This window comes from Sphingomonas sp. IC081 (assembly GCF_006874585.1).
Taxonomy (GTDB): Bacteria; Pseudomonadota; Alphaproteobacteria; order Sphingomonadales; family Sphingomonadaceae; genus Novosphingobium.
Genome location: NZ_CP029761.1, coordinates 3470935 through 3526690 on the forward strand (window position 1 = coordinate 3470935; position 55756 = coordinate 3526690).

Annotated in this window: 60 protein-coding genes (2 of these 60 running past the window's edge); 28 read left to right on the top strand and 32 right to left on the bottom strand. The window is 66.3% G+C overall.

What is annotated here, in order from left to right; translation table 11 throughout:
- From DM450_RS16385 to DM450_RS16425, 9 genes are all read right to left on the bottom strand, one after another.
- Window positions 1–258 carry the 5' portion of a DUF1491 family protein gene (locus DM450_RS16385; protein ID WP_142636575.1) on the bottom strand. Its footprint begins 75 nt before the window's first position, so the window shows 258 of its 333 coding nt (coding positions 1–258); its start codon is at window positions 256–258; its stop codon lies off the left edge, out of view.
- A gap of 3 nt (window positions 259–261) precedes the next feature.
- Window positions 262–780 (bottom strand): PaaI family thioesterase, encoded by a 519-nt coding sequence (locus DM450_RS16390; protein ID WP_142636577.1) that lies wholly within the window; start codon window positions 778–780, stop codon window positions 262–264.
- On the bottom strand, window positions 770–1231 hold the full coding sequence (locus DM450_RS16395) for a PTS sugar transporter subunit IIA (protein ID WP_142636579.1): 462 nt from the start codon (window positions 1229–1231) through the stop codon (window positions 770–772). The genes DM450_RS16390 and DM450_RS16395 overlap by 11 nt, the downstream gene beginning before the upstream one ends.
- A gap of 126 nt (window positions 1232–1357) precedes the next feature.
- Window positions 1358–1930, bottom strand: coding sequence for a ribosome hibernation-promoting factor, HPF/YfiA family (gene hpf / locus DM450_RS16400; protein WP_142636581.1), 573 nt, complete (start codon window positions 1928–1930; stop codon window positions 1358–1360).
- 26 nt (window positions 1931–1956) lie between these two features.
- The gene (gene dnaQ, locus DM450_RS16405) at window positions 1957–2640 is read right to left on the bottom strand and encodes a DNA polymerase III subunit epsilon (RefSeq protein WP_142636583.1); all 684 of its coding nucleotides are present in this window, start codon (window positions 2638–2640) and stop codon (window positions 1957–1959) included.
- 50 nt (window positions 2641–2690) lie between these two features.
- On the bottom strand, window positions 2691–3314 hold the full coding sequence (gene coaE / locus DM450_RS16410) for a dephospho-CoA kinase (RefSeq protein WP_260609933.1): 624 nt from the start codon (window positions 3312–3314) through the stop codon (window positions 2691–2693).
- Entirely contained in the window at window positions 3311–4201 is an 891-nt protein-coding gene (locus tag DM450_RS16415; RefSeq protein WP_142636585.1) for a shikimate dehydrogenase family protein, read from the bottom strand. Before DM450_RS16415 ends, coaE begins: the two co-directional genes overlap by 4 nt.
- Window positions 4198–4806: a Maf family protein gene (locus DM450_RS16420; protein WP_142636587.1), complete on the bottom strand. Its 609-nt coding sequence runs from the start codon at window positions 4804–4806 to the stop codon at window positions 4198–4200. The genes DM450_RS16415 and DM450_RS16420 overlap by 4 nt, the downstream gene beginning before the upstream one ends.
- A 16-nt stretch (window positions 4807–4822) precedes the next feature.
- Window positions 4823–5668, bottom strand: a complete 846-nt coding sequence (locus DM450_RS16425) for a pyruvate, water dikinase regulatory protein (protein WP_142636589.1) — start codon at window positions 5666–5668, stop codon at window positions 4823–4825.
- Between the two features lie 346 nt (window positions 5669–6014).
- Here DM450_RS16425 and hemE point away from each other — a divergent pair, with 346 nt between their 5' ends.
- The 4 genes from hemE to DM450_RS16445 all read left to right on the top strand — a co-directional run bounded on the left by hemE (window position 6015) and on the right by DM450_RS16445 (window position 9867).
- Entirely contained in the window at window positions 6015–7040 is a 1026-nt protein-coding gene (hemE, locus tag DM450_RS16430; RefSeq protein ID WP_142636591.1) for a uroporphyrinogen decarboxylase, read from the top strand.
- Between the two features lie 142 nt (window positions 7041–7182).
- Window positions 7183–7608, top strand: a complete 426-nt coding sequence (locus tag DM450_RS16435) for a CopD family protein (protein ID WP_370584555.1) — start codon at window positions 7183–7185, stop codon at window positions 7606–7608.
- Window positions 7609–7872: 264 nt separating this feature from the next.
- Complete coding sequence (rho, locus tag DM450_RS16440; protein WP_142636595.1) at window positions 7873–9129, top strand: transcription termination factor Rho; 1257 nt, start codon at window positions 7873–7875, stop codon at window positions 9127–9129.
- A 60-nt stretch (window positions 9130–9189) separates the two neighbouring features.
- Window positions 9190–9867: a TerC family protein gene (locus DM450_RS16445; protein WP_185928786.1), complete on the top strand. Its 678-nt coding sequence runs from the start codon at window positions 9190–9192 to the stop codon at window positions 9865–9867.
- A gap of 51 nt (window positions 9868–9918) precedes the next feature.
- On the opposite strand, the gene DM450_RS16450 is transcribed toward DM450_RS16445, so the two are convergent.
- The 3 genes from DM450_RS16450 to DM450_RS16460 are packed head-to-tail and all read right to left on the bottom strand — an operon-like array spanning window position 9919 to window position 13190.
- Entirely contained in the window at window positions 9919–10887 is a 969-nt protein-coding gene (locus DM450_RS16450) for a quinone oxidoreductase family protein (protein ID WP_142636599.1), read from the bottom strand.
- A gap of 14 nt (window positions 10888–10901) precedes the next feature.
- On the bottom strand, window positions 10902–12488 hold the full coding sequence (locus DM450_RS16455) for an FMN-binding glutamate synthase family protein (RefSeq protein WP_142636601.1): 1587 nt from the start codon (window positions 12486–12488) through the stop codon (window positions 10902–10904).
- A gap of 6 nt (window positions 12489–12494) precedes the next feature.
- Complete coding sequence (locus tag DM450_RS16460) at window positions 12495–13190, bottom strand: dienelactone hydrolase family protein (RefSeq protein WP_142636603.1); 696 nt, start codon at window positions 13188–13190, stop codon at window positions 12495–12497.
- Between the two features lie 121 nt (window positions 13191–13311).
- Between DM450_RS16460 and DM450_RS16465 the strand changes: the two genes are divergently transcribed.
- From DM450_RS16465 to DM450_RS16490, 6 genes are all read left to right on the top strand, one after another.
- Window positions 13312–13590, top strand: a complete 279-nt coding sequence (locus tag DM450_RS16465; RefSeq protein ID WP_142636605.1) for a DUF6489 family protein — start codon at window positions 13312–13314, stop codon at window positions 13588–13590.
- A 38-nt stretch (window positions 13591–13628) separates the two neighbouring features.
- Complete coding sequence (gene mnmE / locus DM450_RS16470; RefSeq protein WP_142636607.1) at window positions 13629–14921, top strand: tRNA uridine-5-carboxymethylaminomethyl(34) synthesis GTPase MnmE; 1293 nt, start codon at window positions 13629–13631, stop codon at window positions 14919–14921.
- Between the two features lie 64 nt (window positions 14922–14985).
- Window positions 14986–16833 carry a tRNA uridine-5-carboxymethylaminomethyl(34) synthesis enzyme MnmG gene (gene mnmG, locus DM450_RS16475; protein WP_142636609.1) on the top strand — a complete coding sequence of 616 codons (1848 nt, stop codon included), beginning with the start codon at window positions 14986–14988 and terminating at the stop codon, window positions 16831–16833.
- On the top strand, window positions 16830–17471 hold the full coding sequence (gene rsmG / locus DM450_RS16480; protein WP_142636611.1) for a 16S rRNA (guanine(527)-N(7))-methyltransferase RsmG: 642 nt from the start codon (window positions 16830–16832) through the stop codon (window positions 17469–17471). The genes mnmG and rsmG overlap by 4 nt, the downstream gene beginning before the upstream one ends.
- Window positions 17468–18244, top strand: a complete 777-nt coding sequence (locus DM450_RS16485; protein ID WP_142636613.1) for a ParA family protein — start codon at window positions 17468–17470, stop codon at window positions 18242–18244. Before rsmG ends, DM450_RS16485 begins: the two co-directional genes overlap by 4 nt.
- Entirely contained in the window at window positions 18241–19221 is a 981-nt protein-coding gene (locus tag DM450_RS16490) for a ParB/RepB/Spo0J family partition protein (RefSeq protein WP_142636615.1), read from the top strand. The genes DM450_RS16485 and DM450_RS16490 overlap by 4 nt, the downstream gene beginning before the upstream one ends.
- A 256-nt stretch (window positions 19222–19477) precedes the next feature.
- Here the strand turns inward: DM450_RS16490 and DM450_RS16495 are convergent, their stop codons facing one another.
- A complete protein-coding gene (locus tag DM450_RS16495) occupies window positions 19478–19960 on the bottom strand; it encodes a GAF domain-containing protein (protein ID WP_142636617.1) in 483 nt (160 codons plus the stop codon).
- Between the two features lie 62 nt (window positions 19961–20022).
- On the opposite strand from DM450_RS16495, the gene DM450_RS16500 reads away from it, so the two are divergent.
- Complete coding sequence (locus tag DM450_RS16500; protein WP_142636619.1) at window positions 20023–21504, top strand: PQQ-dependent sugar dehydrogenase; 1482 nt, start codon at window positions 20023–20025, stop codon at window positions 21502–21504.
- A gap of 55 nt (window positions 21505–21559) precedes the next feature.
- Here the strand turns inward: DM450_RS16500 and DM450_RS16505 are convergent, their stop codons facing one another.
- Window positions 21560–22387 (bottom strand): DUF815 domain-containing protein, encoded by an 828-nt coding sequence (locus tag DM450_RS16505; protein WP_142636621.1) that lies wholly within the window; start codon window positions 22385–22387, stop codon window positions 21560–21562.
- Entirely contained in the window at window positions 22384–24117 is a 1734-nt protein-coding gene (locus tag DM450_RS16510; RefSeq protein ID WP_142636623.1) for an acyl-CoA dehydrogenase, read from the bottom strand. The genes DM450_RS16505 and DM450_RS16510 overlap by 4 nt, the downstream gene beginning before the upstream one ends.
- Before the next feature lie 49 nt (window positions 24118–24166).
- Between DM450_RS16510 and DM450_RS16515 the strand changes: the two genes are divergently transcribed.
- Entirely contained in the window at window positions 24167–25114 is a 948-nt protein-coding gene (locus DM450_RS16515; RefSeq protein WP_142636625.1) for an L-threonylcarbamoyladenylate synthase, read from the top strand.
- A 6-nt stretch (window positions 25115–25120) separates the two neighbouring features.
- Here the strand turns inward: DM450_RS16515 and DM450_RS16520 are convergent, their stop codons facing one another.
- From DM450_RS16520 to DM450_RS16540, 5 genes are all read right to left on the bottom strand, one after another.
- Complete coding sequence (locus tag DM450_RS16520) at window positions 25121–25507, bottom strand: hypothetical protein (RefSeq protein WP_260609936.1); 387 nt, start codon at window positions 25505–25507, stop codon at window positions 25121–25123.
- A gap of 146 nt (window positions 25508–25653) precedes the next feature.
- Window positions 25654–26187, bottom strand: a complete 534-nt coding sequence (locus DM450_RS16525; RefSeq protein ID WP_142636627.1) for a CarD family transcriptional regulator — start codon at window positions 26185–26187, stop codon at window positions 25654–25656.
- 350 nt (window positions 26188–26537) lie between these two features.
- Window positions 26538–26876, bottom strand: a complete 339-nt coding sequence (gene fdxA, locus DM450_RS16530) for a ferredoxin FdxA (RefSeq protein WP_142636629.1) — start codon at window positions 26874–26876, stop codon at window positions 26538–26540.
- Between the two features lie 15 nt (window positions 26877–26891).
- On the bottom strand, window positions 26892–27188 hold the full coding sequence (locus DM450_RS16535; RefSeq protein ID WP_142636631.1) for an RNA-binding S4 domain-containing protein: 297 nt from the start codon (window positions 27186–27188) through the stop codon (window positions 26892–26894).
- Between the two features lie 34 nt (window positions 27189–27222).
- Window positions 27223–29778 carry a helicase-related protein gene (locus DM450_RS16540; RefSeq protein WP_142636633.1) on the bottom strand — a complete coding sequence of 852 codons (2556 nt, stop codon included), beginning with the start codon at window positions 29776–29778 and terminating at the stop codon, window positions 27223–27225.
- A gap of 272 nt (window positions 29779–30050) precedes the next feature.
- Between DM450_RS16540 and DM450_RS16545 the strand changes: the two genes are divergently transcribed.
- The 5 genes from DM450_RS16545 to DM450_RS16565 all read left to right on the top strand — a co-directional run bounded on the left by DM450_RS16545 (window position 30051) and on the right by DM450_RS16565 (window position 34132).
- Entirely contained in the window at window positions 30051–31595 is a 1545-nt protein-coding gene (locus DM450_RS16545; RefSeq protein ID WP_260609938.1) for a M23 family metallopeptidase, read from the top strand.
- Between the two features lie 100 nt (window positions 31596–31695).
- A complete protein-coding gene (gene hemB / locus DM450_RS16550) occupies window positions 31696–32691 on the top strand; it encodes a porphobilinogen synthase (RefSeq protein ID WP_142636637.1) in 996 nt (331 codons plus the stop codon).
- Between the two features lie 4 nt (window positions 32692–32695).
- Entirely contained in the window at window positions 32696–33271 is a 576-nt protein-coding gene (locus tag DM450_RS16555; protein ID WP_142636639.1) for a GNAT family N-acetyltransferase, read from the top strand.
- 22 nt (window positions 33272–33293) lie between these two features.
- On the top strand, window positions 33294–33851 hold the full coding sequence (locus tag DM450_RS16560) for a gamma carbonic anhydrase family protein (RefSeq protein WP_142636641.1): 558 nt from the start codon (window positions 33294–33296) through the stop codon (window positions 33849–33851).
- Window positions 33851–34132, top strand: a complete 282-nt coding sequence (locus DM450_RS16565) for a DUF167 domain-containing protein (protein ID WP_142636643.1) — start codon at window positions 33851–33853, stop codon at window positions 34130–34132. Before DM450_RS16560 ends, DM450_RS16565 begins: the two co-directional genes overlap by 1 nt.
- Here DM450_RS16565 and DM450_RS16570 read toward each other — a convergent pair.
- From DM450_RS16570 to DM450_RS16595, 6 genes are all read right to left on the bottom strand, one after another.
- Complete coding sequence (locus tag DM450_RS16570; RefSeq protein WP_142636645.1) at window positions 34119–34760, bottom strand: YoaK family protein; 642 nt, start codon at window positions 34758–34760, stop codon at window positions 34119–34121. The genes DM450_RS16565 and DM450_RS16570 overlap by 14 nt on opposite strands.
- Before the next feature lie 28 nt (window positions 34761–34788).
- On the bottom strand, window positions 34789–35178 hold the full coding sequence (locus DM450_RS16575) for a group II truncated hemoglobin (RefSeq protein WP_142636647.1): 390 nt from the start codon (window positions 35176–35178) through the stop codon (window positions 34789–34791).
- A 76-nt stretch (window positions 35179–35254) separates the two neighbouring features.
- The gene (locus tag DM450_RS16580) at window positions 35255–36859 is read right to left on the bottom strand and encodes a cisplatin damage response ATP-dependent DNA ligase (protein WP_142636649.1); all 1605 of its coding nucleotides are present in this window, start codon (window positions 36857–36859) and stop codon (window positions 35255–35257) included.
- Window positions 36860–37864 carry a ligase-associated DNA damage response exonuclease gene (locus tag DM450_RS16585; RefSeq protein ID WP_142636651.1) on the bottom strand — a complete coding sequence of 335 codons (1005 nt, stop codon included), beginning with the start codon at window positions 37862–37864 and terminating at the stop codon, window positions 36860–36862. It lies immediately after the preceding gene.
- Between the two features lie 67 nt (window positions 37865–37931).
- The gene (clpA, locus tag DM450_RS16590; RefSeq protein ID WP_142636653.1) at window positions 37932–40301 is read right to left on the bottom strand and encodes an ATP-dependent Clp protease ATP-binding subunit ClpA; all 2370 of its coding nucleotides are present in this window, start codon (window positions 40299–40301) and stop codon (window positions 37932–37934) included.
- Window positions 40302–40514: 213 nt separating this feature from the next.
- Window positions 40515–40733, bottom strand: a complete 219-nt coding sequence (locus DM450_RS16595; RefSeq protein WP_142636655.1) for a DUF1192 domain-containing protein — start codon at window positions 40731–40733, stop codon at window positions 40515–40517.
- Window positions 40734–40846: 113 nt separating this feature from the next.
- Here DM450_RS16595 and DM450_RS16600 point away from each other — a divergent pair, with 113 nt between their 5' ends.
- Together DM450_RS16600 and DM450_RS16605 are read left to right on the top strand one after the other, a co-directional pair.
- Entirely contained in the window at window positions 40847–41824 is a 978-nt protein-coding gene (locus DM450_RS16600; protein WP_185928637.1) for an NAD(P)H-quinone oxidoreductase, read from the top strand.
- A 239-nt stretch (window positions 41825–42063) separates the two neighbouring features.
- Window positions 42064–42771: a DUF1013 domain-containing protein gene (locus DM450_RS16605; RefSeq protein WP_142636659.1), complete on the top strand. Its 708-nt coding sequence runs from the start codon at window positions 42064–42066 to the stop codon at window positions 42769–42771.
- Between the two features lie 199 nt (window positions 42772–42970).
- Here DM450_RS16605 and DM450_RS16610 read toward each other — a convergent pair whose 3' ends face one another.
- On the bottom strand, window positions 42971–43408 hold the full coding sequence (locus DM450_RS16610; RefSeq protein ID WP_409529345.1) for a polymer-forming cytoskeletal protein: 438 nt from the start codon (window positions 43406–43408) through the stop codon (window positions 42971–42973).
- The gene (locus DM450_RS16615; RefSeq protein WP_221889440.1) at window positions 43386–44519 is read right to left on the bottom strand and encodes a M23 family metallopeptidase; all 1134 of its coding nucleotides are present in this window, start codon (window positions 44517–44519) and stop codon (window positions 43386–43388) included. Before DM450_RS16615 ends, DM450_RS16610 begins: the two co-directional genes overlap by 23 nt.
- A 347-nt stretch (window positions 44520–44866) precedes the next feature.
- Here DM450_RS16615 and DM450_RS16620 point away from each other — a divergent pair, with 347 nt between their 5' ends.
- From DM450_RS16620 to DM450_RS16655, 8 genes are all read left to right on the top strand, one after another.
- The gene (locus DM450_RS16620; protein WP_142636661.1) at window positions 44867–46168 is read left to right on the top strand and encodes a glutamate-5-semialdehyde dehydrogenase; all 1302 of its coding nucleotides are present in this window, start codon (window positions 44867–44869) and stop codon (window positions 46166–46168) included.
- Window positions 46169–46179: 11 nt separating this feature from the next.
- Window positions 46180–46848: a nicotinate-nucleotide adenylyltransferase gene (locus DM450_RS16625; RefSeq protein ID WP_142636663.1), complete on the top strand. Its 669-nt coding sequence runs from the start codon at window positions 46180–46182 to the stop codon at window positions 46846–46848.
- 113 nt (window positions 46849–46961) lie between these two features.
- Complete coding sequence (gene rsfS, locus DM450_RS16630) at window positions 46962–47360, top strand: ribosome silencing factor (RefSeq protein WP_142636665.1); 399 nt, start codon at window positions 46962–46964, stop codon at window positions 47358–47360.
- Window positions 47361–47513: 153 nt separating this feature from the next.
- Window positions 47514–47939 carry a 23S rRNA (pseudouridine(1915)-N(3))-methyltransferase RlmH gene (locus tag DM450_RS16635; RefSeq protein WP_142636667.1) on the top strand — a complete coding sequence of 142 codons (426 nt, stop codon included), beginning with the start codon at window positions 47514–47516 and terminating at the stop codon, window positions 47937–47939.
- 60 nt (window positions 47940–47999) lie between these two features.
- A complete protein-coding gene (locus DM450_RS16640; protein ID WP_142638039.1) occupies window positions 48000–48695 on the top strand; it encodes a sterol desaturase family protein in 696 nt (231 codons plus the stop codon).
- The gene (locus tag DM450_RS16645; protein WP_312846151.1) at window positions 48662–49120 is read left to right on the top strand and encodes a DUF2141 domain-containing protein; all 459 of its coding nucleotides are present in this window, start codon (window positions 48662–48664) and stop codon (window positions 49118–49120) included. The genes DM450_RS16640 and DM450_RS16645 overlap by 34 nt, the downstream gene beginning before the upstream one ends.
- 51 nt (window positions 49121–49171) lie before the next feature.
- Entirely contained in the window at window positions 49172–50473 is a 1302-nt protein-coding gene (locus tag DM450_RS16650; protein WP_142636671.1) for an MFS transporter, read from the top strand.
- A gap of 99 nt (window positions 50474–50572) precedes the next feature.
- Window positions 50573–52006, top strand: coding sequence for a hypothetical protein (locus DM450_RS16655; protein ID WP_142636673.1), 1434 nt, complete (start codon window positions 50573–50575; stop codon window positions 52004–52006).
- A gap of 146 nt (window positions 52007–52152) precedes the next feature.
- On the opposite strand, the gene DM450_RS16660 is transcribed toward DM450_RS16655, so the two are convergent.
- Complete coding sequence (locus tag DM450_RS16660; protein WP_142636675.1) at window positions 52153–52383, bottom strand: hypothetical protein; 231 nt, start codon at window positions 52381–52383, stop codon at window positions 52153–52155.
- Between the two features lie 92 nt (window positions 52384–52475).
- The gene (murA, locus tag DM450_RS16665) at window positions 52476–53759 is read right to left on the bottom strand and encodes a UDP-N-acetylglucosamine 1-carboxyvinyltransferase (RefSeq protein ID WP_142636677.1); all 1284 of its coding nucleotides are present in this window, start codon (window positions 53757–53759) and stop codon (window positions 52476–52478) included.
- 127 nt (window positions 53760–53886) lie between these two features.
- Between murA and DM450_RS16670 the strand changes: the two genes are divergently transcribed.
- Window positions 53887–54768 carry a UTP--glucose-1-phosphate uridylyltransferase gene (locus DM450_RS16670; protein ID WP_142636679.1) on the top strand — a complete coding sequence of 294 codons (882 nt, stop codon included), beginning with the start codon at window positions 53887–53889 and terminating at the stop codon, window positions 54766–54768.
- A gap of 97 nt (window positions 54769–54865) precedes the next feature.
- On the opposite strand, the gene DM450_RS16675 is transcribed toward DM450_RS16670, so the two are convergent.
- Together DM450_RS16675 and DM450_RS16680 are read right to left on the bottom strand one after the other, a co-directional pair.
- The gene (locus DM450_RS16675; RefSeq protein WP_142638042.1) at window positions 54866–55519 is read right to left on the bottom strand and encodes a lytic transglycosylase domain-containing protein; all 654 of its coding nucleotides are present in this window, start codon (window positions 55517–55519) and stop codon (window positions 54866–54868) included.
- A 196-nt stretch (window positions 55520–55715) separates the two neighbouring features.
- Window positions 55716–55756, bottom strand: the final stretch of a protein-coding gene (locus DM450_RS16680) for a phytase (protein WP_142636681.1). 1075 nt of this gene lie beyond the right edge of the window; the window shows 41 of its 1116 coding nt (coding positions 1076–1116); its start codon lies beyond the right edge, outside the window; the stop codon is at window positions 55716–55718.

Sequence of the window (55756 nt, forward strand, 5' to 3'; positions counted from 1 at the left end):
CCCGCGCTTTTCGACATAGTCCGAAAAGTCCCGCGAATCGGGCGTTTCCTGCCGTTTCGAACACGTCCAGGCGCGGCTGCCATCGAGCTGCGGCATGCGTTCGTAAGCCCTTGCATCGCGACCGTTTTCGAGCAGCACGAGCATGATCGTCCCGGCGTCGCGTTCACCCTTTTGCATAACCATGCCAAACCCGCCGGCACTTTCGGCGGTACGGATCAGGGCACCGACCTCGAGGTGCGCGGGCAGGCGGGCATCCATGGATCAGGCGACCCCGGCGTAGCCGGGCAGGCCCGAAAGCGCGATGCGCGAACGCATGAACGTGCCGGTGCCGCGCCCCACTTCGTCCCCGGCTTCATCGATCAGCCGGGATTCGGCGACCAGCACCCGGCGGCGGCCACTCACCCAGCGCCCTTCGGCGACGATCGAGCCGCCCTTGATGGGCTTGCTCAGCAAGAGATTGAACGAGGTGGTCAACAGGAAACGGTCGGTGACCAGCGTATTGGCCGCATAGAAGGCGGCATCGTCGAGCATCTTGAAATAGATCGTGCCATGCGCGGCGCCCGCCGCGTGGAAGCACGAAGGATCGACATCGAACCGGATCCGCGCCAGCCCCTCGCCGGGAACCTCCAGCCGCGACGTGAACAGCCCGTTGATCGGTGCCGAGGCATAAAGGCCTTCGAGCGCCCGCCAGTGCAGGGCCGCGCCGCTGGCGTCGGCTCCGCTGACTTCGGGGTCGATCCCAGACACTGTGGAACCGACCTCGGAGTCCTCAGGCGGCATCGCGGTCGATGACATTGCTGATGAGGCTGTAGATCGCCTCGGTGCCGGGCGCATCGATCAGCGCCTCGTGCATCCGTTCATCGCGCATCATGCGCGAGATCGCGGCAAGGGCATGGAGATGGGCAGCGCCCGCCGCTTCGGGCGAGAGCAGACCGAACACGATGTCGATCGGCATGCCGTCGGCCGCTTCGAATTCCACGGGAGAATCGAGCCGGATAAACACCGCGACGGGACGGGTGATACCGTTCATGCGGGCATGGGGAATGGCAATTCGACGACCGAATCCGGTGCTGCCGAGCGCCTCGCGTTCGAGAATGCGGGTCAGCACCATCTCGCGGTCGAGCCCGTAGACGGTGTGGAATACTTCGGCAAGGCGGCTCAGGATGGACGCTTTGGTGTCTGCGCTGGCCGTGGTCACGGCATCGGGCAACAGAGTGAAAAGACTGCTCATTTTCGGTTCTGATTCTGATTTAAGATCGGTTGCTAATGGTTAAACGTCCACAACCCCCGGGGGTACCGGGGGCTGCTTCCTCTCCTCCGATCAGAAGTGCAGGCGCCGGGAGACGCTGTGGTCGCGTCAGTGCGGCTCGACCCAGCCAATCGAACCGTCGCCGCGGCGGTAAACCATATTATGACGGCCAGTGCCAGCGTTTTTGAACAGCAATGCCGTGGTATTACGCAGGTCCAGCATCATCACCGCGTCCGAAACCGTGGCCTCGGGAACGTCGACGCGGGTCTCGGCAATGACCACGGGGGCGTCCTCGACCTCGGCCTCGTGATCGTCTTCGACAAGCGTGTCTTCAAAGATCGTATAGGCGGCTTCCTCGGCGGCGACGGCAAAGGCAGTCTGCTCGTGGCGGTCCTTGATGCGGCGCTTGTAGCGGCGCAGCTGCTTGTCGATCTTCTCCGATGCCTGGTCGAGCGCGACATGGGCGTCCTGGGCAAGGCCAGTGCCCTTCAGCACGAGATTCTGCATCACGTGCATGATGATATCGCAGCGGAAAGCCCCGGCGGGCGCACGACCGAACGTGACATGCGACGACAGCGCGCGGCTGAAGTACTTGTCGATGATCGTCGTCAGTCGTTCGCTGGTGTGGATCTGCAGGGCCTCGCCAGTTTCAACCTGGTGACCAGAGACGCGGATGTCCATGAGCGAATACTCCTTCTGCTATGATATCATTCACCCCAGAGCGGGGTATCGACCGACTTGAGAAACGCCTCGTGAAGAGAAAGTTCCGCTTCGGTAGCCGCGTGGGGACGCGGCTGGCGGAAGGGCCGGTCCTTGCGCACAAGGACTTTGGCTTCCGCCACGATTTCAGTGGTTTCGGCCCCCAGTTCGAGACCGATCTGGCGACCGCCGCGCAGCTCGACATAGACCTGCGCCAGCAGTTCCGCGTCTAGAAGCGCGCCGTGTTTGGTACGATGACTTCGATCAATTCCGTAACGCGTGCAAAGCGCATCGAGCGAAAGCTTGGCGCCGGGATGGCGCACCTTGGCGAGCGCGACCGTATCGACCATGCGCGAACGATCGACCTTGGGCAGCCCGATCCGGTCCAGTTCGTGATCGATGAAGTTGAAGTCGAACGCGGCATTGTGCGCGATCATCGGGCTGTCCTCGATGAAGTCGAGGAAGTCCTGCGCGCCTTGCGCGAACAGCGGCTTGTCGGCGAGGAAGGCGTCGGACAGTCCGTGCACCGCCTCGGCCTCGGCCGGCATCGACCGTTCGGGGTTGAAATAGGCGTGGTAGCTGCGCCCGGTCAGCACCCGGTTGACCATCTCGATGCAGCCGATTTCGACCAGTCGGTCCCCGTTCTTGGGGTCGAATCCCGTGGTTTCGGTATCGAAGATGATCTCTCGCATCTGTTCTCATATCTGCCTGCCGGGGCGGCTTCGCAAGGCCCCGGGAACGATTATTCCGCTTGGCCCAACGCGCGCAGGATGCGCTCCACCTCTTCCCGTGTTCCTGCATGCGACAGGCCGGTGTCGATGACATGGTCGGCACGCCTGCGTTTTTCCGCATCCGGCACCTGAAGCGCCAGAATTTGTTCGAATTTCTCCTCGGTCATGCCGGGCCTTGCCAGCACGCGGGCACGCTGCACATCGGCCGGGGCGGAGACCACGGCCACGGCATCGAGCCCTTTGTGGCCGCCTTTTTCGTAGAGCAGGGGAATATCGAAAACCACTAGGGGCGCATCGGCATTTTCCCTTAGGAAAATCTGCCGTTTGACCGCGACCGCGGGGTGGACGATCGACTCGAGTCGCGCCATCGCCTCGCGGTTGCCGAACACCGCCGCGCCCAGCCGGGCGCGGTCGACTCCCTGCGGGCCGGTGGTGCCCGGAAAGGCCGCCTCGATCGCGCCGAGAAGGGCCCCTTGCGGACCTTGCAGTTCATGCACCGCCGCATCGGCATCAAAGACCGGAACCCCCAGTTCGCGCATCATCGCCGCCACGGTCGACTTGCCCATGCCGATCGAGCCGGTGAGGCCCAGAATCTTCGGACGCCTTTGCGCGGCGCTGGCCCTGGTGGTGGTCACGCTTCCAGCCGGCGCCGCAATTCCTCGTCGCTGGCCGCATCGCGCGGCGGCTCGTGGCCGAAGAAGTGGGTGAAGGCGACACCGGCCTGGCCGATCAGCATCGCCAGGCCGTCGACCGTGGCAAAGCCCGCCGCGCGGGCCGCCTGCAGGAACGCCGTGTCGCGCGGGCTGGTGACGATGTCGTAGACCACGCTGCCCGGCGGCGCATGGGTGAAGTCGAAGGGCAGGGCTTCCTGCCCGGTCATGCCCAGCGGGCTGGCATTGACCACGAGGTCAAGGCACTGCGCGCGGTCGTCGAAGGCAAAGTCGGTCGGCGCGGCGAAGTGGCCGAGGTGAATCGCGTGATGGTCCTGCTGGGCGGTGAGTTCGTCCAGCATCGCGCGGGCCTTGTCCGGGTCGCGCCCGGCCAGCACCACCACAAAACCGCGCTCGGCGAGCGCCGCGACGATCGCCCGCGAGGCGCCGCCGGTGCCCAGCACCCGCGCCATGCGGAACAGGTGCGTTTCGGCAAGGCGCGATTCCAGCGGTTCGAGGAAGCCCGGCGCATCGGTGTTGTAACCGGTCAGCGTACCGTCCGCCTCGCGCACCACGGTATTGACCGCGCCGATCCGGGCCGCCAGCGGATCGAGCCGGTCGAGCAGCGGCACGATCGCCAGCTTGTGCGGCATCGTCACGTTGCAGCCGCGCCAGTCCGGATCGGCGCGGCGGGCGGCGAGATAGTCGGCCAGCCCTTCGGCGGTGACCAGGCACCGTTCGTAGCGGGCCGCGATGCCCAGCTTCTCCAGCCAGAATCCGTGGATCACCGGCGACTTCGACTGGGCGATGGGATCGCCGATCACTTCGGCATAAGGGGTGCCGGACTCCGGCGCGTTCCCGCTTACGGTCATTGTTCGATCTCTCCGAGACGGCGCAGCGCCGCCTGCACTTTCAGCAGCGGCATGCCGAGGATGGTGAAATAATCGCCTTCGATCTTCTCGAACAGCTGCACGCCGCGCGCCTCGATGCGAAACACGCCGACGCAGCCCGCCACTTCGGGCCATTCGGCATCGAGGTAATGCTCGATGAAACGATCCGACAGGGTCACGACGTGGAGTGACGCCACGGCGTCTTCCGCCCAGACGATCTCGCCGCCGCGGGCCAGCGCCGCGGCGCTGTGGAGATTCAGCGTCTTGCCCGAGAAGAACCGCAGATGCTCGGCCGCCGCCTCGCGGCTGGCGGGTTTGTCGAACCGGCGGCCGCCGCATTCGACCAGGGAATCGCTGCCGAGCACGAGGTCGCCGGGAGCAGCTGTGGACAACTGCCCCGCAAGGGCAGTGGATACCGCCAGGGCCTTGGCCCTGGCCAGTTCCAGCGCCACTTCGGCCGGGCTGGCCCCCGCCAATCCCGATTCTATCCACCGCTCATCCACATGGGCAGGCTGGGTACGGAAGGCGATGCCGGCCGCTTCGAGCATGGCACGGCGCGAGGCGCTCTGGGAGGCGAGTACGATCATCGCTGGTTCCTGGAAATCAGACCGGACCGCCGATGTCGCGCGCCTGTGCGTCCTCGGCCTTCCGTTCGTTGTAGATATTGATGATTGCCGCCGCGGTTTCCTCGATCGAGCGGCGAGTCACGTCGATCACCGGCCAGGAATTGTCCGCGAACATGCGCCGGGCATACTTCAACTCGTCCTCGACCCTATCGGTCTTCACGTAATCGGTGTCGGGCGACTGGCTGAGCGAGAGCAGGCGGTTGCGGCGGATCTGGATCAGGCGCTCGGGCGCGGTGGTGAGGCCGACGACCAGCGGCCGCTTGAGGCCATAGAGCAGCGGCGGCGGCGGGCTTTCCACGACAATGGGGATATTCGCGACCTTGTAGCCGCGATTGGCGAGGTAGATCGAGGTCGGCGTCTTGCTGGTGCGCGATACCCCGGCCAGCACGATGTCGGCCTCTTCCCAGTCTTCCCAGGCGATGCCGTCGTCATGGGCAATGGTGAACTGGATCGCGTCGACCCGCGCGAAGTAGGCATCGTCGAGCCGGTGCTGGCGCCCCGGGCGGCCCTTGGCTTCCTGCCCGAGCAGGGCCTCGAGCGCGTCGGTCACCCCGTCGAGCACCGCGATCGCAGGCAGGCCGAGCTGCTGGCAGCGTTCCTCCAGCCGCCCACGGGTTTCCTCGTTGACCAGCGTGAAAAACACGAGGCCGGGATTGGCGGCGATCTCGCCCATGATCCTGTCGAGGTGCTGCTGCGAGCGCACCATCGGCCAGAAGTGCCGCAGGACGTCGGAATCGTCGAACTGGGCGAGCGCGGCCTTGGCGATCATTTCCAGCGTTTCGCCGGTGGAATCCGAGAGAAGGTGGAGGTGGAAACGCGCCATTTTCGGCCTTTTTCGCGGTTTTCAGGGGGCCCACAGGGGCTCTGTGGATATGTCCCGGCATAAACCACGGGATGGATACGGTGACAACTCGGGAGGCGGTTTTCCTCCCCGTTGAACCGATTCAATGGGGTGAGTCTTAAACAAGATTCAAAACCGGCCCACAGCCTGTGGGAAACCGGGATAAAGAATCTTTGACTCAGACTCTACGGAGAGTCGCGGATGACTCTTGAACCTGTTCAGCCCGGGATAAATCGGGCAGGGTTCAGCCGTCCCCGATATCCACAGGACCAACAGACTCTATCATCCTTTTAAGAATCTTATTTTTTTGGACTGGACCTGAATCTCGATGCCTGGCCTTCTTCTCGACACCCTGCGCAAAACGAACCCGGGCAAGCGCCCGATCTGGCTCATGCGCCAGGCGGGTCGCTACCTCCCCGAATATCGCGCCCTGCGCGCCGACAAGGGCGGATTCCTCGCGCTGGTCTATGATACCGACGCGGCCGCCGAGATTACCCTCCAGCCGATCCGCCGCTTCGGATTCGACGGTGCGATCCTGTTTTCCGACATCCTGATCGTGCCATACGCCATGGGACAGGACCTCGAGTTCCTTGCCGGCGAAGGCCCAAAGCTCTCTCCGCGTCTGGTCGACAGCGCCCTTGGCAATCTCTCCGCGGTGCCCGAACGGCTCACGCCGATCTACGAGACGGTGCGCAAGGTTCGCGCCGCCCTCGATGACGACAAGACGATGCTCGGCTTTGCAGGAAGCCCCTGGACGGTCGCTACGTACATGTGCGCGGGCGAGGGGAGCCGGGACCAGCATGAGACCCGCGCCATGGCCTATCGCGACCCTCAGGCCTTCGGAGAGGTGATTCAGGCTATCGTGGGGGTGACTGTCGAATATCTCAGTGGCCAGATCGAGGCCGGGGCTGAGGCCGTGCAGTTGTTCGATTCCTGGGCAGGCTCGCTCTCGCCCGCCCAGTTCGAGCAATGGGTGATCGCGCCCAATGCCGCCATCACCGCCGCGATCAAGGCGCGCCATCCCGAGACTCCGATCATCGGCTTCCCCAAGGGGGCCGGCGAAAAATTGCCCGCCTATGCCCGCGAGACCGGGGTGGACGCGGTCGGAATCGACGAAACGATCGACCCTGTCTGGGCCGCGCGCGAATTGCCGCAGGGCCTGCCGGTGCAGGGCAATCTCGATCCGCTGCTGCTGCTTTCGGGCGGCGAGGCGTTGGAATCCGGTGCGCGCCGCGTGCTCGATGCCTTTGCCGACCGCCCGCACGTGTTCAACCTCGGGCACGGAATCGGCCAGTTCACGCCGATCGAGAACGTCGAGGCGCTGCTGCGCATCGTGCGCGGCTGGTCACGCTGAACAAGGCCCTTCCGCGCACGGGAGGGCTTCAACCCACTGGAATCACCTTGAACCGCGCGGGGCGAGGGTGCAGGAGGGGCGCGATCGCCGTCCCACTGCCGCTCCAACGAGACCCCGCGCGCCGATGCAGGAAACGCTCTCCATGCTCTATCTCTGGCTGAAAGCCGGACATGTCATCTTCGTGATCTTCTGGATGGCCGGGCTGTTCATGCTGCCGCGCTATTTTGTCTATCACCAGGAAGCCGAGCCGGGTTCGGCGGAAGCGGCGCGCTGGATCGACCGCGAGGCGAAGCTGCGCAAGATCATCCTGACCCCCTCCATGATCATGGTCTGGGTTTTCGGCCTGGCCACGGCCTTCTCGATCGGCGCCTGGAGCCAGGGCTGGCTGCATGCCAAGTTGCTGTTCGTGCTGGGTCTTTCCGGCTACCACGGCTGGCTGGTCGGCTATGCGAAGAAGCTGGCCAAGGGCGAACGCGTGCTGACCGGCAAGCAGCTGCGCCTGCTCAACGAGATTCCCGGCCTCGCCGCCGTGGTCATCGTCATTCTCGCGGTCGTCAAACCCTTCTGACCCGCAGGCGCGCGTCCGGGACCGCCCAGGACTGCACGCCCCCCCCCCGGCCCTCCAGAGCCGAAGCATCGCATGCAGGATCCACTGGGCGCAGACGCCGTCCGCCCTGTGGATCGCGCGTTGACCAAAAGCCGCGTAATCCCTATCTGATCGTTGTCCCGGCACAGGGCGGCGAGCCCATTCTCCTGCCCGGATCCGCTTTCCCCAAGCCCATCCGATCCGCCGGCCGACCTCCATACAATTTCCATTCGGAAACCAGAAAAAATGCATCTCAAGGAACTCAAGAAAAAATCGTCGGCCGAACTGGTCGAAATGGCAGAGGAACTGGGCGTGGAAGGCGCGTCGACGCTGCGCCGCCAGGACCTGATGTTCGCCATTCTCAAGGAAGTGGCCGAGGACGGTGAGGAAATCATCGGGCAGGGCACGATCGAAGTGCTGCCGGACGGCTTCGGCTTCCTGCGCAGCCCCGAGGCGAACTACCTTGCCGGTCCCGACGACATCTACGTCTCGCCCAACCAGGTCCGCAAATGGGGCCTGCGCACGGGTGACACCGTCGAAGGCGAAATCCGCGCCCCCAAGGACGGCGAGCGCTATTTCGCGATCACCAAGCTCATCAGCGTCAACTTCGACAGTCCCGACGTGGTGCGCCACCGCGTCAACTTCGACAACCTGACGCCGCTCTATCCCGACCAGCGCCTGAAGCTCGACACCTCGGACCCGACGGTCAAGGACAAGTCGGCCCGCGTGATCGATCTCATCAGCCCGCAGGGCAAGGGCCAGCGCGCCCTGATCGTGGCGCCGCCGCGCACCGGCAAGACCGTGCTGCTGCAGAACATCGCCAAGGCCATCACCGACAACCATCCGGAAGTCTTCCTGCTGGTGCTGCTCGTCGACGAGCGCCCGGAAGAAGTCACCGACATGCAGCGCAGCGTGAAGGGCGAGGTGATCTCCTCGACCTTCGACGAACCTGCCCAGCGCCACGTCCAGGTCGCCGAAATGGTGATCGAGAAGGCCAAGCGCCTGGTGGAACACAAGCGTGACGTCGTGATCCTGCTGGACTCGATCACCCGTCTCGGCCGCGCCTACAACACCGTGGTGCCCAGCTCGGGCAAGGTGCTGACCGGCGGTGTCGACGCCAACGCCCTGCAGCGCCCCAAGCGCTTCTTCGGCGCCGCGCGCAACATCGAGGAAGGCGGTTCGCTCTCGATCATCGCCACCGCGCTGATCGACACCGGCAGCCGCATGGACGAAGTCATCTTCGAAGAGTTCAAGGGCACCGGCAACTCGGAAATCGTCCTCGACCGCAAGGTGGCGGACAAGCGCATCTTCCCGGCACTCGACGTCGGCAAGTCGGGCACGCGCAAGGAAGAACTGCTGGTTCCCAAGGACCAGCTCACCAAGATGTGGGTCCTGCGCCGTATCCTCATGCAGATGGGCACGGTCGATGCGATGGAGTTCCTGCTCGACAAGATGAAGGACTCCAAGACCAACGAGGACTTCTTCTCGACGATGAACCAGTAAGCGGGGATCGGGGGCGTGAGCATTCTCGATACTCTTGCCGCGACCGCCGCGACCGCCGCGATGGGCGGTCCGGCGGAGATCTGGCACCATATCGTCACCGATTTCTCGAACCTGGGGACGCCGGCAGCCATGTCGGCGTTCCTGCAGGTGCTGATGATCGACGTGGTGCTGGCGGGCGACAATGCCATTGTCGTCGGCGCCCTGGCCGCGGGACTGCCGGCAGAGCAGCGCAAGAAGGTCATCGCCATCGGCGTGATCGCGGCGCTGGTCATGCGCATCGGCTTCGCGCTGGTGGTGACCTGGCTGCTGGGCATCGTCGGCCTGGTCTTTGCGGGCGGGCTGCTGCTCTTGTGGGTGGCGTGGAAGATGTTCCGCGAGATCCGGGGCGGTGAGCATTCGCCGGGTTCCCCCGAGATCGAGGGGGACGAGCATTCCGGCGTCAATCCGGCCAAGAGTTTTGCCGGAGCGGCGATTTCCGTTGCCGTGGCCGACATCTCGATGTCGATCGACAACGTGCTGGGCGTGGCAGGGGCGGCGCGCGATCATCCGGGAATCCTGATCGTCGGCCTGATCGTGGCGGTGGCGCTGATGGGCGTCGCGGCGAATTTCATCGCCCGGTACATCGAGCGTTATCGCTGGATTGCCTGGATCGGCCTGGTGGTGATCCTCTACGTGGCGGTGAAGATGATCTACGAAGGCTGGATCGATCCGCAGCTGGGCATCATCACCCTGATGTGACGAGAAACAGAAAAGGGCCCGGGAGCCAGACTCCCGGGCCCTTTTTGGTGTTCAGGGAACCAGGACCGTGGACCCTGTCGTCGCCCGGGATTCCAGGGCCCGGTGGGCCTCGGCGGCATGCTCGAGCCGGAAGGTCTGCCCGATCCTGGGCGAAAGGACGCCATTGGCGATCCGGTCGAACAGTTTTTTCGCGCTACCCGCCAGTTCCTCGGGCGTGGCGACATAATCGGCGAGCGTCGGGCGGGTGAGATAGAGCGAACCGGCGCGCATCAGGTCGAGCGGGGGCAGCGGCGGTACCGGGCCGGAGGCATTGCCATAGGTCACCATGAGCCCGCGCCGGCGCAGCGAGGCGATCGAGGCGTTCCACGAAGACGCGCCGACACCGTCGTAGACGACATGGCACATCGCACCGGACGTGATTTCGCGGATCTTCTCAGGCAAATCATTGAAATCGCAGGACAGCGAATGCTCGCCGGGTACCCCTGCGGCCTTTTGCGGCGAACCGCTATGGGCAATCACGGTCACGCCCTTGTCAAGCAGCCAGGGCACCAGCAGCGAGCCGACGCCGCCCGCGGCCGAATGGACCAGCGCGACATGGCCGGCAGCGGCGGGGAAGGTATCTTCGGCAAGATAACAGGCCGTCAGGCCCTTGAGCATGACGGCAGCGGCAATCTCGGGCGCGATTCCTTCCGGGATGCGCATGGCCTTGTCCGCCTGAAGCAGCCGGTGCGTGGCATAGGCGCCCCCGGCGCTGGTGGTGCCGACACGCTCCCCGATGGCGAATCCGGAAACACCCTCGCCCAGCGCGATGATCCGCCCGACACTTTCGGAGCCGAGGCTGATCGGCAGGGGATCGGGATAGAGCCCCTTGCGGTAATAGGTGTCGATGAAGTTGAGGCCGACGGCTTCGGTCTCGATGACGATCTCGCCGATGCCGGGCGAGGGCACGGTGAAGTCTTCGCGTTCGATCACGTCGGGGCCGCCATGCCGGCGGGCGATCATGCGGTATCCGGTAGTCATCCGATTTGGGTCCTTCAGAACACGCGGCGGAAGGTATCCGCCCGCGCCACCTTCCACGCGCGTGCGTAAGGCGTGGAGTCGGGATCGGCGAGCAGCTCGCCGGGCTTGAGAAAGGGATAGACCTCGTCGAGCGGACCGGCCTTGGCACTGTCTATGCGCTGGTACATGTCGTGCTGGTTGAGGTCCCAGGGGCTGTCGTAACCCATCGAGACAACGATCTCGCGCAGGGCTTTGAGCGTCTCCTTCTGGAAACGGGCCACGCGTTCGGCCTTGTCCTCGACCACCAGGCCGCGCTGGCGCCAGAACGACTGGGTGGCGACCCCGGTCGGGCAGGCGCCGGTATGGCACTTCATCGATTGCACGCAGCCCAGCGCGAACATGAACCCGCGCGCGGCATTGCACCAGTCGGCGCCCAGCGCGAAGGCACGGGCCATGCCGGCGCCGGAATGAATCTTGCCCGATGCACCGATCCGCACCCGGTCCTTCAGGTTGGCGCCGACCAGAGCATTGCGCACCAGCATCAACCCTTCGCGCAGCGGCATGCCGACATTGTCGGTCAGTTCCTGCGGCGCCGCGCCGGTGCCGCCCTCGGCGCCGTCGACCACGATGAAGTCCGGGGTGATTCCGGTTTCGATCATCGCCTTTACGAGCGCCATGATCTCGTGCGGCTGGCCGACACAGAGTTTCATGCCGGCGGGCTTGCCGCCCGACAGGGTGCGCAGCTGCACGATCCATTCGAGCAGTTCGATCGGTGTCGAGAAGGCCGAATGCGCGGCGGGGGAGAGGCAGTCCTTGCCCGCTTCCACCTTGCGTGTCTCGGCGATTTCCTGCGTGACCTTGGGGCCGGGCAGGACACCGCCATGGCCGGGCTTGGCACCCTGGCTGAGTTTGATCTCGACCATCTTCACCTGATCGCTCTGCGCCTGCCGGGCAAAGAGGTCGGGATCGAAGGTGCCGTCCTTGTGGCGGCAGCCGAAATAGCCGCTGCCCAGTTCCCAGATCAGATCGCCTCCGTAGGTGCGGTGATAGGGGCTGATCGACCCTTCGCCGGTATCATGCGCGAAGCCGCCGAGCGCCGCACCCTTGTTGAGCGCCTCGATCGCATTGGCGGAGAGCGAGCCGAAACTCATCGCCGAGATGTTGAGCAGGGCGCTTTCGTAAGGCCTGCTGCAATGCTCGCCGCCGATCTTCACGCGCCAGTCCCTGGCGGCGTTCTCGTTCGGGGCGATCGAATGGCCGAGCCATTCGTATTCGTCGGAATAGACGTCCAGCTCGGTACCCATCGGGTGCGAGTCGTTCTCGCCCTTCGAGCGGGCATAGACGAGGCTGCGTTCCTCGACGGTGAAGGGGCGGCCTTCGCGGTCACCCTCGACGATATAGGCGCGCAAGTAGGGGCGCAGGTCTTCGAAGAGCCATCGCATGCGGGCGATGAGCGGATAGTTGCGTCGTAATGCGTGGCGTCCCTGCACGAAGTCCCAGAGGGTCAGCAGCAGGATCGGCACCATGAGCCACAAGGCCCCGCGCCACCATGGAAGGAACCAGCAGGCGGCCGTGAGAGACACGACCGCGAGCGGGACGGCGTAGCGCGGGGCAAGGGTCATCGTCGTTTAGCCGATGTGCTCCGCGAAGAACGCCTCGGTTCGGCCATCGGCAAGCGCGGCGCCGGCTTCGTCGCGGCGGGCGCCGATCTCGGCGGCAAAGCCGTGGTCGAGCCCTTCGTAGTCCCAGAGGGTGACGCGGGCATGATCGTCCAGCCCGTCGTGGATTGCCTTCTGCGCGGCGGCATCGACGAAGTGATCGGCGGTGGGAATGTGCAGCATCAGCGGACGGGCGATCGCGTGCTTCTCGTTGAGCATCTGGTCGATCATCACGCCGTAGTACCCGACCGAGGCATCGATGTCGGTACGCGCGGCGACCATGTAGGCGATGCGGCCGCCCATGCAGAAGCCGACGAGGCCGACCTTGGCGACATCCTGTTCCCGGCGGATCCAGTGAATCACCGCTTCGAGATCGCGAATGCCGAGATCGAAGTCATGGCCCATCATGTAGTCGATCGCCTGCTTGAACTCGCCTTCGTCATAAGGGCTGAGTTCGACGCCGGGCTTCTGGCGCCAGAAGCTGTCGGGCGCGACCGCGAGATAACCCTTGGCGGCCCAGCCATCGGCCTTCTGGCGAATACCGGCATCGACGCCGAAGATCTCCTGCTGGACAATGATTGCGCCCCGCGGGGTGCCTTCGGGGCGGGCGACGTAAGCGGGAATCAGGCCCTCGCCGTCGAGCGTGGGGATTTCGGTGTTGGTCATGGGGAGTCTCCTGAGAACCTTCGGGTCTTTGGAACCGTTTGTCGGAGGTAGGCCCGGGCGATGGACTTTGCCAGCGCACTGTGCCAGCTATGATACAGAAATTCCAAGCGGGAGCGCGGTGATGAAGGTCAATGTCGAGGTAGAATGCTCGCCCGAAGAGGCCCGCCGCTTCCTTGGCCTGCCCGATGTGACCAAGGCCAACGAGGTCTATGTCGATGCGCTCAGCAAGGCGATGCAGGGTGTCGGCAGCGTCGATCAGCTTCAGGAACTGACCAAGCAGGTCGCGCCAATGGGCGAATTCGGGCTGAAGCTGTTCCAGCAGCTGATGGAAAGCGGTGCCGCCATGGCGCTTAGCGGCGTGCTCAATCCGCAAGGCGGCAAGCCCAAGAAGGACAACTGAGCCTTCACGGACGAACCCGCTCGGGCTAGGCGGGGTCCATGTCCGAAACCGTTTCCGCTTCCACCATCTTTGCCTTGTCGAGCGGTGCGCCGCCGGCTGCCATTGCCATCATTCGTGTGAGCGGCCCCGAGGCCGGGGCTGCGCTTTGCGCTCTGGCGGGTTCGCTGCCCGAACCGCGCCGGGCGCACTACCGCGTGCTGCGGGACCGCGAAGGGTCCGTGCTGGATCAGGCGCTGGTGCTGTGGTTCCCGGGACCGACGACGGCCACCGGCGAGGACCTGGCCGAGTTCCATCTTCATGGGGGCAGGGCGGTGGTCAACGCCGTCGAGGCGGAACTGGCCCGGCTGCCGAAGTTGCGCCGCGCAACTCCCGGGGAATTCACCCGCCGCGCCTTTGCCAACGGCCGGATCGATCTCGCCGAGGCCGAAGGGCTGGCGGACCTGCTCTCCGCCGAGACCGAACTGCAGCGTCGTTCGGCGCTGGCGATGGCGGGCGGTGCCTTCTCGCGGCAGGTCGAACAGTGGCGCGACCGGGTGCTGAGGGCTTCGGCTTCGGTCGAGGCAGTGCTCGACTTTGGCGACGAGGATGACGTTGCCGATCTTCCCGCGGACTTCATCGCCCAGCTTGCCGAGTTGCGCGAAGAGCTTTCGGACTGGCTCGATCGTCCGCGTGCCGAGGCGCTGCGCGAGGGCTACCGGGTGGTTCTGGCGGGACCGCCCAATGCCGGCAAGAGCACGCTGTTCAATGCGCTGGTGGAGGATGAGGCGGCGATCACGTCTCCGCTCGCCGGGACCACACGCGATGTGCTGACGCGCGCCGTCTCGATTGGCGGGGTGCCGTTCCTGTTCGGGGATACGGCCGGGCTGCGGGACGAGACCGGTGACGTGATCGAGGCCATCGGCATCTCGCGCGCCCGCGATGCGCTGGACCGGGCGGACCTCGTACTCTGGCTTGGCCCGGAAGGAGAGGGGCCGGAAGCGGCGTGGGAAATCGCGGCGCAGGCCGATGTGTTCCACGTGGAACACAAGGCCGAGGCGCGCCACCGGATCTCGGCGGTGACCGGTGAGGGCATGGACGGCCTGCGCAGCGATCTTATCGAGACGGCGCGGGGGGCGATGCCGCGTCCGGGCGACGCGGCTTTGAATGCGCGTCAGCACGCTCTTGTCGGCGAAGCGGAAAGGGCGCTTGCCGCAGCGGGACGGGAGAGTGATCCGCTGCTGGTGGCCGAGGCGCTGCGTCTTGCGCGTGTGGCGTTCGATGCGCTGATCGGCCGGGCGACCACCGAGGACATGCTCGATGCCCTGTTCGGACGGTTCTGCATCGGCAAGTGAATAGAGTGTGTTCCACGTGGAACACACCTTTGACGCGATTCACGCTTTCGAGTAAGCGCGTCGGATGCATTCCTTCGACGTGATCGTGATCGGCGGCGGCCATGCCGGCTGCGAGGCGGCGGCCGTGGCCGCCCGCATGGGCGCGCGCGTGGCGCTTGTCAGCTTCGACATCGACGCCGTGGGCGCCATGAGCTGCAATCCCGCCATCGGCGGATTGGGCAAAGGCCACCTCGTGCGCGAGGTTGATGCCTTTGACGGACTCATCGGCCGGGCCGCCGATGCGGCGGCGATTCACTATCGCATGCTCAATCGCTCGAAGGGCAGCGCGGTGCAGGGCCCGCGTGTCCAGGCCGACCGCAATCTGTTCAAGGCCGCGATCCATCGCATGCTGAAAGAGCAGGGCGATCTGACTCTGGTTGCGGGCGAAGCCGCCGCGCTGGTGATGGAGCAGGGCAGGGTGGTCGGCATCGATCTGGCCGATGGCTCTCGTCTCGATGCGCGCGCGGTCGTGCTCTGCACCGGCACGTTCCTGGGCGGAACTCTGTTCCGGGGCGAGGAACGCATGGTCGGCGGCCGGATCGGCGAAAGCTCGGCGCAAAAGCTGGCGGCGCAATTGCGCGAAGCCAAGCTGCCGATGGCCCGTCTCAAGACCGGCACCCCGCCGCGTCTCGACGGCCGCACCATCGATTGGGCGCGGCTGGGCGAGCAGCCCTCCGATGTCGAGCCCTGGACGATGTCGGCCATGGGGCAGCGCCGCGAAGTGCCGCAGGTGTTCTGTGCCATCACGCGGACGAACCCGCGCACGCATGAGGTGATCCGCTCCAACCTCCATCGCTCACCGCTGTTCTCGGGCGCGATCGGGGCGCAGGGGCCGCGTTATTGCCCTTCGATCGAAGACAAGATTCACCGCTTTGCCGACCGTGACGGGCACCAGATTTTCCTTGAGCCCGAGGGCCTCGACAATCCGCTGGTCTATCCGAACGGCGTGAGCACCTCGCTGCCCGCCGATGTCCAGCTGGACATGCTGCGGACCATGGAAGGGCTGGAGCGCGTGGAGATGGTCGTGCCGGGTTATGCGGTCGAGTACGATCACATCGATCCCAGGGCGCTGCGCACGAGTCTGGAACTGCGCGAGATGGCCGGTCTCTATTGCGCCGGGCAGATCAATGGCACGACCGGATACGAGGAAGCCGCCGCACAAGGGCTGGTCGCCGGCATGCATGCGGCTGCTGCGGTACTGGGCCGGGAGCCGGCGCCGCTGGACCGGGCCAACAGCTACATGGCGGTGATGATCGACGATCTCACCCTGCACGGCGTGAGTGAGCCCTATCGCATGCTCACCGCGCGTGCCGAGTACCGTCTGCGCCTTCGCGCCAACAATGCGACCACGCGGCTGACTCCGCTGGCTATCGACGCGGGCGCGGTCGGCCCGGCTCGGCGGGAATGGTTCGCGCGCCGATTGGAAGCGCGTGCGGAACTGGAAGCGGCTTTCGACGTGCCGGTGGCGTCCGCCGAGATGGCGCAGGCTAGGCTTCCTGTGCGCGCCGACGCAGGCCGTCTCCCTATCCGGGAGTGGCTGCGGTTTGGCGGTGTCGATCTGGCGGGACTCTCGCCATGGATCGCCAGCGAGCATCTCGCCGATTCCGCGCTGGCGGAAGAACTGGCCGAAGATGCGGCCTATGCGCCTTATCTTGATCGGCAGGAACGCGAACTGCGCGATCTGCGCGCGAGCGAGTCCCTGCCGCTCCCCGACGATTTTCCCTATGCCGAGATTCCCGGCCTCTCGCGTGAGATGGTCGAGCGATTGACCAGGGCGCGACCGGAAACGCTCGCCGCCGCCGGTCGGATTCCCGGTATCACTCCCGCAGCGCTTGCGGCGCTGCTTGTCCATGCCCGCAAGGAAGCAGCGTGATTTCCACTGAAGACGAAGCGCGCGACTGGCTGCGCGCTCTGCCCGAATACGACCAGGCCGCGCAGGAGCGGCTGGAGATTCTGGTCCGCATGCTGGCCGACGAGAACACCCGGCAGAATCTGGTTTCGGCGGCCAGTCTCGATCAGGTTTGGCTGCGGCATATCGTCGACAGTGCCCAGCTGCTCCCGCATGTTCCACGTGGAACATCCTCGCCCTGGATGGACCTTGGCACCGGCGCGGGTTTCCCCGGTCTGGTGATCGCGGCGCTGCGTCCCGAGTGTGACGTGCTGATGGTCGAATCGCGGGCGCGGCGAATCGAGTGGCTCGATCGCGCCCGACTGGCGATGGGGCTCGACAAGGCGAGGGTGCTTGGTCAGCGTCTGGAACTGGTAGAAACACGTGAGGCGCGCGTGATCTCGGCGCGCGCTTTTGCGCCGCTGGAAAAACTCCTCACCTTATCCGCGCGGTTTTCCACAAGCGACACGGTCTGGCTGTTGCCCAAAGGGCGGTCCGCACAGCAAGAATTGGATGACCTTCGCAAATGGCGGCATGTGTTCCACGTGGAACAGTCCCTGACGGATCCGCAAGCGGGCATCATTGTCGGCACGCTGGCCGGCGGGAAGGGTAAGACCAAGTGATCCGTATCGCGATTGCCAACCAGAAGGGCGGTGTCGGAAAGACCACGACGGCGATCAACATCGCTACCGCGCTCGCCGCCACTGGCTGGAAAACGCTGCTGATCGACCTCGACCCGCAAGGCAACGCCTCGACCGGGATCGGCATTTCCGCAGCGGAACGAACCGCCTCGTCCTATGACGTGCTGGTCGATCGCGCCCGGGTTGCCGAATGCGTGATGGAAACCAAGATTCCCGGCCTCGACCTGTTGCCGGCGACGGTGGACCTTTCAGGCGCCGAGATTGAACTGGTCAACGCCGAGGACCGCGCCAATCGCCTGCGCACGCAGTTGCGCCCCGATCTGGGCTATGACGTCTGCCTGATCGATTGCCCGCCCTCGCTGGGCCTGCTGACGCTCAATGCGCTGACGGCGGCGGATACCTTGCTGGTGCCGCTGCAGTGCGAGTTCTTTGCGCTCGAAGGCCTCAGCCAGCTTCTGCAGACGGTCGAGCGGGTGCAGCAGCGGTTCAATCCCGATCTCGGCATCATCGGCATTGCGCTGACCATGTTCGACCGCCGCAACCGCCTGACCGACCAGGTCTCCGAAGACGTGCGTTCGGTGCTGGGATCGCTGGTGTTCGAAACCACGATCCCGCGCAACGTGCGCCTGTCGGAAGCGCCGAGCCACGGCGTGCCGGCTCTTATCTATGACCACACCTGCGCAGGCAGCCGCGCCTACATGGCGCTTGCCCGCGAACTGATCACCCGACTGCCCGAGAAGAGGAAAGCGGCATGAGCGAAGAATCCATTGTCGGCGTCCCCCAGCAGGACGCTGTAGCTGCGGAAAAGCCATCGCCGGTACGCCAGAAGCCCAAGGGGCTGGGGCGCGGTCTGGGGGCGTTGCTCGGTGAAACCCGACGCGAGGAGCCGCTCTCTGCCGGGGGAGAAAGCACCGGTGCGCCGTCGACGCGCGCGGGCGGTCTTGCGGTTCTGGCGATTTCCGACATCACCCCGCATCCCGATCAGCCGCGCCGGATCTTCGACGAGGAAGCGCTGGAGGAACTTGCCGCCTCGATCGCGCATCGCGGGGTGATTCAGCCGATCATCGTGCGGCCGATGCCGCGGGGCGGCTATCAGCTGGTTGCCGGTGAACGCCGCTGGCGTGCGGCGCAAAAGGCGCAGCTGCACGAGATTCCGGCGCTGGTGCGCGAGCTCACCGAGCGTGAGGTCATGGCGCTGGCGCTGATCGAGAACCTCCAGCGCGAGGATCTCAATCCCATCGAAGAGGCGCGCGCCTATAACCGCCTGGCCGAATTCGAGGGCATGACCCAGGCCGAGATCGCCCGCATGGTCGACAAGAGCCGTAGCCATATCGCCAACTTCCAGCGCCTGCTGGCACTGCCCGACGGCGTGATCGCCAAGGTCGAGAACGGCAGCCTGTCGATGGGGCACGCGCGTGCGCTGATTGGCTGCGACGATGCCGAGGAAATCGCCGAGGCCGCGATCGGCAAGCAGATGTCGGTGCGCGATGTCGAGAAGCTGGTGCGCAAGAAGCTGCGCGGTGATGTGGCACCGCGCCGGGCGCGTACGGCCCGCAACGCGACGGAAGATGCCGACATCGCCGCCGTGCAGAACCACCTCGAGGAATTCCTCGGCATGCCGGTGAAGATCAGCGCGGATGCCGATCCCAAGTCGGGGACGGTGACGATCCGGTATGCGACGCTCGATCAGCTCGATCTGGTGTGTCAGCGTCTGACGGGCGGAGCCATTTAAGAAAAGAGGATGATTCTGGGGCCATGGGCCCCAGACCCCGTTACCGTCTTCGTCGCGTCTCGCACGATTGGTTGAGCTTGAACTGCAGCGTTTGAGTCGTTGAATGCCCTGGGGGCGGCCAGTCTCCGCAATGAGTGCGCATCGGTCAGGCGAGGCGGCGACGGAGACAGAATTGGGGGGGCAGGGGGGCGAAGTCTATCCCGAGCTTCGCCGATGGGCTCCCCTGCGTTATTCTTAAATTCTTGACAGAACTGAATTAAATCGCCCCGGCAACCGCCGCCGCGAAGCGCTCGATCCCCGCAGCATCCTCGTCGTCGAAACGGCCGGGCAGGGGGCTGTCGAGGTCTATCACCGCGATCACCTTGCCATCGCGCAGCACCGGCACCACCAGTTCCGAGCGGCTCGCCGCGTCGCAGGCGATATGGCCGGGGAAGGCGTGGACGTCGGGCACGACCTGGGTCTCGCCGCTTTGTGCCGCCGTGCCGCAGACGCCCTGGCCGAAGGGGATGCGGATGCAGGCGGGCTTGCCGATGAAGGGCCCCAGCACCAGTTCGTCTGCCACGTTGCGGTAGAAGCCGGACCAGTTGAGGTCGGGCAGGTACTGCCAGAGCAGCGCGGCGAGGTTGGCCATGTTGGCAACCGGGTCGGGCTCGCCGGCGATCAGCGCCTGCGCGGCCTCGACAAGTTCGCCATAGAGTTCGGGCTTGGGCGTGTCGCCCTTGGGTGCGAAGTCGTACATGGCGGAGGGGTTACTCCAAGTCCTTGTTGCCGCCTAGCCGGTGCGCGCTTATTCCATGCGGCATGCGCTCGATACTCATCAAAGTCGCCGTCGTCCTGCTGCTGATCGTCCTCGCCATTGTCGGGGTGATTGCCTGGGCGCAGTATTCCAACACGTCCGACCTGCCGCTCGATGCGACGACGGGCAAGGACCCGAAGCTGGTCGAGGCCGATCCGCAGACCATTCCCAGCGTCAAGCTGGTGAGCACGGTGGGCTGGGCCCAGGGCGAGAAGCCCGCGGCGGCGCCGGGGCTGGCCGTCAGCCGCTTCGCCGAAGGCCTGGACCATCCCCGCACGATGCTCACCCTGCCTAATGGCGACGTGCTGGTGGCCGAAGCCAATGCGCCTGCCGGCAACAAGCCCGGCGGCCTCACCGGCATGGTCATGGGCTGGATGTTCAGCCAGGTCGGCGCCGACGTGCCATCGCCGGACAAGATCGTGCTGCTGCGCGATGCCGATGGCGACGGCAAGGCGGAAACCCGTTCGGACTTCCGCACCGCGGACATGCATTCGCCTTCGGGCATGGCCTATCGTGACGGCAAGCTCTACATCGCCAACCACGATGCCGTGCTTGAATTCGCATTCACGCCCGGCGAGACCAAGCTGGTCGGCAAGCCGCTGCGCAAGATGATGGACCTGCCGGCTGCCGGCAATCACTGGATGCGCAACCTGCTCATGAGCGAGGACGGCGAGCATCTCTATGTCGCGGTGGGGTCAGCCACCAATATCGCCGACAACGGCATGGAAGCGGAATCGGGCCGCGCGGCGATCTGGGAGATCGACGTCGCGACCGCCAAGGTCCGCCAGTTCGCGGCCGGTATGCGCAATCCCAACGGCATGGGCTGGAATCCCTCGACCGGGGAACTCTGGGCCACCGTGCAGGAGCGTGACATGCTCGGCCCCGATCTGGTGCCGGACTATCTGACCAGCGTGCCGGTCGGCTCGCAGTATGGCTGGCCGTGGATCTACTGGAAGACGACTTTCGACGACCGCGTCCAGTGGCCGATGCAGACCTACATGCTCGAATATACCCGCAAGCCCGAATACGCGATGGGGGCCCATGCGGCCGTGCTGGGCATGGTCTTTGCCAAGGGCGGCATCGTGCTGGGCGACAAGTATGCCAACGGTGCCTTCGTGGCGCGCCACGGTTCGTGGAACCGCCGCCCGGCGGTGGGCTACGACGTGGTCTTCGTGCCCTTCGACAAGAACGGCAATCCCCGGGACGTGAAGCCGATTCCGGTGCTCTCGGGCTTCCTCAAGGACGCTTCGCATACGCGTGGCCGCCCGACCTGGCTGGCCTTCGACAAGACCGGCAGCCTGCTGGTCAGCGACGATACGGCGGGCATGATCTGGCGCGTCAATGCGCCGGGGGCCAAGCCGGCCGCCGCGATCACGGCGGTGGAGACCGAGCACATGAAGCCGCTCAAGGAACTGAAGGATCCCACGGTTCCGGGTGTCGATACGATCGCCGGTTTCAAGAAGGGACCGGACCGCCTGTTGCCCTGACGGGCAGACCTGCGTGGAAACGAGAACGGGGGGCCATCGGCCCCCCGTTTTTGGTTCAGACGACCTTGCCCATGCGCCCGGCCAGTTCGGTGACATATTGCCAGGCCACGCGCCCCGAGCGGGCCCCGCGCCGACGTGACCATTCCAGCGCGTCGCTTTCCTCGAATTCCAGCCCGTACTGTTCGGCATAGCCGTGGATGATCGCGAGGTAGGATGGCTGGTCGCAGTTGTGATAACCGATCGACAGGCCGAAGCGGTCGGCCAGGGCGAGGCGGTCGTCCACCACGTCGCGGGTGTTGATCGGATCGTCCTGCTCGCTCATCGCGCGGCCGACGATGGCGCGGCGGTTCGAGGTCACGGCAAGGCGGACATTGGCCGGACGGGCCTCGACGCCGCCTTCCAGCCACGAACGCAGCAGGCGCGGGCCGGTGCCGTCGCCTTCCTCGAAACCGAGATCGTCGATGTAGACCAGGAACTGGCGGTCGACCCGTCCGAGCAGCGCAAACAGCGCGGTGACGCCGTGGAGCGCTTCCTGCGCGACCTGCACCAGAGCGATGCGGCCCGGATGCAGGTCCTGCGCCGCGCGGATGGCGGCGCGGATCACCGCCGACTTGCCCATCCCGCGTGAGCCCCAGAGCAGCATGTCGTGGGCGGCGTGGCCTTGGGCGAGCCGCTCGACATTGGTGACGACACGTTCCTTCTGGGCATCGATGCCGCGCAGCATGGCGAGCTTCGGCGCTTCCAGAGTCGTCACCGCGCGGGCTTCGCTGCCGGTCCAGACATAGGCGGGGTGGGCCAGCCAGTTGACGGCCGGGGCGGGCGGCGGGGCCAGGCGTTCGAGAGCGGCGGCAATACGGGTCAGGACGTCGATCTGGTCGGTCACGCAGTCAGTTCCTCGCTGGTGAGATCATAGAGCAGGTCCGCGCCCTTGGCGGCCTGTGCGAGTGCAGCCATGGCTTCGGGCACGATGTGCTGGGCAAGATAGCGGGCCACCACCTGCTTGCGCTTGGCGAAGCTGGCGGAGAGGTCCAGCGCGGGAAGGGCCGCGACCTGCCGTTCGAGCTGCCAGCCCGCCACCGCCACGGCGCAGGCTTCGAGGAAGGGCACGCTGGCGGCCAGGCGGTCGTCGAGCGAACCGGCGATGAAGCGTTCGGCCATGGCCTTGCAGCCGCGGGCGAGGTCCTGCAGCGCTTCGGAGGATTCGGCGGCGATCTCGTCCATCAGGGCGAACAGCACGCCGCCCTGTTCCATGCCCAGCTTGCGGGTCACGAGATCGGCGGCCTGGATGCCGTTGGTGCCTTCGTAGATCGGGGCGATGCGGGCATCGCGGTAGTGCTGCGCGGCGCCGGTCTCCTCGATGAAGCCCATGCCGCCGTGGACCTGGATGCCGAGGCTGGCCACGTCCACGCCGATGTCGGTGCACCAGGCCTTGACCAGCGGCACCAGCAGTTCGGCGCGCTGCTGGGCGGCACTATCCCCCATGCCGCCACGATCGAGCTGGCCGGTGGCGTAGTAGAGCAGGGCGCGGCCGCCTTCGGTCAGCGCGCGCATGCGCAGCAGGGTGCGGCGCACGTCGGGATGCTCGACGATGGCGACGGGGGCCTTGTCGGCCGAACCCGCGCGGGCGGACTGCACGCGGTCGTTCGCGTAAGCCATCGCCTGCTGCATCGCCCGCTCGGCGATCTGCACGCCTTGCGCGCCGACATTGATGCGGGCGTTGTTCATCATCGTGAACATGCAGCGCAGGCCCTCGTTTTCCGCGCCGACCAGTTCGCCGATACATTCGCCGTTGTCGCCGTAACTCATCACGCAAGTCGGCGAGGCGTGGATGCCGAGCTTGTGTTCGAGGCTGACGACCTTGAGGTCGTTGCGCGCGCCGGGCGTGCCGTCGGCCTCGACATGGTACTTGGGCACCACGAAAAGCGAGATCCCGCGTGATCCCGCGGGGGCGCCGGGCGTGCGGGCCAGCACGAGGTGGACGATGTTTTCGGCAAGGTCATGCTCGCCCCAGGTGATGAAGATCTTCTGCCCGGCAATGCGGTACTTGCCGGTGTGCGGGCCTTCGGTGACCGGCACGGCGGTGCTGCGCAGCGCGCCGACGTCGGAACCGGCCTGCGGTTCGGTGAGATTCATCGTGCCGGACCATTCGCCGCTGACGATCTTCGCCAGGTACCGGGCCTGCTGGCTTTCGCTGCCGTGGTGAATCAGCGCCTCGATGGCGCCCACGGTCAGCATCGGCAGCAGCGAGAAGGCCATGTTGGCGGTGCCCATGCATTCCAGCACGGCAACCGCGAGCGACTGGGGCAGGGCCTGTCCGCCGAATTCCTCCGGTGCGGAAATCGCATTCCATCCCGCTTCCACGAAGTCGCTGTACGCCTTGGCGAAGCCTTGCGGCAGCACCACCTTGCCATCGACGAGGCGGGCGCCTTCGCTGTCCCCCAGGCGATTGAGCGGGGCCCATTCGCCTGCCGCGAACTGTCCGGCGCCTTCGACCACGGCTTCGACCACGTCGGGGCTGGCGGCGGCAAAGCGCTCGGTTTCGGCAAGCGCGTCGAGCCCGGCGTTGACGCGCAGGGCAAGAACCTGATCGATGCTGGGGGGATTAAAGCTCATTTTCGCGGTTTTCCTTGGCTTTCCTCGCGACGCGCTATAGCGCCGGGGCATGGAGCGCACCAGTCGACCCGAACGCCTCGCCGCCGATTCCGCCGGGATTGCCCGCGCCGCCGAACTGCTGCGCGCGAATGGGCTTGTCGCGATTCCGACCGAGACCGTCTACGGCCTGGCCGCCAGGGCCGACCGCGACGAATCGGTTGCCGCGATCTACCGGGCCAAGGGGCGGCCGAGTTTCAATCCGCTGATTGTCCATGTCGCCGACCTTGCTTGCGCGCGGCGGATCGCCCGGTTCGACGACCGTGCCGAGGCACTTGCCGCCGCATTCTGGCCCGGCGCGCTGACCATGGTGCTGCCGCTCGCCGAAGGCGCCGAGATCGCGCCCGCCGTGACCGCCGGATTGCCGACCGTGGCGCTGCGCTGCCCCGCGCATCCGGTGATGCGCGACATCATCGCTCAGGCCGGACTGGCGCTGGCGGCACCGTCCGCCAACCGCAGCGGCGGGGTGAGTCCGACAACCGCAGAGCACGTCGTCGCCTCGCTGGGCGAGCGGGTCGACGCGGTGGTGGACGGCGGGGCCTGCGAGGCGGGGGTGGAATCGACGATCGTGGCCTTGCGCGGGGATGGGCGCTGGCAGGTGCTGCGCCCCGGTCCGATCGCGGAGTCGCGGATTCGTGCGGTTCTCGGCACCGATGCCGACGCCGTGACGTCACGGGAGATCGAGGCACCCGGGCAACTCGCCAGCCACTATGCGCCGGGAAAGCCGGTACGCCTCGGCGCATGCGAGGCTGCGGCGGACGAGTTCCACATCGGTTTCGGCGCGGTGGCCGGCCATGCCTCGCTCTCACCTGCGGGCGACCTCGCCGAAGCGGCCTCGCGGCTCTATGCGCTGCTGCACGAAGGCGCCGCCGCCGATTTCCCGCGCATCGCGGTGGCTCCGGTGCCGGAAGGCGGAATCGGTGCCGCGATCAACGACCGCCTGCGCCGCGCCGCGGCCTGAATCCGGTCAACGCGGCGGTGTGGTGCCCGGCGTGATGCGCGGCGTGGTGCCCGGTGTGATGCGCGGTGTGGCGGCTGGCGTCAGATACTGGATTTCGGCGTAGTCGTCGCGGGCCTTGGTGCAGGCATCGCGGTCGCCGCGATCACAGTCCTTGAGGTGGCGCTGGTACTGGCGCTGCAGCTTGCCAAGCTTCTCGTCCCGCTTGCGTATGGCGCGGCCGCGTTTCTCGTCGGCCTCGGACTGGCTGGTGGTGGCCATGTCGACCGCCGACCCGGCAATGCGCACCGGTGCCGTCACCACTGCGCCCACGGTGCTGACGCAGCCGCCCACCGCCAGCGGCAGCGCGAGGAGGGCGAGCGGGATCAACGGCGGGGTGCGCAATGAGCGGGTCATGGCCGCGAAACTGTCACGTCGCGGCTGACAGGACAATGAATGGCAGCGCTTGGACTGGAACTGGGGGCTGGGGGTAAAAGGAAGGGCCGCCCCCTTGCGGGAGCGGCCCTTCCTGAAATCGAGCGATGGCCCGTTCCGATCGAGGATCAGACGGCTTCGGCGCTCTCGTAGTACTTGGGAGCGTACTCGTTGAGGATCGCGAGGATCTTCTTGAGCGCGCCCTGTTCGTCGGTCTTTTCCATGGCCGCCAGTTCGCGGGCGAGGCGCGAAGAAGCGGCCTCGAAGATCTGGCGTTCGGAATAGCTCTGCTCGGGCTGGTCGTCGGCACGGAACAGGTCGCGGGTCACTTCGGCGATCGACACGAGGTCGCCCGAATTGATCTTGGCTTCGTATTCCTGGGCGCGGCGCGACCACATGGTGCGCTTGACCTTGGGTTTACCCTTGAGCGTGTCGAGTGCTTCGCGCAGAGTCTTGTCCGAAGACAGCTTGCGCATCCCGATGGCTTCGACCTTGTTCATCGGAACGCGCAGAGTCATGCGTTCCTTTTCGAACCGAAGCACATAAAGTTCGAGCTGCATCCCGGCAATTTCCTGCTTCTGGAGCTCGATAACACGGCCCACGCCGTGCTTGGGATAAACGACGTAATCTCCAACATCGAAGGCATCGGCCTTGGTTGCCATTTATCGTCCTTTCACCTGCAGGTTCTTTGCCTTACCTACGGCCTGGGAGAAACCCGGGGGGTGCGACAATGGAGACAATAGTCTCCGCCGCCCGGTCAGATCACTCTCCCAACCGTCTGCTTTCGAACCCTGCCTCGCAATGAAAACGGCTGCCAAAACGGGCGGGGAGCCCGGGCAGTCGACCGATTATATAGCACCGATGTGATAAAATTACCAGAGCCGTACGCAGAATTAACCCTGCACCACGCGGGGATACCCATGCGCGGTACAGGATCTGGTCGCAAGTGCCTCTGGTCAGAAGGAAACCGCGAGGATTCCGGTCCCCTCCAGAACGCCAGAGCGGGGTAAGATCAGTCGCCTTCGCCGGGTTCGGGCGAAAAATACTTTTCGAGCTTGTTCTCTTCGCCGCGCATGGCGTCGGCATCGGCCGGCGCGTCCTTCTTGGTGGTCAGGTTCGGCCACTCGGCGGAATACTTGGCGTTGAGTTCGAGCCACTGCTCGAGGCCGCTCTCGGTGTCGGGCAGGATCGCTTCGGCGGGGCACTCAGGCTCGCAGACGCCGCAGTCGATGCACTCGCTGGGATTGATCACCAGCATGTTCTCGCCCTCGTAGAAGCAGTCCACCGGACAGACTTCGACGCAATCCATGTACTTGCACCGGATGCAATTGTCGGTGACGACATAGGTCATGGCTGCGTATTCCTCTTAGACGGCCTCGTTGCGGTTGGCCGCTGCTATGGGATCAGCGGGCCCCGCGTCAAGCACTCTATAGCAGGACTGCGCCTCGGGGGCAGGGCCGCGGCGCTCGGGAAGGGATAGGATTTCTATCACCCTTGCACCCTGCGCTGTCGGCAGGGTGAGGATATCGCCGCAGACGACCTTCTGGTGGGCCCGCTCGATCCGTTTGCCGTTGATTCGCAGATGGCCGGATTCGGCGAGGCTCTGGGCAAGCGGCCGGGTCTTGGTGAGGCGCAGGAACCAGAGCAGCTTGTCGATCCTCAAGCGCTTGCCTCCGTTCCCGTGCCCGCGGTGTCCATCAGCGGGAGATCAGTTCGCCCAGCGCCGCGAAGGCGCTGTCCTTGCGGATCGGCTGGGGGCGCTGTTCCTCGGCCTGCCGCCGTGGCGGCCGCCAGCGCCAGCGCACCGGGGCCGGGGGACCGTGGGCATCCTCGGCCAGCGGGCGGGGCATGACCGGCTGGAAACCGGCCATGCGCAGCAGGCGGGCATAACTGGCGGTGGTCAGCCCCATCGACACGGCGCGCGCCGGATCGAGCGCGAAATCGCGCGATGCGGGGCCGCTGCCGCGGGCCTCGTGGGCTTCGCGCAGCAGCTTCTCGGCCATGTCGAGGCGGATCAGCTGCTTGCCGAGATTGCGGTAGCCGGGCGCGCGCTGGCGCTTGGCGGCATCCATGGCGGGCGGCATTGCGGCGCCGGGCTCGCCGCCCGGGGCCTGTTTTCCGGCGATCCGGGCAAGCTGGCGCCACAGCGCGATCGGGCCGGGTTTCAGCATGGCGGGAACGAACAGGTCGAGCGCGCCGACCCGCACGCCGAGCCTGGCGAGCATAGTACGGCGCTGCTTGTCGAGCCGGTCGACCCCGGTTTCCTCCCGCGCGCAAAGGCCGCCGCATTCGACCAGCGCGATCAGCAGGGCGCGCAGGTCCGGTCCGGCATCCTCGCTGCGGCTGGCCTCGTCGAGTTTTGCCAGCGGCGCGAGCGGCGCCAGCGCGGTGTCCAGCCAGGCTTCGAGCGCGGCCACCAGGGCCTTGCGCGAAGGGCCGGGCACGGCATCGAGCACGCGGTCGGGCACCAGGGAGGGCGTCAGCAGCGACCGGCCGGGCCCGAGCGCGGCGATTTTCTCGCCTTCCCAGCGGAGCTGGCCCGCATTCAGGGTGAGCTCCGCGCTGCCGTCGTGAATCGCGGCGGCCAGGGCATCGGCGCGGCGCTGGAGCAAGGCGGGCAAGTGGCGCTCGGCCGCCGCCAGCAGCAGCTTGCGATCGGTGAGGCGGGTGCCGGGATCGACCTGGAAGGCAAAACCGCGCAGCGAGCCGATATGCTCGCCTTCGACCAGCACTTCCTCGTCTTCGAGGCGGACCGAGAGCAGTCCGGCGTCGGGGCCGAGTTTCTTCATGAGCAAGGCAGTCCTGCGATTGATGAAACGTTCGGTAAGCTTGCCGTGAAGCGCGTCGGAAAGCCGCGCCTCGACCGCCCGGGCGCGCGCCGCCATTTCCTCGCGGGCGAGCACCCAGTCGGGGCGCTGGGCGATATAGGCCCAGGACCGGATCGCGGCAATCCGCCCCTGCAGCGTGTCGATATCGCCGCCGGTACGGTCGAGCTGGGCAATCTGCTGGGCCATGTAGTCGGCGCCGAGCTGGCCGTGGCTGAGGTCCTGCCAGAGCCGGGCGACAAAACGCGAATGAGTCTCCGCGCCCTGCTGGCGGAAATCGGGCAGGCGGCAGACGTCCCAGAACCGGGCGACCTGGGCATGGCCGCGCACCGACGCGGCGATCTCGCCGTCCTCGGACAGGCGCTTGAGCACGGCAAGGTCGATGGCTTCGGGGGCCGGGGCCAGTTCGGCGCGGTCGGGCGGGGATTCGAGATCGCCGATCAGCGCGGCGATGCTGTCGAAACGCGGTTCGGGTTCGCGCCAGAACAGCTTGGTCAGCGGCGGGAAGCGGTGCTCCTCGATCGCGTAGATCTCTTCCGGCTCGAATTCGGAATCGTGCCCGCCCGATCCGGTCAGCGTGCCGAAGCTGCCGTCGGTCTGGTGACGTCCGGCGCGTCCGGCGATCTGGGCCATTTCCGAGGTGGTCAGGCGGCGATGGCGGCGCCCGTCGTATTTCGAGAGCCCGGCAAAGGCGACATGCTGGACATCGAGGTTGAGGCCCATGCCGATGGCATCGGTGGCGACAAGATAGTCGACTTCGCCCGACTGGTAGAGCTCGACCTGCGCATTGCGTGTCTGCGGGCTCAGCGCGCCCATGACCACGGCGGCGCCGCCGCGAAAGCGCCGCAGCATTTCGGCGATGGCGTAGACCTGCTCGGTCGAGAAGGCGACGATGGCGCTGCGCGGCGGGATCCGGCTGAGTTTTTTCGCGCCGATATGCGAGAGCGTGGAAAAGCGCGGGCGGGTGATCACCTCGACGCCGGGGACCAGAGCCTTCACCAGCGGCTCGATGGTGGAAGAGCCGAGGATCATCGTCTCCTCGCGCCCGCGGGCGTGGAGCAGGCGGTCGGTGAAGACATGGCCGCGCTCGCGGTCGGCACCGATCTGGGCCTCGTCGATGGCCACGAAGGCAAGGCTGCGGTCGGTCACCGGCATCGCTTCGGCGGTGCAGAGCAGGTAGCGCGCGTTTTTTGGTTCGATCCGCTCCTCGCCGGTAATCAGCGCGACGTTGGCCTCGCCCTTGATCTTGCAGACGCGGTCGTAGACCTCGCGGGCGAGCAGGCGCAGCGGGAAGCCGATGGCGCCGCTGGAATGGGCGCAGAGCCGCTCGATGGCGAGGTGGGTCTTGCCGGTGTTCGTTGGTCCGAGCACCGCCTTGACCCCGCTGGGAGCGTCGTTTCGCGACGAAGCATGCGGCTTGTAAGGCATTACCCGCCTGATTTGGCATTGGCGCCGGGCGCCCGCAAGACTCGGTCCGCCGAAAAACGGGTCAGAAATCCACAGCGTTAGGTGGCAATTAACCTTGTTGGCGCAGAAGGCAGGGCCAAGCCCTTCGTCGGGCGCGCGATTTTTGAAGCCGCTGGCTTCGCAACAAGGACGGGCATCTGTTCAAGGATCTTGGACATGGCGGGGGGCTGGAAGGGAGCCTCGAAGCGGGGCAGGGCAGCGCCGGGGTTGCCGTGCTGTCGCATGCGCAAGTCGTGCCCGAATCCCTGGCTGCACCGTCTCCCGCATCCCCGCCGGACGCCGCCGCCAGACCGCGTCTGGCGCAGCGGATCGGCGCCTGGAAGCATGGCATCGAGCATTGGTGCCAGCGCATCGAGATCGCCCCCGACCTTGCCTGCGACATCGGCAGCCGCCGCTGGCTGCGCGGCATGGCGACGATGCTGGGCCTTTCGGTGGCCGCGATCGCGCTGTGGCCCGATGTCTCGTCGGTCGAGGCGGCCACCACGGTGCCGCTCAAGGCGCGCGAGCGCGACGAGTTCCGCAGCCAGACGATCGCTCCGCTGGCCCTCGGCGCCGATGCCGGGCGGCACATGGGCGCCAGCCCGCTGGTCCGCCCGCTCGGCAGCGTGCCGGAACGGCCGAGTGTCGATCTGGTCGCCACCCTGGGCCAGGGTGACAGTTTTGCCCGGATGCTCGAACGGGTCGGGGTCAGCGATGACGATGCCGGGCGCATCGGTGCGCTGGTCGGGCAGGCGGTGCCGCTCGACCAGATCGAGCCGGGCACGCAGTTCGATGTGACGCTGGGCGCCCGTCCTGCCCCCGGCGCGCCGCGGGCGCTGACCGCGATGAACTTCCGGGCGCGTTTCGACATGGACCTGACGGTCCAGCGCGGCGGTGGCGGCCTGTCGCTGGTGCGCCATCCGATTCATGTGGACGAGACGCCGCTGCGCATTCGCGGCACGGTCGGCTCCAGTCTCTATCGTTCGGCGCGCAACGCCGGGGCGCCGATCGCGGCGATTCAGGCCTACCTTCAGGCCATCGACAAATACGTCAGCCTCGAAAACGACATCCGCGGCAACGACGAATTCGATATCGTCATGGCCTACAAGCGGTCGGCCAAGGGCGAGCGGCAGGTGGGCAACCTGCTCTATGCGGGGCTGGAACATGACGGCAAACCGCGTCTGCAATTGCTGCGCTGGGGACAGGATGGCGAGATGGTCGCCGCCGCCGGCCTTGCGGAATCGCGCAGCACGGCGGCGGGCATGCCGGTGGCCGGGCACCAGACTTCGCCCTACGGCATGCGCCGCCACCCGATTCTGGGCTACGTGCGCATGCACGCCGGGATCGATTATGGCGCGGCTTATGGCTCGCCGATCTATGCCGTTGCCGACGGTGTGGTGAGTTTCTCGGGCCGCCACGGCGGGCACGGCAACTATGTCCGCATCGAGCATGGCGGCGGCCTTGGCACCGGCTATGGCCACATGAGCCGCATCGCCGTTTCCGCCGGAACCCGCGTCCGGGCCGGGCAGGTGATCGGTTATGTCGGGTCCTCGGGGCTTTCGACCGGGCCGCATCTCCACTTCGAAGCCTATCGCGGCGGCCAGACGATCAATCCGGCGGGCCTGCGCTTCGTGTCGGGCCCGCGTATCGACGGCAAGGAAAAGAACGCCTTCGATGCGCGCATGAAGGCGCTGCTCAACGTGCAACCGGGCGAGGCGCTGAGTTCGGTTGCGCCGGCGCTCAATGCATCACCCGGCGCCCGGCGCGAGATCGATCGGCTGGAGCCCAAGACCTTCTGATCTGCTCGCTTTCCGGCATGCGCGCGGCGCAAGCGGGTTTGCGGCCTTGGACAGTCCGTCTCATTGAACCGGCTGGCATTTTGCGGCTAACACGGCGGTCATGACTGGAGCCTATCCCCACACCCGCCTGCGCCGTCCGCGCGCCAAGGCCTGGAGCCGCGCCATGTACCGCGAGACGGTGCTCACCCCCGCCGACCTGATCTGGCCGGTCTTCGTGACCGAGGGTGAGGGCGTGGAGCAGCCGATCCCCTCGCTTCCCGGCGTGTCGCGCTGGTCGGTCGATCTGCTGGTCGAGCGTGCGAAGGAAGCGGCGGACCTTGGCATCCCGTGCCTGGCCCTGTTCCCCGATACCCAGCCCGAACGCCGCAGCGACGACGGCGCCGAGGCGCTCAATCCCGACAACCTGATGTGCCGCGCGCTGCGTGCCATTCGCGCGGAACTGGGCGATCGGATCGGGTTGCTGACCGACGTGGCGCTCGATCCCTATACCAGCCACGGACAGGACGGTCTGCTGGGCGAGGACGGCTATGTCCTCAACGACGAGACGATCGCGGTGCTGGTCGGCCAGTCGCTGAATCAGGCGCGGGCCGGTGCGGACATCATCGCGCCTTCGGACATGATGGACGGTCGCATCGGCGCGATCCGCGACGCGCTGGAGGACGAGGGCTTCGTCAACGTCCAGATCATGAGCTATGCCGCCAAGTACGCCTCGGCCTTCTACGGCCCGTTCCGCGATGCGGTGAACACGCGCGGGCTGCTGAAGGGTGACAAGAAGACCTACCAGATGGACCCCGCCAACAGCGAGGAAGCGCTGCGCGAGGTCGAGATGGATCTGGCCGAGGGCGCGGACAGCGTCATGGTCAAGCCGGGTCTGCCCTATCTCGATATCGTGCGCCGGGTGAAGGAGACCTTCGAGGTTCCCGTCTTCGCCTACCAGGTCTCCGGCGAATACGCGATGATCGAGGCGGCGGTGGCGGCAGGGGCTGCGGACCGCGACGCGATGGTGCTGGAAACCCTGCTGGCCTTCAAGCGCGCGGGTGCTTCGGGCGTGCTGACCTATCATGCCGTCCACGCCGCGCGGCTCCTGCAGAAGTGACGTCATGACGGATTTCCGCCTCGAAACCGACCGGCTGGTGCTGCGGAGCTGGCAGCGCGGCGACATGGCGCGTTTTGCCGAGGTGACCAACAATCCCGAGGTCATGCGCTGGCTGGGCGGGGTGATGGATGCGGAGCGGCTGGCCCAGTCGGAAGCCCGCATGATCGGCTTTCACGAGAGCTATGGGCACACGTTCTGGCTGGTCGAGCGCAAGGCCGATCATGGCGATCTCTCGGGCGAGTTGCTGGGATTCTGCGGGCTCAAGAAGATCGACGCGCCGGGGGCTTCGTTCCCCGGCGAATTCGAGATCGGCTGGCGCCTGCGCAGCGATGCCCATGGCAAGGGCTATGCGAAGGAAGCCGCGATTGCCTCGCTCGATGCCGGTTTCGGACGGTTCGGGGCGGCGGAGATCTATGCCATCACCGTGATCGAGAACGAGGCCAGTTGGGGCCTGATGCGACGGCTGGGGATGCGCCGGCGCGAGGAGCTCGATTACGACGATCCGCGTTTCGAGCCTCCCTTGCGCCATACGATCGTCTATTCGATCACCCGCGACGAATGGGCCGCGCAGCCGCGCTGATCGCGGCGGGGGAGGAACGACAATGAATCGCACCGACGTGACTGTGGCCGCCTTCAATGGCAAGGCGCCGCGCATCCATTCCAGCGCCTTCATCGCGCCCGGTTGCCGGATCATCGGCGATGTCGAGATCGGGCCGGACGTCAGCATCTGGTACAACTGCGTGATCCGCGCCGACGTGAACCGGGTGGTGATCGGTGCGCGGACCAATGTGCAGGACGGAACGGTGATTCACTGCGACAGCCCCAAGCCCGCGCGGCCTGAAGGGTATCCGACGCTGATCGGCGAGGACGTGCTGATCGGGCACATGGCGATGGTTCATGGCTGCACGCTGGAAGACCGTGCCTTTGTGGGCCTTGGCGCCATCGTCATGGACGGCAGCCATATCGAATCCGACGGGATGCTGGCGGCGGGCGCGCAGCTTACCGGCAAGCGCATCGGCGCGCGGCAGCTCTGGATGGGGCGTCCGGCCAAGTATCTGCGCGATCTGGACGAGGCGGCGATTGCCGGCAATCAGGCGGGTGTGCAGGCCTATGTCGAGCGTGGGCGCCAGCATGCCGAGGCGCTTGGTCTCCTGCGCTGATGGCAAAACCAAAGCTGGCTCTTCCTTCTGCCGAGGCGGTGCGGGCCCTGATCGATTCCGAGCAGCGGCTGGCCGTGCGCGTGACCCCCGGTGCCAAGGTCGAGGCGTTGGAGATCGCCGAGGGGCGGCTTCACGTGAAAGTCCGCGCCAAGCCCGAAGACGGCAAGGCGAACGAGGCGGTGCGCGCGATTCTGGCGGCGGCGCTGGATCTGGCACCCTCGCGTATTGCCTTGTTGCGCGGCGCAACTTCGCGCGAGAAGCAGTTTTCTATCGCGCTGTAGCCTGCGCGATGCGGTAGCCGGCGAAAGTCATCGCGGCGGCGCAGGCCACCGCCAGCAGCAGGCAGGCGGGTCCATAGGCAAGGAACAGGCTTGCACCGATGGCCGCTCCGCAGGCGAGCGCCAGCCACAAGGCAATGAACGAAACCAGCCCTTCTTCGCGCCGACCGGTGACGATGCCGCCAAGCCCCTGTCCAATCCGCACCAGGGCGCCGGTCAGATAGGTGAGGGCGATCGGCGTCTCTCCCTGACGCAGCGCGGTGTTGAGCGCGCCCATCGCCAGCACCAGCATGGCCATCATCGCCGCTTTTTGTCCAAAAACCGCCAGCAGCGCGCCGAACAGCAGCAGGCTGGTGACCAGCCCCAGCACCACCGGCTTGCGCCAGATACCTGCCCTTTCGGCGGCCACATGACCGAGCGCCACTCCCAGCACGAAACCAACGATCAGCAAGGCGGGTATTGCCGCGCGCGGAGTGTCGGCGATCAGTTCGGTCGCCAGTCGGGTCGTGTTGCCCGACATGAACGAGACGAAATAACGGTCGGCAGAGAGGAATCCCACGGCGTCGACATAACCGGCCAGCCCGGCAAGGGCGGCGGCCAACAGGCGGCGGGGACGATCGAGCCGGTTCACATCGCGACGATAGCGGCAGGTTTGCGCTTTAGCGACCCATGCCGCGCGCCATGCGGGACAGCACGTCGGTCATGGCCTGCGCGATGCTTTCGGGCTGCGGCGCGACATCGGCGATGGCCCGGGTCATGGCATCGGCCCATTGCCCGGCCGTCTGGCGGTCGATGGGGAACTCGCGGTGCATGCTCATCATGCATTTGCCGGGGTTGGCCTCGAACCAGTCGCGCGGACCGCCTGCCCAGCCGGCGAGGAAGCGCGGCAGGCTCCGGCGCATCGGTTCGAGGTCCGGGGCATGCATCGCGCGCAGTTCGGCATAGGCCGGGTCCTGCTCCATCAGGTCGTAGAAGCGGTTGGCGATGGCGTCGAACACGGGCGCGCCGCCAATCTGGTCGTGCGGGGATTGGGTCGTTTCGGTGGTCACGGGGCAGGTCTCTCCGGCGCGCAAGTGGTGATGCTGACGGAATAGACCAGAGGTTCCACGTGGAACTTGATTCGCGTCAATCGCGCACCAATGCTCGCAAGGTTTCGATGCGATCTGCCTCGTGCGCGGGCTTGTCGGCGCGAATGCGGTGGATGCGGGGGAAGCGCATGGCGAGGCCCGACTTGTGGCGCTTGCTGGGGTGGACCGAATCGAAGGCGACTTCCAGCACCAGCGACTTGTCGGTCTCCCGCACCGGGCCGAAGCGATTCACCGTGTGACCCCGCACATGGCGATCCAGCCATTTCAGTTCCTCATCGGTGAATCCGAAATAGGCCTTGCCCACCGGCAACAGCTCGGCGCCCCCATTCGTCAGATCATCCGGGTCTCCGTCCCAGCAGCCGAACGTGTAGTCGGAATAGAACGAGGACCGCTTGCCGCTGCCACGCTGGGCATACATCAGCACGCAGTCGATCAGCAGCGGATCACGCTTCCACTTGTACCAGAGCCCGGTCTTGCGCCCGGCGACATAGGCACTGTCGCGGCGCTTGAGCATGACTCCCTCGATCGCATCCTCGCGCGCCTTTTCGCGGATGGTGGCGAGCTCGGCGAAGGTCGCGGCTGGAATCACCATGCTGAGGTCGAAATGGTCGGGATCGAGGCGCCGGATCAGCGCTTCCAGTCGGGCGCGGCGTTCGCTCCAGGGCAGGGGGCGCAGGTCCTCGCGCTCCAGAATCAGCACATCGTAGAGGCGCACGAAAGCCGGGTATTCGGCGAGCATCGTCTTCGAGACGGTCTTGCGGCCAAGGCGCTGCTGCAAGGCGTTGAAGCTGGCGGCGCCGCCTTCCTCGCGCCCCTGATGCGAGCCGCGCACCAGCAGTTCGCCATCCAGCACGGCATCGACATGGAGTGCTTGGGCGATTTCCGGAAAGCTCCCCGAGATATCGTCGCCCGAGCGCGAATAGACGCGGGTTTCGCCGTTTACCCGCACCACCTGTACGCGAATGCCGTCCCACTTCCATTCGGCGGCATAGTCGGAAAGATCGAGTTCGGCCGCTTCCAGCGGATGCGCCAGCATGAAGGGACGGAACAGCGGCAGGTCTTCGGTGGAGGGCGCCTGCGCCCCGTGCGCGGCCCAATCGAACAGTGCGGCATAAGGCGGTTGCTGGCCGTGCCAGTGCTCCTCCACGTCCTCCACCGCCACGTCGAAAGCCTGTGCGAAGGCGGTCTTGGCCAGCCTTGCGGAAATGCCGATCCGCATGGCGCCGGTCGCCAGCTTGAGCAGGGCATAGCGCTGGTCGGCATCGAGCCGGTCGAGCAGGGGCGGCAGTTCGGTCATGACATTGGCACGAGTCATGCGGGACAGCGTGTCGACGGCTTCACTGACCGTTGGCGGGTCTTCGGCGCTTTCCGGGCCCGGCCAGAGCAGGCTGGCGGTTTCCGCCGTATCGCCCACGTAGTCGCGGCTGAGCGACCAGAGTATCGGATCGACGCGCTCGGTCATCAGGTTGCGGATCGTCGAACTTTTCACGGCCGGAAAGTCGAGCCCGTCGGTCAGTGCCGCCAGCGCCCAGCCGCGATCGGGATCAGGCGTGTCGCGCAAGTAGTCCGCCAGAAGCTTCAGCTTCGCGTTGCGGCTGCGGGTATAGACCAGCGCATCGAGCAGGGCGGCGAAGCGCTTCACTCAATCGTCCTCGTCTTCATAGCCGACAAGGGCGAGCGCCCGCGCACGGCGCTGGTTCAGTTCGCACCAGCGCAGCATCGCATCCTCGCGCCCGTGGGTGATCCAGGTCTCGCCGGGATTCACCTCGGTCACGGTCTGCGTGAGTTCGTCCCAATCGGCGTGGTCGGAGATGACCAGCGGCAGTTCCACCATCCGCTGTCGTGCCCGCTGGCGCACGCGCATCCAGCCGGAGGCCATGGCGGTGATCGGATCGGGCAGGCGGCGGCTCCAGCGGTCGTTCAGCGCGGAGGGCGGGGCGAGTACGATTCTGCCCGCCAGATCCGGCGTCTTGACGTCACTCACGCGTCGCACGTCGCCGAGATCGACGCCGAAACGTTCGTAGAGCCGGCACATCGCCTCCATTGCGCCGTGCAGATAGATCGGCTCCAGATGCCCGGCCCGGCGCAATTCGGCGATCAGGCGCTGCGCCTTGCCGAGTGCATAGGCACCGACCAGAACGCAGCGTTCGGGATTGGCGCAAAGCGCGGAAAGAAGCTTGGCGATCTCGTGCTCGACCGGCGGGTGGCGGAACACGGGGAGCGCGAAAGTCGCCTCGGTCACCAGTACGTCGCAGGGGACAACTTCGAAGGGCAGGCAGGTCGGATCGGGACGCCGCTTGAAATCGCCGGTGACCACGACGCGCTCGCCCGCATGTTCAAGCAGGATCTGCGCCGATCCCAGCACGTGCCCGGCCGGAATGAAGGTGACGCAAACGCCTCCGGCCAGGCGCAGGGTTTCGCCGTAAGCCACCGGCACCGCGCCTTCGCGGGTGGCGTAACGCAGTTCCATGATCGCCAGCGTCTCGCGGGTGGCCACCGTCTCGCCGTGCCCACCGCGCGCGTGATCGGAATGGCCATGAGTCACCAAGGCGCGGGCGACCGGATGCGAAGGATCGATCCAGCAGTCGGCGGGGACGACATGGATGCCGTGGGGTTCGGGTCTGATCCAGGCAAAATCGCGGGCCATGAAAGGAAAATGGGGCGGAAACCGCGTGGTTCCCACCCCATTTCTTCTTGGGTCGGATCAGGCCCGATCAGTCGTCGGCATTGGCTTCCGGATGGGTACCGGGTTTCTTGGCCGTCTTCTTCGCGGGGGCCTTCTTCTTGGCCTTGACCACCTTCGGCGCGGCGGGCGTCAGTTCGAAGCTGAGCGCGTCCTCCTTGACCGAGACATGGACTTCGCCGCCCTGCGCCAGCTTGCCGAACAGCAGTTCTTCCGCCAGCGGCTGCTTGACCTTCTCCTGGATGACGCGGGCCATCGGCCGCGCCCCGTAGAGCTTGTCGTAGCCGCGATGGCCCAGCCATTCGCGGGCGTCGGAGTCGAACTGGATGTGGACGTTCTGGTCGGCCAGCTGCAGTTCCAGCTGGAGGATGAACTTGTCCACCACCCGGCTGATCGTTTCCTTGGCGAGGTAGGCGAAGGGCACGATGGCATCGAGACGGTTGCGGAACTCCGGCGTGAAGAGCTGCTTCACCGCCTCGTCGCCGGCATCCTGCTTGGAGACGTCACCAAAGCCGATGCCCTGGCGGGCCATGTCCGAAGCGCCCGCATTGGTGGTCATGATCAGCACCACGTTGCGGAAGTCCACGGTCTTGCCGTGGTGGTCGGTCAGCTTGCCGTTGTCCATCACCTGCAGGAGGATGTTGAACAGGTCCGGGTGCGCCTTCTCGATCTCGTCGAGCAGGAGCACGCAGTGCGGCTGCTGGTCCACCGCATCGGTGAGCAACCCGCCCTGGTCGAAGCCGACATAGCCCGGAGGGGCACCGATCAGGCGGCTGACCGAATGGCGCTCCATGTATTCGGACATGTCGAAGCGCTGCATCGGGATGCCCATGATCTGGGCCAGCTGCTTGGCGACTTCGGTCTTGCCGACGCCGGTGGGGCCGGAGAACAGGAACGAACCGATCGGCTTGTCCGGATCGCGCAGGCCGGCACGGCTCAGCTTCATCGCGGTGGAAAGCACCTCGATGGCCTTGTCCTGACCGAAGACCACGCGCTTGAGGTCGCGCTCGAGATTCTCGAGCGCCTTCTTGTCGTCCGAACTGACCGACTTGGGCGGTATGCGCGCCATCGTCGCGATCACCTGCTCGATCTCGCGGGCGGTGATCGTCTTCTTGCGGCGGCTGGGGGGCACCAGCATCTGCATCGCGCCCACTTCGTCGATCACGTCGATCGCCTTGTCGGGCAGCTTGCGGTCATTGATGTAGCGCGCCGAAAGCTCGACCGCGGTCTTGATCGCGTCCGGCGTGTACTTGACCTTGTGGTGTTCCTCGAAGGCCGAGCGCAGGCCCCGCAGGATCTTGATGGTATCTTCCACGGTGGGTTCGTTGACGTCGATCTTCTGGAACCGGCGCAGCAGCGCGCGGTCCTTCTCGAAGTGGTTGCGGAACTCCTTGTAGGTGGTCGAACCGATGCAGCGGATGGTGCCGCCCGACAGTGCGGGCTTGAGCAGGTTCGAGGCATCCATCGCGCCGCCGCTGGTGGCGCCGGCACCGATCACCGTGTGGATCTCGTCGATGAACAGGATCGCGTGCGGCATCTTCTCGAGTTCGGAGACGACCTGCTTCAACCGTTCCTCGAAGTCGCCGCGATAGCGTGTGCCCGCCAGCAGCGAGCCCATGTCGAGCGAGTAGATCACCGCCTCGTTGAGCACCTCGGGCACTTCGCCCTCGACGATCTTGCGCGCGAGACCCTCGGCGATGGCGGTCTTGCCGACGCCGGGATCGCCCACGTAGAGCGGGTTGTTCTTCGAACGGCGGCAGAGGATCTGGATCGTGCGGTCCACTTCGGGGCCACGGCCGATCAGCGGGTCGACCTTGCCCAGCAGCGCCTTCTCGTTGAGATTGACGGTGAACTGGTCAAGCGCCGAATCCTTCTTGCTGGCGCTCTTGGTCTCGGTCTTCTCTTCGGGCGTCGGGGCCTGGTCCTCGGCCCCCTTGGGCGACCGTTCCTCGACACGCTTGCCGCCCTTGCCGATGCCGTGGCTGATGTAGCTGACGGCGTCGAGGCGGCTCATGTCCTGCTGCTGCAGGAAATAGACGGCATAGGAATCGCGCTCGGAGAACAGCGCGACCAGCACGTTGGCGCCGGTGACGGTGTCCTTGCCCGAGGACTGGACGTGCAGGATCGCACGCTGGATCACCCGCTGGAAACCGGCGGTGGGGGCAGGGTCGCCCTTTTCCTCGGTCTTCAGCGACTGGTATTCCTGATCGAGATACTGGCGCACGACGTCGCCAAGGTCGCCGAGATCCACGCCGCATGCCTGCATGACCTGTGCCGCGTCCGGATCGTCGATCAGGGCGAGCAGCAGGTGCTCGAGCGTGGCGTACTCGTGGCTGCGCTCCGATGCGTGCGAGAGCGCGGCGTGAAGGGTCTTTTCTAGGCTTTGCGCGAAGCTGGGCATCTAGGAAACTTCCTTGTGGGAGGGAAACGCCCTTTTTGGGACCTTGTCAGGGTGTCCGGGGCGTTCGGGGCGGGAGAGCTTGGAGCGGCGGCGCTGGAGGGAAGGGAGGGGCGGAAAGAAAATATGCGGCCAAGCGGGTTTCGTGTTCCATATAGGCACACTCAGGACGGTTGCGAGGGTCTGGATTCAAACTGGATCCTGTCCCCCCGCCGATCATGAGGTTTTTGGCCGGAACAGGGCGTCGGCGGCGAGCCGGTGGGCCTGGGCCGCGCGGTGATGGGCGCGGATTCGCTCGATTTCAGCTTCAAGGAGTGCGACGCGTGCGCCAAGTTCATCCAGAGAAAAGCGCTCCAGGCTTTCGCTGGCGAGAAGGCTGGCGGCTCCGAGGGAACCCTCGGGCGACCGCCGCCGCGGTCGATCATCATCGTCCATTGCGTCGCAGCATCGGACTGTCATTGCGCGCTGTCAATGGCCTCAAAGTATGTTCCCTTGTATAGGCCGTCTGTGGCATCAGGATGGATATGTTAGTTAACGCAGTTAAGCAGATGACCGCGGTCGGCTTCGATGCGCCCGGCGGTCCCGATGTGCTCACGCCCGTGACCGTCCCGGTTCCCCAGCCGGGGCCGGGCGAAGTGCTGGTCAAGGTCGCCTTCGCCGGGGTCAATCGTCCCGACGTCGTGCAGCGCCAAGGCAAGTATCCGCCGCCGCCGGGCGCCTCGCCGATCCCGGGCCTGGAGATTTCCGGGCGTATCGCCGTGCTGGGCGAGGGGGTGACCGAGTTTCTCCCGGGTCAGGCGGTCTGCGCACTGGTCAGCGGCGGCGGCTATGCCGAATATTGCCTTGCCAAGGCGGCGCACTGCCTGCCGGTGCCCGAGGGCCTGGGGCTCGACGAAGCGGCGGCGCTGCCCGAGACCCTGTTCACCGTGTGGCACAACGTGTTCGAGCGCGGTTATGCCCGCGATGGCGAGACGCTGCTGGTCCATGGCGGCACCAGCGGCATCGGCACGATGGCGGCGATGCTTGGCAAGTATTTCGGGCTCACCGTGATCGTCACCTGCGGCTCGGCCGAGAAGTGCGCGCGGGCGCTCGAGATCGGCGCGGCCCATGCGATCGACTACAAGGCCTGCGACTTTGTCGAGGAAGTGGCGCGGATCACCGGCGGCCGCGGCGTCGACATCGTGCTCGACATGGTCGGCGGCGACTATGTGGCGCGCAATCTGAAGTGCCTCGCCCCCGATGGCCGGCACGTGACCATCGCCGTGCAGGGCGGCGCAAAGGCCGAAATCAACATGGCGGTGGTGATGACCCGCCGCTATACCCTGACCGGATCGACCCTGAGGGCCCGCTCCGACGCGTTCAAGGGCCTGCTGGCGCAGGAGATCCTCGCCAATGCCTGGCCGCTGGTCGAGGAAGGCGAACTGCGGCCGGTGATGGACGCGCGCTTTGCGCTCGGCGAGGCGGCCGCCGCCCATGCGCGCATGGAAGCGGGCGACCACGTCGGCAAGATCGTGCTGGAGATCTGATCGCTGCAGGGCGGGCCGGTCTTGCGCGGAAAATGCGCGGCGGCGCATTTTCATTACGCAAGCCGGCAAGTCTTCCGGTGATTGTGGCCCGCTTTTGCCAAGTCGTTTCAAATTCGCGCGCGATCGAAGGGATGAAACCGAGCCTTTTGCTTGCCCAAAGCGCAAAGTTTCCCTAAATCGGGCCCGTACGGCCGCTCCGCAAAGGGGCGGCCCTTATTGTTTCCGCCGGAGATAGAGACATGAGCCAGCCCACTCCGCTGATGCCGCACGCGACCGCCTCTTGGCTGGTCGACAGCACCGCGTTGACCTTTGAGCAGATCGCCGAGTTCTGCGGCCTGCACATGCTCGAAGTGCAGGCGATGGCCGACGATCTGGCATCCAGCAAGTATACCGGACGCGATCCCGTGCGTTCGGGCGAACTGACCATGGAAGAGATCGAGAAGGGTCAGGCAAACCCGGAGTACAAGCTCCGCATGCACAAGATCCCGGTCACGTCCAATCGTACCAAGGGCCCGCGCTATACGCCGGTGTCGAAGCGCCAGGACAAGCCGGACGGCATCGCCTGGATCCTGCGCAACCACCCCGAGGTGTCGGACGCGCAGATCGGCAAGCTGATCGGCACGACCCGCAACACCATCGCCGCGATCCGCGACCGTTCGCACTGGAACATCGCCAACATCACGCCGAAGGACCCGGTCACACTGGGCTTGTGCTCGCAGCGCGAGCTCGACTTCATCGTGTTCAAGGCCGCCAAGAAGGCCGGTATCGAGGACGATGGCCGCAACGACGAGCGTCTGACCGACGACCGCGAAGCGCTGATCGAGGAACTGCGCGCCGAGCGTGACGCCGCCTCGCGCGCCGCTTCGGAAGCCGCGCAGGAAGCCGAAGTGGCCGCTTGGCTCCAGGCCAAGCGCGCTGCCGAAGCCGCGGAAGAGCAGGGCGAGTAACCTCGTCCCGCCATCCGCAAGGCCATCGGGCCGCCGGACAAACAAAAAGCCCCGCGACGATCACTCGTCGCGGGGCTTTTTGTTTGTCCGGCCTGGAGCAGTTTTCGATCCGATTGCATCGGATCAACTACTCCAAGATTTTGGTTTTACGCGCTTTCGGAGTCATCAGGTGATTCCACCTGCTCTCGGCCGGGAAGAATTACTCCGCCGGTTCCAGCGCGCTCTTGTCGGTGATCTGCGGGATGGCCGGCGGGGTGTGCCCGCCGTTCGGGTTGAGCCGGCCTTCGAGCCGGGCGCCCTGCTCGATGGTGAGCGCGTCGTAGGCGACGTCGCCCTCGATGCGGGCCGTGCGCAGGATCACCACCTCGCGGGCGGTGATGGTGCCGCGCACGGTACCGGCGATGCGCACGCTTTCGGCGCTGATGCCGCCGGCGATCTCGCTGGCGTCACCCTGGATGAGCGCCTTGCAGGCGATGTCGCCGGTGACACGGCCCTCGACGTGAAGGTCGACGGTGGCTTCGATGTTGCCGGTGATGGCGGTATCCGCGCCGAGCACCGAAAAGCTGCTGGAGCCGGTGCGGGCGGTCGTGGTCGAAAAGGTCTTGGCCATGGCGTTATCGGGCTTCTTGCTGAACATTATGGGCGGCCTCGAGGAATGTGCGCGGGTTCATGGGCCGGTTGTTGTTGCGCACCTCGAAGTGGAGATGCGGTCCGGTTGACCGGCCGGTCGAGCCCATTGCGGCGATGCGGGTTCCGCCGTCGACGAGCTGGCCGGGGCGGACGTTGAAGCCGGAGAGATGGCCGTAGCGGGTCATCAGACCGTTGCCGTGGCTGATCTCCACGCAGTTGCCGTAACCCTGGCGCTGACCGACAAAGGTCACGCGCCCCTTGGCGGCGGCATAGATCGGCGAGCCCATCGGGCCGGGGAAGTCCAGCCCGGCGTGGAAGGCGGCGCCGCCGGTGAAGGGATCGGCGCGGTAGCCGAAGCTCGACGAGACATAGGCGACGTGGGCGGGGCTGACTTGCGGGATCGAGGCGAGGCCGTTCTCCAGCGAATCCATGCGCGCCAGGCTCTGGCCGAGGCGCTGGAAACGCGGATCGATCGAACCGTCGGCAGCGGTTGTCAGCTTTTCGAGCGGACCACCTTCGCCGCCGCGGGCATTCGCCATGGCGTTGGGATTGAGGCCGAGCTTGCGGATGGTCTGGGCGGCGCTGGCGGCGCGGCGGTCGGCATAGCGGGTCAGGCGTTCGACAAAGGCCAGCTGTTCGGCTTCCACCCCGGCCAGCTTGCCGGCCTCGGGCACGGCGGCGCTGACCTTCTTTACCGTCGCGGCGGCTTCGCTGGCGCTGTCGGTCACGGTTTCGCCGGCCTGCTTGTCATCGGGCAGTTCGCCGATGTGGGCTTCGACCACCGTCTCGATGAACTTCTGGCGGCGGGCAAGGTCATCCGCGGTGCCGTCGAGATTGTCGCGGTACTGCTGCACCCGGCTCTCGGCCGTGGCGACCTTGGCTTCGCGCAGGCGCAGCAGGGCATGGTCGCTGGTCGCGCTGAACTGCGACACGGCGACCGCGCCCATCGACACGCACCATGCGCCGAGCAGCGCGGCACAAGTGCCGGCAGCCACTTTCTGCATGCGCGACGAAATACGGATGAAGCGGACCTGTCCCTGCGAGCGCATGATGAACTCGCGTTCGGGAAAGGCCGCCTGGAGACGCGATTTCAGCGTCCCGGCAGAGATGAACTTCAAAACGACCCCGCTTTGGAAATTTTTTTCTGACCCCGGGCGGCCGGGTAGCAGGGGAGGGGGGCAAAGGCGAATCGACTCGCCCCGATTGGTTGCAAAAACAGGATGAGTCGGACCTTCCCTGCGATGAACCGAGGGAACGAATTTGATTCCGAGAGTGGCGGGTCTGTGGAAATCGCCCCGATTCGCAGGCGCAACAGGCTGATCTCATACGGAAGTTTGAATGAATCCAGGCTGAATGCATTGACGGGCTTTGCCGTGACGGTTGCGTGACATGCATCGAAACCGCCTCCGGCGCATCGATCGGTCCGGTCGGTGACAGCATGGCGCAACAATGCTAGGCGGCTGCCATGACCGAGCAGACTATTCTTGCCGCCGACCAGATCGGCGAGCGTGCCGCCGAGACGCCCGAGGCCCTTGTCGCCCGGCTCGCGCGGGCCGGCCGGGCTGCCCAGCGCGCACTGGCCAAGACCAGCGACGTGCAGAAGGCCGATGCCCTGCGTGCCGCCGCTGCCGAACTGCGCAAGGCGGAACCGGCGATTCTTGCCGCCAACGCGCTCGACATCGCCGCAGGTGAGGCGAAGGGTCTGAGCGGGGCGATGCTCGACCGACTGCGGCTCGATTCCGGCCGCCTTGCCGGGATCGCCGATGCGGTGGAACAGGTCGCCGGTCTCGCCGACCCGGTGGGCGAGGTGATCTCCACCAGCGAGCGGCCCAACGGCCTCCAGCTCTCGCGCGTGCGCATTCCCATCGGGCTGATCGGCATCATCTACGAGAGCCGCCCGAATGTGACGGCCGATGCCGCCGCGCTCTGCCTGCGCTCGGGCAATGCCGCGCTGCTGCGGGGCGGCACCGAGGCGCTCCATTCGAACCGGGCGATCATGGCGGCGATGACCGCGGGGCTGACCTCGGCAGGGATTCCCGCAGCGGCGATCCAGCTCCTGCCGACCCAGGACCGCGCCGCGGTGGGGGCGATGCTGACTGCGGCGGGGCTGATCGACATGATCGTGCCGCGCGGTGGCAAGAGCCTGGTCGCGCGCGTGCAAGCCGATGCGCGGGTGCCGGTGCTCGCTCACCTCGACGGCATCTGCCATACTTATGTCCATGCTGCGGCCGATCCCGCGATGGCGGCACGGCTGGCGCTCAATGCCAAGATGCGGCGCACCGGCGTCTGCGGCTCGATGGAGACGCTGCTGCTCGATACCCAGTTCCCGGCCTCTGCCGAGGTCGTGCGCGGCCTGCTCGATGCCGGGTGCGAACTGCGCGGCGATGCCCGTGCGCGGGCGCTCGATCCGCGAGTCCTGATCGCCAGCGACGAGGACTGGGATACCGAGTACCTTGACGCGGTGCTGTCGGTGGCCGTGGTTGACGGGCTTGATGCCGCGCTCGATCACATCGCGGCGCATTCCTCGCACCATACCGACGCCATCGTCACCGAAGATGCGACGGCGGCCGAGCGGTTCCTCGCCGAAGTCGACAGCGCGATCGTGATGGTCAATGCCTCCAGCCAGTTCGCCGATGGCGGCGAGTTCGGGCTCGGCGCCGAGATCGGCATCGCCACGGGTCGGCTCCACGCGCGCGGTCCGGTCGCGCTGGAAGGGCTGACCACCTACAAGTGGCTGGTGCGCGGTACCGGGCAGGCGCGGCCCTGACGGGACACGTCGTGCGCGGTTCGGGCCCGATCACCGGGCTGCTGGGGGGCAGTTTCAATCCGGCCCACGGCGGCCACCGGCGCATCAGCCTGTTCACGGCCGAGGCGCTGGGGCTGGACGAGGTCTGGTGGCTGGTTTCCCCCGGCAATCCGTTGAAGCCGAAAGCGGGCATGGCGCCGCTCGCCGCGCGGGTCGCTTCGGCGAAGCGGCAGGCGCGGCGCGCACGAATCCGGGTCACCGCGATCGAGCGGGAACTGGGGACCCGCTACACCGTCGATACCCTGCGCGCACTGGTCCGGCGCTATCCGCACAGGCGCTTCGTGTGGCTGATGGGGGCCGACAATCTGGCGCAATTCCACCGCTGGAAGGACTGGCGGACGATCGCCCGACTCATGCCGATTGCGGTAATTGCCCGTCCGGGGTATGATGGCGCCGCTGTCGCGAGCCCCGCGATGGCCTGGCTGGGGAGATTCCGGAGGTCCCAGTCCAGCTTTCGCAGTCCGGAAAGGTGGAGCGCACCTGCGCTGGTGACATTGCGATTCGACCCCGATGCGCGGTCGGCCACGGCTATTCGCCAGGCCGATCCGGAGTGGGCCCGCAAGTCGATGGAACGACTTTCGCGAGCTGACTTCATTCGAGATGGTGTCACGTACCACCGCATCCCCGGACATGCAGCGTGAGCAGGCGTTTCGCCCTTCTCTCGCACGTCCGCACATCAAAAGTGAGATTGCAACTGACGGGGTGCCCGCACCCTGTCATGCGTGATCGTGAGAAAGGAGCAGTAACCCTCTAGATGCCACAGGCACAGATACAGCCGGAACAAACCGGCGCTACGCCCCCGGCCACTGTCGAGTCCGATGACCCGCAATTGGCCCTCGTCCTGCAGAGCCTTGACGACGATCAGGCGCAGGACATCGTGACCATCGACCTCGAAGGCAAGTCGAGCATCGCCGAATACATGGTGATCGCCTCGGGCCGCTCGACCCGCCAGGTGGCGGCGATGGCGCAGAAACTTGGCGAACGTCTCAAGCACGGCGGTTTCGGCCATGCCCGTGTCGAAGGCCTGCCGGCTGCCGACTGGGTGCTGGTGGATGCCGGCGGCGTCGTCGTGCACCTGTTCCGCCCGGAAGTGCGCAGCTTCTACAACCTCGAGCGCATGTGGGGCTTCGACGGTCCTTCGGGCGCGGCCTGATTCGTCGTCCGGATCTGTTCCGGCGGTGAATCCGCAACTCGGCCGCGACGGTGGCCGGGGCATTGAAACGGTACTGGCGCACCTGCTCCGCGCCAGCCGGTCGCGCGCCGGGAAGGGCTTGCGCGACCCGCTTCGGAGGGCGATGGAGGAGAGATGCTTCTCCATGTCATCGCCCGCGGCAAGATCGCCCGCTCGCCCGAGGCCGAGCTGCTCGATCGTTATGCCAAGCGCATCACCTGGCCTTTCAAGCACAGCGAACTGCCCGACGTCGGCGGCAAGGTGCCGCCGCCCGTGCAGACGCCGGTGCGCGAGGTCCTGCTCGACGAACGCGGCAAGCTGATGAGTTCGGAGGAATTTGCCGGACTGCTCGGCCGCTGGCGCGATGAAGGCGTGCGCGAATGCCGCTTCCTGATCGGCGCGGCGGACGGCCACGGCGACGAGGCCCGCGCCAGGGCCGATCATTTGCTCTGTTTCGGCCGCATGACCTGGCCGCACCTGATGGTGCGCGCGATGCTGGCCGAGCAGCTCTGGCGCGCCACCGCGATCCTGGCGGGCCATCCCTATCATCGTTCCGGCTGAGGCGGCGGGCACGTGATCTCCGGTCCCGGTCTCTGGGCTCTGTGCGGTTCGGCGCTCGTCATGACCGCGATCGTCGGCCTGCGCTATCTGGCGACCTCGGGGCTGTTCGCCTGGATCACCGCCAGAATGCGGCCGGGTCTCTATGACGGCATGACGCGCCAGATCCGCGCCGAGATCGGCTGGTCGCTGGCGTCGAGCGCGATCTACGGGATTCCTTCGGGCGTGGTCGCCTGGGGCTGGCAGGCCCACGGCTGGACGCGGATCTACGGCGATGCCGGGCACGGAAATGCGGCGACTTATCCGCTCTGGTGGATGCCGGTCTCGCTGTTCCTCTATCTGTTCCTGCACGACACCTGGTTCTACTGGACCCACCGCTGGATGCACCGTCCCGGCGTGTTTCGCCTCATGCATGCGGTCCACCACGCCAGCCGTCCGCCGACCGCCTGGGCGGCGATGAGCTTTCATCCGCTGGAGGCGGTGAGCGGTGCTTTCGTGATCCCGGTGCTGGTGTTCCTCATCCCGATTCACGTCGCCATTCTGGCCATGGTGCTGACGATCATGACCGTCATGGGAATCGCCAATCACATGGGCTGGGAGATGTTCCCCCGCCGCCTGGTCGAATCCCGCCTCGGCCACTGGCTCATCACCGCCAGCCACCACCACCGCCATCACGAGAACTATCGATGCAATTACGGTCTCTACTTCCGCTTCTGGGATCATCTGTGCGGAACCGACCGGGGGCTGTCGCGGCCCTGATCGGCGGCGCGGTGCTGGCCTGCGGGGCAGCGGAGGGACCGGCGCAAGTCGGCGTCACGGTGACCGGGCTGCGTTCGCACAAGGGGCAGATCCTGGCCTGCCTCACCACCAACCCGCGCGCCTTTCCCGACTGCAGCAAGGATCCGCAGGCTCGAAAGCTGACTGTAGCCCTGTCGGGTAGCCGGGAGACGGGACCGGTTCGCCTCGATTTCGGCGCGGTGCCGCAGGGACGCTACGCCATTTCGCTGATTCACGACGAGAATGCCAATGGCCGCCTCGACACCACGATGGCTATCCCGCGCGAGGGCTACGGGTTTTCGCGCGATGCGCCGGTGCGGATGGGGCCGCCGCGATTCGACAAGGCGGCCTTCGATCTCGGCGCGGCGGCCCAGCACCTGGATATCCGCATGCGATATCTGCTGTGATCCACCGCGCCGCTCTTGTCGTCCCTGTCCACGCCGCCTAGCGCTGGAGCCGTGACCAAGGCGCACGACACCATCGAGGAACGGATCGAGGAGGTCGTCGATTCGGCGACCGCCGGATTGGTGCCGCCCCCTGCAAACGGTACGTTTTCGCCGTTCCGCTACCCGGTTTTCCGCGCGATCTGGATCGCCAACCTGTTCTCGAACCTCGGCTCCACCCTGCAGAGTGTCGGTGCGGCCTGGTTGATGACCGAACTGACGCCCTCGCACCAGTTGGTCGCGCTGGTCCAGGCCTCGGCGACGGTTCCGATCATGCTGCTGGGCGTCTTTGCCGGAGCGATTGCCGACAACTACGACCGCCGGGTGGTCATGCTGGTGTCGCAGGTGGCGATGCTGGTGGTTTCCGCGCTGCTGGCGGTCATGGCCTATGCCGGGTGGCTGACGCCGCTGCTGCTGCTGACCTTCACGCTGGGGGTGGGCACCGGTACCGCGCTCAATTCGCCCGCCTGGCAGGCCTCGGTGCGCCAGCAGGTCGATCACCAGCAACTGCCGCAGGCGATCGCGCTCAACTCGATCTCGTTCAACATCGCCCGCTCGATCGGCCCGGCGCTGGGCGGGCTGCTGATCTCGATCTGGAATCCGGCCTTTGCCTTTGCGATCAACGCGGTGAGTTACGTCGGCTTGATCGCGGTGCTGCTGTGGTGGCGGCCCGAGCCGCGCAAGATCGATGCCCGGCCGATCCTGCCCGCAGTCGCTGCGGGCATGGCGTTCTGCGCGCGTTCGGTGCCCTTGCGGCGCATCCTCATCCGCGGTTTTGCCCTGGGCTTCTGCCTGGCGACCTTCCAGTCGCTGCTGCCCGGCGTGGTCCACGAATCGCTGCACGGGCGCGAGGTCGACTATGGCATCATGCTGGGCCTGTTCGGCATCGGTTCGATCCTGGCGGCACCGTCGATCGGACCGATCCGGCGAAGGCTGGGGCTGGAGGGCATCCTCATGCTGGGATCGGCGCTCTACATCACCGCCCTGCTGATCGCCGCAGCCGCTCAGAGCCTGGTCGCGGCCATGCCTTCGGCGTTCCTCGCCGGAATCAGCTGGGTGCTGATCCTGACGACGATCAACACGGCCGTGCAGATGCGTTCGCCCGACGCGGTGCTGGGACGCTGCCTGTCGATCTACCAGGCGGTGACGTTTGGCGGCATGGCGCTGGGCGCCTGGACCTGGGGCTCGCTGGCCGATGGCAGGGGCATTGCCTTTGCTCTCCACGGCGGCGCCGCGACGCTGTTCGTCTCGTTCGTGCTCCTGCGCTTCCTGGCGCCGATGCCACGCCCCGGCGAGGGGGTCTTGCGCCCGCGTTGAGGCGGAAGGAATCGACCTCCATGTCCCGGGTGCCATCTTAAATATTGATTCACCACGTTGAGGCACAATCGGAAGCCTTGGAAATGGGGTATTCCGACGATGGACACGTTGCGTGGCGATTTCGCCACTTCGGACGGAGCGGACAGCGCCTACGGTTCGGTGGGGCCGGACAGCGGCTATGAAACCCGCTCGGCGGTGGTGCCGGGGGATGAGCGGCGCATGCAGGTGCGGGCCTACAATTTCTGGGCCAGCCTGCTGGGCGAGCGCCAGTTCCCCGACGTTTCCAGCCTGCGTCCCGAGCAGCACCCCGATTTTGGTCCCTACAGCGTCCTGCTGGATTTCTCGGCCGGCATCGACAATCCGAAGATCGGCTGGCTCGGGGGGCTGCTCGCCGAGGAATGCGGGGTCGAACAGTCGATTCGCAGTCTGGCCGAGGTGCCCAGCCGCTCGCTGCTGTCGCGCATCACCGACCATTACATGCAGATTCTCGCCAATCAGGCACCGATCGGATTCGAGGCGGAATTCGTCAACTTGCGCGGGGTGACGATCCTCTATCGCGGCATCCTGTTGCCGTTCTCGCACGATGATGCGCAGATCGACTGCATCTACGGCGTCATCAACTGGAAGGAGATGGCGGACCAGGCCAGCACCGATGCGCTGCTGCGCCAGGTCGACGAGACTCTCGGCCTGCGCATGCCGCTGCGGGCGCCGCCGCCGCGGGGGGCCTGGGCGGACGGTCCGGCCAATGGCCGGGGCGCGGAACGATCGCTCGCGGAATCGGCCGGGTTGCCGGCGGTGGCTTTTGGCGAGGCGGAAACCGCGTTCGACACCGATGCCACGATCGATGCCGGAATCATGCCGCTCGATGCCTACATGGTCACTGAAGACCAGGACGCCCGTTTCGACGAATCGGACATCTTCGAACTGACCGCCGACATGGAACTGGCCGACTGGCTCGCGTCCGCGCGCGAACTGGCGCAGGCGGCGGTGGGCTGCGAGGACCGGTCGCGCCAGGCGCTCTACGCCGCGATCGGCCGGGCCTACGACTTCGTGCTGGCGGCGGCCGAGGCGCCCGAGGAACTGGCCGAACTGCTGGAGGATGCCGGCCTCAAGGTGCAGGAACGCGCGCCGCTGGTGCCGCTGATGAAGCTGGTGTTCGGCGCCGATTACGACAAGACGCGGCTCACCGAGTTTGCCTCGGTGATTGCCCATGGCCAGCGGCTGGGGCTGGAGCGCGGCGCCTTGACGTCATTTCTCACCGCGCAGCCCGGCGGAATCAAGGCGGTGGTGCGCGACGAGCGCCGCCAGCGCCGCGAGGAGACCGAGCGCGGCGAGCAAGGCGAGACGCGCCGCGAGCGCATGGCCAAGGGGCTGCGTGCGCTTTCGCCCAAGGCCTTGAGCGAAGTCGGCAAGGACAGCGAGTTCAGCATTCTTGTCGCCCGCCGGGACGAGGCGGGGCAAGTCATCCTGCTCGGCGAAGTCACGGACGACGAAGTGCTGCTGGACCGCGCCGCCCGCCACCTGCTGGGCTGATCCGGCTGGAGCGGCTTTTGCACCGATCGCATCGGCAAGGCGGCTTCGGGGCGCTGGTCTTCGCGTTCCGGTAACTTCCCGGTCCAAGAAAACGGGCGGCCATCCCGCTGGATGGCCGCCCGTTTTCCTTGGAAGGGTCAAGCGGATCAGTACGTCGCCGGGGGATCGCTGGCCGGGAAGCTTTCGTCGATGGCCTCGTCGGTCTTCGACCAGCGCTTGGGCTGCGTCTTCATGCTTTCCGGGCCGGCATCGCGTACCGGATGGGCGGCATCCTGCGTGCCGGCGGTGGTTGCCAGCGGGTCTTCCTGATCGCGCGTCGCGTACTTGTAGAGCGCGTAGCCGGCGGCACCGGCGACGGCCATCTTGATGAGTCCCATCGGTCCTGCTCCTCTTGGTGGCGGCGCGCCTGCCGGAGGGGCGGCGCGCCATGTTCCACGTGGAGCAACGTCAAGAGCCGGGGACGGTTGCCTCAGTCTCCGCCGACCCGTTCGATCTGCGCGCCGACCAGAGCCAGCTTTTCCTCAAGGCGCTCATAACCACGGTCGAGGTGGTAGAGGCGGTGGACCTGGGTTTCGCCTTCGGCGGCAAGCCCGGCAATCACCAGGCTCATCGAGGCGCGCAGGTCGGTCGCCATGACTTCGGCGCCGGTCAGCTTGGGAACGCCGTGAACGATCGCGGTGCGGCCCTTGGTCTCGATATGCGCGCCCATGCGGTTGAGTTCGGGAACGTGCATGTAGCGGTTCTCGAAGATCGTCTCGGTCAGCACGCTGGAACCTTCGGCGCGGCACAGCAGGGCCATGAGCTGGGCCTGCATGTCGGTGGCGAAGCCGGGGTAGGGCGCGGTCGAGAGGGTGACGGGCTTCAGCGGGCCATCGGCGGCGACGTGAAGACCGGCAGCGGTCGCCTCGACGTGGACACCGGCGTCGCGCAGTGCCTGTACGGTGGCTTCCATGTCCTCGATGCGGGCACCCTTGAGCGTGACTTCACCGCCGGTGATGGCCGCCGCGCAGGCATAGGAGCCCGCCTCGATGCGGTCGGGCATGACCATGTAGGTAGCGCCGTGCAGGCGCTCGACCCCGTGGATGGTGATGTCCGAGGTGCCGATGCCCTCGATCTGGGCGCCCATGGCGACCAGCAGGTTGCACAAGTCGACGATCTCGGGCTCGCGCGCGGCGTTGTGCAGGGTGGACTTGCCCTTGCACAGCACGGCGGTCATCAGCGCGTTCTCGGTCGCGCCGACGGAGACCACCGGGAACGAATAACGCCCGCCGGGCAGGCCGCCGTCAGGGGCAATGGCGCGGACGTAGCCGGCGGCCAGTTCGATCTGCGCGCCGAGCGCTTCGAGCGCCTTCAGGTGCAGGTCGATCGGGCGGTTGCCGATCGCGCAGCCGCCGGGCAGCGAGACGGTTGCCTCGCCCATGCGGGCGAGCATGGGGCCCAGCACGAGGATCGAGGCGCGCATCTTGCGCACCAGGTCGTAGGGCGCGACGGAACTGGTGATGCGGGTCGCCTGCAGCGTCATCACCCGGCCGAAGTCTTCGGGGCGGCTGCCGGCGATCATCGTCGAGATGCCGAACTGGTTCATCAGGTGCTGGAACCCGTCGATGTCTGCCAGGCGCGGCAGGTTGCGCAGCGTCAGCGGCTCTTCGGTGAGCAGCGCGCAGGGCAGCAGCGTCAGCGCCGCGTTCTTGGCGCCGGAAACGGGGATGGTGCCGGAGAGGCGCTTGCCGCCTTCGATGATGATCTTGTCCATTGCCTGCTCTTTAAAGGGATTTGGCCGCGCAGCAAGCACGGCTCGGAGAAAGCAGGATGGACTGTTGCGCTGCAACTGCGAAGCGGCTTTAATAGCAATGTAACCAAATGGAGTCAGACCATAAACCATGTCTGCGCCTCAGTTTAAAAAACCCGTCCGCAAAGCCGTGTTTCCGGTTGCCGGTCTCGGCACGCGCTTTCTTCCTGCAACCAAGGCCATTCCGAAGGAACTTCTGCCGGTCGTCGACCGTCCGCTGATTCAATACGCGGTGGACGAAGCGCGCGAGGCGGGAATCGAGGAGTTCGTCTTCGTGACGGGGCGCGGCAAGACCGCGATAGTCGAACATTTCGATACGGCTTACGAACTCGAGGCAACGATGACCTCGCGCGGCAAGTCGCTCGATCCGCTCGAACCGACCCGGATTCAGCCGGGCAATCTGGTGACCGTGCGCCAGCAGGTGCCGCTCGGCCTTGGCCATGCGGTCTGGTGCGCGCGGGCGGTCATCGGGGACGAGCCTTTCGCGATCTTCCTTCCCGATGAACTCATGTACGGCTCGCCCGGTTGCATGGCGCAAATGGTCGAGGCTTACAACGAAGTGGGCGGCAACCTTGTCTCGGTGCTGGAAGTGCCGATGGAGGAAGTGTCGAGCTACGGCGTGATCGCGCCGGGCGAAAGCCGCGGTGCGCTGACCGAAGTGAAGGGGCTGGTCGAAAAACCCAAGGTGGCGGAAGCCCCCTCGAACAAGATCGTCTCGGGCCGCTACATCCTCCAGCCGGAAGTGATGGACCTGCTCGCCAGCCAGGGCAAGGGCGCGGGCGGCGAGATCCAGCTGACCGATTCGATGGCCAAGCTGATCGGCGTCCAGCCGTTCCATGCCGTCACCTTCCAGGGCCAGCGTTTCGACTGCGGTTCGAAGGTCGGATTTGTCGAAGCCACGCTCGCCATCGCGCTCGATCGTGCCGACATGGGTGAGGACGTGCGCAAGATCGCCAGCCGGTTGCTGGCCTGATTGCCGCAGTTCGAGGCGCCCTGCCGTGGGCGCCTCGAACGCCAATTGCTCAAGCCAGTTGCTCAAGCCAGTTTCTGGCGCCAGCTACTGAGGCCAGCTACTGGCGCACGGGGTCTGCGAGCCGGGCCATGATCGAGGCGACATAGGCCCGGGTTTCGCGGATGTTCGGAATACCGCCGGCTTTCTGGACGCGGCCGGGCCCGGCATTGTAGGCGGCCAGCGCCTTTTCGATATCACCGCCAAAGGCATCGAGCTGCATGCGCAGGTACCGCGCGCCGCCCTCGAGATTGGCCATCGGATCGCCGGCATTGACCCCCATCTGCGCTGCGGTGCCGGGCATGAGCTGGGCAAGCCCCCGCGCGCCGACCGGCGACACCGCCAGTTCGTTCCAGCGGCTTTCCTGCCAGACGACTGCTTCGAGCAGGCTCGGGCTGATGTCGTACTTGGCGGCAAGCTGGGCGACCCGCAGGCGCCAGCGGGTAGGGCCTGCGGCATCGAGTGCATCGGTGATCGAGAGCGGGTGGAGCGTGGCGGCTTCCATCTCGGTCGGCGGGGCGGCGTTGGCGGACGTGCCATCGGCAAATTCCACCGTCGTGACGCCATCCGGATTCGCGGCGGAAGCGGCCCCTGAGCCGAGGGGCGCACCGGGATTGAGCGGATCGGCGGAGCTGCGGGCGGGGCCGCCGGCAACCCACTGGTAATCGCCACCGGAGCCGATCTGCAGGACGTCGGCCCGGGCAAGGCCGGGCATGCCCGTCGCGCCGAAGAGCAGCACGGTCGGGACCAGCGCAGCCAAGACCAGCGCGTTTGGGGCCAGCGCGGTTGGGCCCGAAGCCCGATTCGTACGATTCGATTTCCGCACCATCATTTGCCGTTTACCCCGGATCACCGCCGAGTCTCAAGCCGGTCGCGCGGCTTGCACGCGACCGGCCAGGATCGAACAGGGGTCAGTCGAGCCCCAGGGCGCTGCGGATCGCGCGCCAGGAGA

Coding starts and splice junctions, on each gene's coding strand:
- DM450_RS16390 (WP_142636577.1), bottom strand. CDS start 780: ATGCCGCCTGAGGACTCCGAGGTCGGTTCCACAGTGTCTGGGATCGAC.
- DM450_RS16395 (WP_142636579.1), bottom strand. CDS start 1,231: ATGAGCAGTCTTTTCACTCTGTTGCCCGATGCCGTGACCACGGCCAGC.
- hpf (WP_142636581.1), bottom strand. CDS start 1,930: ATGGACATCCGCGTCTCTGGTCACCAGGTTGAAACTGGCGAGGCCCTG.
- dnaQ (WP_142636583.1), bottom strand. CDS start 2,640: ATGCGAGAGATCATCTTCGATACCGAAACCACGGGATTCGACCCCAAG.
- DM450_RS16415 (WP_142636585.1), bottom strand. CDS start 4,201: ATGACCGTAAGCGGGAACGCGCCGGAGTCCGGCACCCCTTATGCCGAA.
- DM450_RS16420 (WP_142636587.1), bottom strand. CDS start 4,806: ATGATCGTACTCGCCTCCCAGAGCGCCTCGCGCCGTGCCATGCTCGAA.
- DM450_RS16425 (WP_142636589.1), bottom strand. CDS start 5,668: ATGGCGCGTTTCCACCTCCACCTTCTCTCGGATTCCACCGGCGAAACG.
- hemE (WP_142636591.1), top strand. CDS start 6,015: ATGCCTGGCCTTCTTCTCGACACCCTGCGCAAAACGAACCCGGGCAAG.
- DM450_RS16435 (WP_370584555.1), top strand. CDS start 7,183: ATGCTCTATCTCTGGCTGAAAGCCGGACATGTCATCTTCGTGATCTTC.
- rho (WP_142636595.1), top strand. CDS start 7,873: ATGCATCTCAAGGAACTCAAGAAAAAATCGTCGGCCGAACTGGTCGAA.
- DM450_RS16445 (WP_185928786.1), top strand. CDS start 9,190: ATGGGCGGTCCGGCGGAGATCTGGCACCATATCGTCACCGATTTCTCG.
- DM450_RS16450 (WP_142636599.1), bottom strand. CDS start 10,887: ATGACTACCGGATACCGCATGATCGCCCGCCGGCATGGCGGCCCCGAC.
- DM450_RS16455 (WP_142636601.1), bottom strand. CDS start 12,488: ATGACCCTTGCCCCGCGCTACGCCGTCCCGCTCGCGGTCGTGTCTCTC.
- DM450_RS16460 (WP_142636603.1), bottom strand. CDS start 13,190: ATGACCAACACCGAAATCCCCACGCTCGACGGCGAGGGCCTGATTCCC.
- DM450_RS16465 (WP_142636605.1), top strand. CDS start 13,312: ATGAAGGTCAATGTCGAGGTAGAATGCTCGCCCGAAGAGGCCCGCCGC.
- mnmE (WP_142636607.1), top strand. CDS start 13,629: ATGTCCGAAACCGTTTCCGCTTCCACCATCTTTGCCTTGTCGAGCGGT.
- mnmG (WP_142636609.1), top strand. CDS start 14,986: ATGCATTCCTTCGACGTGATCGTGATCGGCGGCGGCCATGCCGGCTGC.
- DM450_RS16490 (WP_142636615.1), top strand. CDS start 18,241: ATGAGCGAAGAATCCATTGTCGGCGTCCCCCAGCAGGACGCTGTAGCT.
- DM450_RS16495 (WP_142636617.1), bottom strand. CDS start 19,960: ATGTACGACTTCGCACCCAAGGGCGACACGCCCAAGCCCGAACTCTAT.
- DM450_RS16500 (WP_142636619.1), top strand. CDS start 20,023: ATGCGCTCGATACTCATCAAAGTCGCCGTCGTCCTGCTGCTGATCGTC.
- DM450_RS16510 (WP_142636623.1), bottom strand. CDS start 24,117: ATGAGCTTTAATCCCCCCAGCATCGATCAGGTTCTTGCCCTGCGCGTC.
- DM450_RS16515 (WP_142636625.1), top strand. CDS start 24,167: ATGGAGCGCACCAGTCGACCCGAACGCCTCGCCGCCGATTCCGCCGGG.
- DM450_RS16520 (WP_260609936.1), bottom strand. CDS start 25,507: ATGACCCGCTCATTGCGCACCCCGCCGTTGATCCCGCTCGCCCTCCTC.
- DM450_RS16525 (WP_142636627.1), bottom strand. CDS start 26,187: ATGGCAACCAAGGCCGATGCCTTCGATGTTGGAGATTACGTCGTTTAT.
- fdxA (WP_142636629.1), bottom strand. CDS start 26,876: ATGACCTATGTCGTCACCGACAATTGCATCCGGTGCAAGTACATGGAT.
- DM450_RS16540 (WP_142636633.1), bottom strand. CDS start 29,778: ATGCCTTACAAGCCGCATGCTTCGTCGCGAAACGACGCTCCCAGCGGG.
- hemB (WP_142636637.1), top strand. CDS start 31,696: ATGACTGGAGCCTATCCCCACACCCGCCTGCGCCGTCCGCGCGCCAAG.
- DM450_RS16555 (WP_142636639.1), top strand. CDS start 32,696: ATGACGGATTTCCGCCTCGAAACCGACCGGCTGGTGCTGCGGAGCTGG.
- DM450_RS16560 (WP_142636641.1), top strand. CDS start 33,294: ATGAATCGCACCGACGTGACTGTGGCCGCCTTCAATGGCAAGGCGCCG.
- DM450_RS16565 (WP_142636643.1), top strand. CDS start 33,851: ATGGCAAAACCAAAGCTGGCTCTTCCTTCTGCCGAGGCGGTGCGGGCC.
- DM450_RS16585 (WP_142636651.1), bottom strand. CDS start 37,864: ATGGCCCGCGATTTTGCCTGGATCAGACCCGAACCCCACGGCATCCAT.
- clpA (WP_142636653.1), bottom strand. CDS start 40,301: ATGCCCAGCTTCGCGCAAAGCCTAGAAAAGACCCTTCACGCCGCGCTC.
- DM450_RS16595 (WP_142636655.1), bottom strand. CDS start 40,733: ATGGACGATGATGATCGACCGCGGCGGCGGTCGCCCGAGGGTTCCCTC.
- DM450_RS16600 (WP_185928637.1), top strand. CDS start 40,847: ATGACCGCGGTCGGCTTCGATGCGCCCGGCGGTCCCGATGTGCTCACG.
- DM450_RS16605 (WP_142636659.1), top strand. CDS start 42,064: ATGAGCCAGCCCACTCCGCTGATGCCGCACGCGACCGCCTCTTGGCTG.
- DM450_RS16610 (WP_409529345.1), bottom strand. CDS start 43,408: ATGTTCAGCAAGAAGCCCGATAACGCCATGGCCAAGACCTTTTCGACC.
- DM450_RS16620 (WP_142636661.1), top strand. CDS start 44,867: ATGACCGAGCAGACTATTCTTGCCGCCGACCAGATCGGCGAGCGTGCC.
- rsfS (WP_142636665.1), top strand. CDS start 46,962: ATGCCACAGGCACAGATACAGCCGGAACAAACCGGCGCTACGCCCCCG.
- DM450_RS16635 (WP_142636667.1), top strand. CDS start 47,514: ATGCTTCTCCATGTCATCGCCCGCGGCAAGATCGCCCGCTCGCCCGAG.
- DM450_RS16640 (WP_142638039.1), top strand. CDS start 48,000: ATGACCGCGATCGTCGGCCTGCGCTATCTGGCGACCTCGGGGCTGTTC.
- DM450_RS16655 (WP_142636673.1), top strand. CDS start 50,573: ATGGACACGTTGCGTGGCGATTTCGCCACTTCGGACGGAGCGGACAGC.
- DM450_RS16660 (WP_142636675.1), bottom strand. CDS start 52,383: ATGGGACTCATCAAGATGGCCGTCGCCGGTGCCGCCGGCTACGCGCTC.
- murA (WP_142636677.1), bottom strand. CDS start 53,759: ATGGACAAGATCATCATCGAAGGCGGCAAGCGCCTCTCCGGCACCATC.
- DM450_RS16670 (WP_142636679.1), top strand. CDS start 53,887: ATGTCTGCGCCTCAGTTTAAAAAACCCGTCCGCAAAGCCGTGTTTCCG.
- DM450_RS16675 (WP_142638042.1), bottom strand. CDS start 55,519: ATGCCCGGCCTTGCCCGGGCCGACGTCCTGCAGATCGGCTCCGGTGGC.